At 58.2% G+C, this 57,671-nt stretch carries 54 protein-coding genes and 1 tRNA gene (1 of these 55 running past the window's edge); 10 read left to right on the top strand and 45 right to left on the bottom strand.

The window, feature by feature from the left end:
• The 3 genes in view from ABRP88_RS01845 to pyrR are tightly spaced (at most 36 nt apart) and all read right to left on the bottom strand, a layout consistent with a single transcriptional unit that may run on beyond the window.
• Window positions 1–874, bottom strand: partial view of a dihydroorotase gene (locus tag ABRP88_RS01845; RefSeq protein WP_349835926.1) — the 5' portion only. The gene continues 467 nt to the left of window position 1, outside the view; 874 of the gene's 1,341 nt are visible here — the first part of the coding sequence; its start codon is at window positions 872–874; its stop codon lies off the left edge, out of view.
• A gap of 36 nt (window positions 875–910) precedes the next feature.
• Complete coding sequence (locus ABRP88_RS01840; RefSeq protein ID WP_349835925.1) at window positions 911–1,867, bottom strand: aspartate carbamoyltransferase catalytic subunit; 957 nt, start codon at window positions 1,865–1,867, stop codon at window positions 911–913.
• Complete coding sequence (gene pyrR / locus ABRP88_RS01835; protein ID WP_349835923.1) at window positions 1,864–2,472, bottom strand: bifunctional pyr operon transcriptional regulator/uracil phosphoribosyltransferase PyrR; 609 nt, start codon at window positions 2,470–2,472, stop codon at window positions 1,864–1,866. The genes ABRP88_RS01840 and pyrR overlap by 4 nt, the downstream gene beginning before the upstream one ends.
• Before the next feature lie 144 nt (window positions 2,473–2,616).
• On the opposite strand from pyrR, the gene ABRP88_RS01830 reads away from it, so the two are divergent.
• From ABRP88_RS01830 to ABRP88_RS01820, 3 genes are all read left to right on the top strand, one after another.
• Complete coding sequence (locus ABRP88_RS01830) at window positions 2,617–3,969, top strand: TIGR01777 family oxidoreductase (RefSeq protein WP_349835922.1); 1,353 nt, start codon at window positions 2,617–2,619, stop codon at window positions 3,967–3,969.
• 74 nt (window positions 3,970–4,043) lie between these two features.
• The gene (locus ABRP88_RS01825; RefSeq protein ID WP_005279056.1) at window positions 4,044–4,535 is read left to right on the top strand and encodes a YbjN domain-containing protein; all 492 of its coding nucleotides are present in this window, start codon (window positions 4,044–4,046) and stop codon (window positions 4,533–4,535) included.
• Window positions 4,528–5,049 (top strand): hypothetical protein, encoded by a 522-nt coding sequence (locus tag ABRP88_RS01820; protein ID WP_349835920.1) that lies wholly within the window; start codon window positions 4,528–4,530, stop codon window positions 5,047–5,049. Before ABRP88_RS01825 ends, ABRP88_RS01820 begins: the two co-directional genes overlap by 8 nt.
• Window positions 5,050–5,184: 135 nt before the next feature.
• Here the strand turns inward: ABRP88_RS01820 and ABRP88_RS01815 are convergent, their stop codons facing one another.
• The 16 genes from ABRP88_RS01815 to aspS form a co-directional block, all read right to left on the bottom strand.
• On the bottom strand, window positions 5,185–6,039 hold the full coding sequence (locus ABRP88_RS01815) for a PPK2 family polyphosphate kinase (RefSeq protein ID WP_349835919.1): 855 nt from the start codon (window positions 6,037–6,039) through the stop codon (window positions 5,185–5,187).
• Window positions 6,040–6,187: 148 nt separating this feature from the next.
• Window positions 6,188–6,832: a transcription antitermination factor NusB gene (gene nusB / locus ABRP88_RS01810; RefSeq protein ID WP_349835917.1), complete on the bottom strand. Its 645-nt coding sequence runs from the start codon at window positions 6,830–6,832 to the stop codon at window positions 6,188–6,190.
• A gap of 9 nt (window positions 6,833–6,841) precedes the next feature.
• The gene (gene efp, locus ABRP88_RS01805) at window positions 6,842–7,405 is read right to left on the bottom strand and encodes an elongation factor P (RefSeq protein WP_349835915.1); all 564 of its coding nucleotides are present in this window, start codon (window positions 7,403–7,405) and stop codon (window positions 6,842–6,844) included.
• A gap of 139 nt (window positions 7,406–7,544) precedes the next feature.
• Window positions 7,545–8,651 (bottom strand): aminopeptidase P family protein, encoded by a 1,107-nt coding sequence (locus ABRP88_RS01800; protein ID WP_349835914.1) that lies wholly within the window; start codon window positions 8,649–8,651, stop codon window positions 7,545–7,547.
• A gap of 135 nt (window positions 8,652–8,786) precedes the next feature.
• Entirely contained in the window at window positions 8,787–9,215 is a 429-nt protein-coding gene (gene aroQ, locus ABRP88_RS01795) for a type II 3-dehydroquinate dehydratase (RefSeq protein ID WP_284784178.1), read from the bottom strand.
• 2 nt (window positions 9,216–9,217) lie between these two features.
• The gene (gene aroB / locus ABRP88_RS01790; protein WP_349835913.1) at window positions 9,218–10,288 is read right to left on the bottom strand and encodes a 3-dehydroquinate synthase; all 1,071 of its coding nucleotides are present in this window, start codon (window positions 10,286–10,288) and stop codon (window positions 9,218–9,220) included.
• Window positions 10,289–10,350: 62 nt separating this feature from the next.
• Entirely contained in the window at window positions 10,351–10,890 is a 540-nt protein-coding gene (locus tag ABRP88_RS01785; RefSeq protein ID WP_349835912.1) for a shikimate kinase, read from the bottom strand.
• Window positions 10,891–12,102, bottom strand: coding sequence for a chorismate synthase (gene aroC, locus ABRP88_RS01780; protein ID WP_349835910.1), 1,212 nt, complete (start codon window positions 12,100–12,102; stop codon window positions 10,891–10,893).
• A gap of 21 nt (window positions 12,103–12,123) precedes the next feature.
• Window positions 12,124–12,564, bottom strand: a complete 441-nt coding sequence (locus tag ABRP88_RS01775; protein WP_349835908.1) for a prepilin peptidase — start codon at window positions 12,562–12,564, stop codon at window positions 12,124–12,126.
• 71 nt (window positions 12,565–12,635) lie between these two features.
• Entirely contained in the window at window positions 12,636–13,454 is an 819-nt protein-coding gene (locus ABRP88_RS01770; RefSeq protein WP_349835906.1) for a shikimate dehydrogenase, read from the bottom strand.
• Window positions 13,455–13,490: 36 nt separating this feature from the next.
• Window positions 13,491–14,684, bottom strand: a complete 1,194-nt coding sequence (gene mltG, locus ABRP88_RS01765; protein WP_349836037.1) for an endolytic transglycosylase MltG — start codon at window positions 14,682–14,684, stop codon at window positions 13,491–13,493.
• A gap of 37 nt (window positions 14,685–14,721) precedes the next feature.
• A complete protein-coding gene (ruvX, locus tag ABRP88_RS01760) occupies window positions 14,722–15,273 on the bottom strand; it encodes a Holliday junction resolvase RuvX (RefSeq protein WP_284769727.1) in 552 nt (183 codons plus the stop codon).
• A 9-nt stretch (window positions 15,274–15,282) separates the two neighbouring features.
• Window positions 15,283–17,967 (bottom strand): alanine--tRNA ligase, encoded by a 2,685-nt coding sequence (alaS, locus tag ABRP88_RS01755; RefSeq protein WP_349835905.1) that lies wholly within the window; start codon window positions 17,965–17,967, stop codon window positions 15,283–15,285.
• 127 nt (window positions 17,968–18,094) lie between these two features.
• Window positions 18,095–19,480, bottom strand: coding sequence for a replication-associated recombination protein A (locus tag ABRP88_RS01750; RefSeq protein WP_349835903.1), 1,386 nt, complete (start codon window positions 19,478–19,480; stop codon window positions 18,095–18,097).
• Window positions 19,481–19,511: 31 nt separating this feature from the next.
• Entirely contained in the window at window positions 19,512–20,726 is a 1,215-nt protein-coding gene (locus ABRP88_RS01745) for a phosphotransferase family protein (RefSeq protein ID WP_284853213.1), read from the bottom strand.
• Between the two features lie 125 nt (window positions 20,727–20,851).
• Window positions 20,852–22,675, bottom strand: a complete 1,824-nt coding sequence (gene aspS, locus ABRP88_RS01740; protein ID WP_349835902.1) for an aspartate--tRNA ligase — start codon at window positions 22,673–22,675, stop codon at window positions 20,852–20,854.
• 241 nt (window positions 22,676–22,916) lie between these two features.
• On the opposite strand from aspS, the gene ypfJ reads away from it, so the two are divergent.
• The 4 genes from ypfJ (at window position 22,917) to ABRP88_RS01720 (ending at window position 27,267) form a co-directional block, all read left to right on the top strand.
• On the top strand, window positions 22,917–23,798 hold the full coding sequence (ypfJ, locus tag ABRP88_RS01735; protein WP_284851651.1) for a KPN_02809 family neutral zinc metallopeptidase: 882 nt from the start codon (window positions 22,917–22,919) through the stop codon (window positions 23,796–23,798).
• A gap of 106 nt (window positions 23,799–23,904) precedes the next feature.
• Window positions 23,905–25,017, top strand: coding sequence for an LLM class flavin-dependent oxidoreductase (locus ABRP88_RS01730; RefSeq protein WP_284769721.1), 1,113 nt, complete (start codon window positions 23,905–23,907; stop codon window positions 25,015–25,017).
• A gap of 3 nt (window positions 25,018–25,020) precedes the next feature.
• Window positions 25,021–25,689 carry an FMN reductase gene (locus tag ABRP88_RS01725; protein WP_349835901.1) on the top strand — a complete coding sequence of 223 codons (669 nt, stop codon included), beginning with the start codon at window positions 25,021–25,023 and terminating at the stop codon, window positions 25,687–25,689.
• A gap of 168 nt (window positions 25,690–25,857) precedes the next feature.
• Entirely contained in the window at window positions 25,858–27,267 is a 1,410-nt protein-coding gene (locus ABRP88_RS01720; RefSeq protein ID WP_284784204.1) for an L-serine ammonia-lyase, read from the top strand.
• 69 nt (window positions 27,268–27,336) lie between these two features.
• Here the strand turns inward: ABRP88_RS01720 and hisS are convergent, their stop codons facing one another.
• From hisS to tpx, 3 genes are all read right to left on the bottom strand, one after another.
• On the bottom strand, window positions 27,337–28,620 hold the full coding sequence (gene hisS, locus ABRP88_RS01715) for a histidine--tRNA ligase (RefSeq protein ID WP_349835900.1): 1,284 nt from the start codon (window positions 28,618–28,620) through the stop codon (window positions 27,337–27,339).
• 5 nt (window positions 28,621–28,625) lie between these two features.
• The gene (locus tag ABRP88_RS01710; protein ID WP_349835898.1) at window positions 28,626–29,261 is read right to left on the bottom strand and encodes an MBL fold metallo-hydrolase; all 636 of its coding nucleotides are present in this window, start codon (window positions 29,259–29,261) and stop codon (window positions 28,626–28,628) included.
• A 167-nt stretch (window positions 29,262–29,428) separates the two neighbouring features.
• Window positions 29,429–29,926 carry a thiol peroxidase gene (tpx, locus tag ABRP88_RS01705; RefSeq protein ID WP_284769716.1) on the bottom strand — a complete coding sequence of 166 codons (498 nt, stop codon included), beginning with the start codon at window positions 29,924–29,926 and terminating at the stop codon, window positions 29,429–29,431.
• Between the two features lie 156 nt (window positions 29,927–30,082).
• On the opposite strand from tpx, the gene ABRP88_RS01700 reads away from it, so the two are divergent.
• Together ABRP88_RS01700 and ABRP88_RS01695 are read left to right on the top strand one after the other, a co-directional pair.
• A complete protein-coding gene (locus ABRP88_RS01700) occupies window positions 30,083–30,967 on the top strand; it encodes a peptidylprolyl isomerase (RefSeq protein ID WP_284769715.1) in 885 nt (294 codons plus the stop codon).
• Window positions 30,968–31,284: 317 nt separating this feature from the next.
• Complete coding sequence (locus ABRP88_RS01695) at window positions 31,285–31,632, top strand: hypothetical protein (RefSeq protein ID WP_349835896.1); 348 nt, start codon at window positions 31,285–31,287, stop codon at window positions 31,630–31,632.
• A gap of 102 nt (window positions 31,633–31,734) precedes the next feature.
• On the opposite strand, the gene ABRP88_RS01690 is transcribed toward ABRP88_RS01695, so the two are convergent.
• The 13 genes from ABRP88_RS01690 to ABRP88_RS01630 all read right to left on the bottom strand — a co-directional run bounded on the left by ABRP88_RS01690 (window position 31,735) and on the right by ABRP88_RS01630 (window position 47,547).
• The gene (locus tag ABRP88_RS01690; RefSeq protein ID WP_410755690.1) at window positions 31,735–32,307 is read right to left on the bottom strand and encodes a DUF421 domain-containing protein; all 573 of its coding nucleotides are present in this window, start codon (window positions 32,305–32,307) and stop codon (window positions 31,735–31,737) included.
• Between the two features lie 109 nt (window positions 32,308–32,416).
• Window positions 32,417–34,456, bottom strand: a complete 2,040-nt coding sequence (locus tag ABRP88_RS01685) for a bifunctional metallophosphatase/5'-nucleotidase (protein WP_349835895.1) — start codon at window positions 34,454–34,456, stop codon at window positions 32,417–32,419.
• A 193-nt stretch (window positions 34,457–34,649) separates the two neighbouring features.
• Window positions 34,650–36,944: a RelA/SpoT family protein gene (locus tag ABRP88_RS01680; protein WP_284782045.1), complete on the bottom strand. Its 2,295-nt coding sequence runs from the start codon at window positions 36,942–36,944 to the stop codon at window positions 34,650–34,652.
• An 85-nt stretch (window positions 36,945–37,029) separates the two neighbouring features.
• On the bottom strand, window positions 37,030–37,575 hold the full coding sequence (locus ABRP88_RS01675; RefSeq protein WP_349835893.1) for an adenine phosphoribosyltransferase: 546 nt from the start codon (window positions 37,573–37,575) through the stop codon (window positions 37,030–37,032).
• 51 nt (window positions 37,576–37,626) lie between these two features.
• A complete protein-coding gene (locus tag ABRP88_RS01670) occupies window positions 37,627–39,378 on the bottom strand; it encodes an ABC transporter substrate-binding protein (RefSeq protein WP_349835891.1) in 1,752 nt (583 codons plus the stop codon).
• A gap of 72 nt (window positions 39,379–39,450) precedes the next feature.
• Window positions 39,451–40,623 (bottom strand): protein translocase subunit SecF, encoded by a 1,173-nt coding sequence (gene secF / locus ABRP88_RS01665; protein ID WP_349835889.1) that lies wholly within the window; start codon window positions 40,621–40,623, stop codon window positions 39,451–39,453.
• Window positions 40,624–40,625: 2 nt separating this feature from the next.
• A complete protein-coding gene (secD, locus tag ABRP88_RS01660; protein WP_349835887.1) occupies window positions 40,626–42,509 on the bottom strand; it encodes a protein translocase subunit SecD in 1,884 nt (627 codons plus the stop codon).
• Window positions 42,510–42,787: 278 nt separating this feature from the next.
• On the bottom strand, window positions 42,788–43,162 hold the full coding sequence (gene yajC, locus ABRP88_RS01655; protein WP_284769708.1) for a preprotein translocase subunit YajC: 375 nt from the start codon (window positions 43,160–43,162) through the stop codon (window positions 42,788–42,790).
• Between the two features lie 89 nt (window positions 43,163–43,251).
• Window positions 43,252–44,331 (bottom strand): Holliday junction branch migration DNA helicase RuvB, encoded by a 1,080-nt coding sequence (ruvB, locus tag ABRP88_RS01650; protein ID WP_349835885.1) that lies wholly within the window; start codon window positions 44,329–44,331, stop codon window positions 43,252–43,254.
• A gap of 36 nt (window positions 44,332–44,367) precedes the next feature.
• Window positions 44,368–44,976: a Holliday junction branch migration protein RuvA gene (ruvA, locus tag ABRP88_RS01645; RefSeq protein WP_349835884.1), complete on the bottom strand. Its 609-nt coding sequence runs from the start codon at window positions 44,974–44,976 to the stop codon at window positions 44,368–44,370.
• 78 nt (window positions 44,977–45,054) lie between these two features.
• Window positions 45,055–45,627: a crossover junction endodeoxyribonuclease RuvC gene (gene ruvC / locus ABRP88_RS01640; RefSeq protein WP_284769705.1), complete on the bottom strand. Its 573-nt coding sequence runs from the start codon at window positions 45,625–45,627 to the stop codon at window positions 45,055–45,057.
• 193 nt (window positions 45,628–45,820) lie between these two features.
• Window positions 45,821–46,576, bottom strand: a complete 756-nt coding sequence (locus ABRP88_RS01635) for a YebC/PmpR family DNA-binding transcriptional regulator (RefSeq protein WP_284769704.1) — start codon at window positions 46,574–46,576, stop codon at window positions 45,821–45,823.
• 92 nt (window positions 46,577–46,668) lie between these two features.
• Window positions 46,669–47,547, bottom strand: a complete 879-nt coding sequence (locus tag ABRP88_RS01630; protein WP_349835883.1) for an acyl-CoA thioesterase — start codon at window positions 47,545–47,547, stop codon at window positions 46,669–46,671.
• Window positions 47,548–47,691: 144 nt separating this feature from the next.
• On the opposite strand from ABRP88_RS01630, the gene ABRP88_RS01625 reads away from it, so the two are divergent.
• Window positions 47,692–49,074, top strand: coding sequence for a DUF2029 domain-containing protein (locus tag ABRP88_RS01625; RefSeq protein ID WP_349835882.1), 1,383 nt, complete (start codon window positions 47,692–47,694; stop codon window positions 49,072–49,074).
• Window positions 49,075–49,078: 4 nt separating this feature from the next.
• On the opposite strand, the gene ABRP88_RS01620 is transcribed toward ABRP88_RS01625, so the two are convergent.
• The 10 genes from ABRP88_RS01620 to ABRP88_RS01575 form a co-directional block, all read right to left on the bottom strand.
• Window positions 49,079–49,540 (bottom strand): hypothetical protein, encoded by a 462-nt coding sequence (locus tag ABRP88_RS01620; protein ID WP_284782247.1) that lies wholly within the window; start codon window positions 49,538–49,540, stop codon window positions 49,079–49,081.
• Complete coding sequence (locus ABRP88_RS01615; RefSeq protein ID WP_284796070.1) at window positions 49,540–50,643, bottom strand: glycosyltransferase family 4 protein; 1,104 nt, start codon at window positions 50,641–50,643, stop codon at window positions 49,540–49,542. The genes ABRP88_RS01620 and ABRP88_RS01615 overlap by 1 nt, the downstream gene beginning before the upstream one ends.
• Window positions 50,643–51,545 carry a phosphatidylinositol mannoside acyltransferase gene (locus tag ABRP88_RS01610; protein WP_349835880.1) on the bottom strand — a complete coding sequence of 301 codons (903 nt, stop codon included), beginning with the start codon at window positions 51,543–51,545 and terminating at the stop codon, window positions 50,643–50,645. The genes ABRP88_RS01615 and ABRP88_RS01610 overlap by 1 nt, the downstream gene beginning before the upstream one ends.
• Window positions 51,546–51,630: 85 nt before the next feature.
• Window positions 51,631–52,239, bottom strand: a complete 609-nt coding sequence (pgsA, locus tag ABRP88_RS01605) for a phosphatidylinositol phosphate synthase (RefSeq protein ID WP_284769698.1) — start codon at window positions 52,237–52,239, stop codon at window positions 51,631–51,633.
• Window positions 52,232–52,801, bottom strand: coding sequence for an HIT family protein (locus ABRP88_RS01600; RefSeq protein ID WP_284784242.1), 570 nt, complete (start codon window positions 52,799–52,801; stop codon window positions 52,232–52,234). The genes pgsA and ABRP88_RS01600 overlap by 8 nt, the downstream gene beginning before the upstream one ends.
• Entirely contained in the window at window positions 52,788–54,851 is a 2,064-nt protein-coding gene (gene thrS, locus ABRP88_RS01595; protein ID WP_349835877.1) for a threonine--tRNA ligase, read from the bottom strand. Before thrS ends, ABRP88_RS01600 begins: the two co-directional genes overlap by 14 nt.
• A 77-nt stretch (window positions 54,852–54,928) precedes the next feature.
• On the bottom strand, window positions 54,929–56,155 hold the full coding sequence (locus ABRP88_RS01590) for a Dyp-type peroxidase (RefSeq protein ID WP_284784244.1): 1,227 nt from the start codon (window positions 56,153–56,155) through the stop codon (window positions 54,929–54,931).
• 2 nt (window positions 56,156–56,157) lie between these two features.
• Window positions 56,158–56,799, bottom strand: coding sequence for a copper chaperone PCu(A)C (locus ABRP88_RS01585; RefSeq protein ID WP_349835875.1), 642 nt, complete (start codon window positions 56,797–56,799; stop codon window positions 56,158–56,160).
• Window positions 56,799–57,407, bottom strand: a complete 609-nt coding sequence (locus ABRP88_RS01580; protein WP_410757085.1) for a copper resistance CopC family protein — start codon at window positions 57,405–57,407, stop codon at window positions 56,799–56,801. The genes ABRP88_RS01585 and ABRP88_RS01580 overlap by 1 nt, the downstream gene beginning before the upstream one ends.
• A gap of 188 nt (window positions 57,408–57,595) precedes the next feature.
• A tRNA-Gly gene (locus ABRP88_RS01575) sits at window positions 57,596–57,671 on the bottom strand.

The raw sequence follows: 57,671 nt of genomic DNA, 5'->3' as shown, positions 1-57,671 counted from the left end.
TCACGCGGAAGAGGCCGTCATAGGTGCGCAGTTTGTCATCGGTCATCAGCAGGTGGTGCGGGGTGACCTCTGCGGTCAGCGGAATATCGTGTTCCTTTGCCCACTGCAACAGTTCCACTGTGCCCTGTGTGGAGGCGTGGCAGATGTGCACGCGGTTGCCGTAATCGCGCGCCAGCAGGGCATCGCGGGCAACGATGGATTCCTCCGCCACGCGCGGCCAGCCGCGCAGGCCCAACCGGGCGGCGTTTTCGCCCTCGTGGGCAGAAGACCCGCCGGTCATGCGGTCATCTTCGGCGTGCTGGGCCAGCAGCACGTCCATGCCCTTGGCGTATTCCAGCGCGCGGCGCATCAGCTGCGGGTTTTGCACGCATTTGCCGTCATCAGAGAACATGCGCACCTTGGCATCGCTGCGCGCCATCATGCCGAACTCGGTCAAGGACTTGCCTTCTAGGCCCTTGGTGATGGAGCCGACCGGGTGGACATCGCAAAGCCCCAGTGCCTGGGACTTTGCCCACACGGATTCGGCGATGATCGGCTGGTCCGTGACCGGCGTGGTATTGGCCATGGTAAAGACCGCGGTAAACCCGCCCTTGGCCGCGGCTTTGGAACCGGACTCGATGGTCTCGGTGTCCTCGCGGCCTGGCTCGCGCAGGTGCACGTGCATATCAACCAGGCCAGGCAGCAGCACGTTGCCGTCGCCCTCAATGGTTTCGGCAGCACCCTCTGCCTGCACCTCGGGCCCGATGGAATCAATAACCCCACCGCGAATAAGGACATTGGTGGGCTCGCCTTCCCCGTACAGGCGAATATTTTTAATCAGTAGTGGGTTCTCGGCCGGGGCGGACAGCCGGCCGGTAGCTGGGTACGTAGTCATTTTCTCTCCCTTTTACGTGGCTATGATCTGCCCGAATTAAATCCCGGCGTTATCGCCATTGGTCAGCAGCGTAAAAAGCACTGCCATACGCATGTGGACACCGTTGTTGACCTGCTGCAATACCGTGGTTTTATCCATATCGGCCACGGCGTAGTTGATCTCCATGCCGCGCAGCATGGGACCTGGGTGCATGACGATGGCGTCCTTGTGCAGCGCCGCAGCGCGCTGTTGCGAGAGCCCGAATAGCTGCGCGTACTCGCGGTGGGACGGGAAGAAGCCGCCGTCCATGCGCTCTTGCTGCACGCGCAGCATCATCACGACATCGGCATCTGCAAGCTCTGCATCAAAGTCATAGGACACGCGCACCGGCCACTTGTCCACACCCCACGGCATCAAAGTCGCAGGTCCCACGAGGGTGACCTCCGCGCCCAAGGTGTGCAAGAGATCCACGTTGGAGCGCACGACGCGCGAGTGCAGGCAATCTCCCACAATTTTTACCTTCAGGCCCTCGAAGCCATGATCGCCGCGCAGGCCTAGGCGCTGGCGCATCGTAACGGCATCAAGCAGCGCTTGCGTCGGGTGCTGATGCGCACCGTCACCGGCATTGATGACGGCGGGGCCATGCCCATCTGGGTCCACCCACTGGGTCAGCTGTTGCGGCGCGCCGGAAGACGGGTGGCGCATGATGATGGCATCGGCGCCGATGGCCGCCAGCGTCAAGCCCGTATCCTTCAGGGATTCGCCCTTTTTCACAGAGGAGGTCGACGCCGAGAGGTTGATAACGTCAGCGGACATCCACTTGCCGGCCGTTTCAAAAGACGAGCGCGTGCGCGTGGAGTTTTCATAAAAGAGCGTATAAATCGTGCGCCCGCGCAGCGTCGGAAGTTTTTTGACCTCGCGGCCATCGAGCGCCTCGCGGAAGCGATCGGCCTCATCCAAAAGGCCGATGATCTCTGCGCGGGATAATTCCGCGCTATCAATGAGGTGTTTCATGAGTGCGTTCCCCTTATCTGCGCGGTATCGCCCGCGGACGTAGAGCGGGTGAGAACAACGGCATCGCGGCCATCGATATCTTGGATATATACGGAGACATCTTCTTCCCGCGCCGTGGGCAGGTTCTTGCCCACATAATCGGCGCGGATGGGGACTTCGCGGTGCCCGCGGTCAACCAATACGGCCAACTGGATAATCGAAGGCCGGCCGACATCGCCCAGCGCATCGAGGGCGGCGCGGATGGTACGGCCGGAATAAAGGACATCATCGACCAAGATGACCGTGGCATTATCGATGCCGCCGTCTGGGATGGAGGTCGGTTGCAGGGCGCGGTGCGGGAAATTGCGCAAATCGTCCCTGTACAACGTGATGTCAAGCGAGCCCCATGGAACGGGGACCCCGGAAAACTCGTGTATTTTCTGCGCGAGGCGCTGCGCTAGGGGCACTCCGCCTGAGGGGATGCCCAGCAAAATGACCCGCGGGGCTTCCGCGGAATCGAGCGCCGTCTTTTCAATAATCTGGTGCGCGATGCGTGCAACGGTACGCGAGACATCGTCGGAGCTTAAAAGCTCCAACTCGTTCGCGTTCACGTCAGTTCCACTCATCGTGACCTCCTTCCCCGCCTCACGGTGCGGTCATTAAAGGATGCCTGTCAATGAACTTGTAGACGTCTATGCTGATAGACACGTATTACTCTAGCACCTTACCCACCCGTGGGTGAGGCTTAGCCGAAAGAGGTGCATCACGCAGTGAGTTTCTCCGCGCAGCACGTTGTCCCAGCCTCCCGCGAACGCGTCTGGCAGTGGCATACCCGGCCAGGGGCCTTGGCGCGCCTGAACCCGCCCTTTGCGTTCATGAAACCCGTGCAACAGGCCACCGATCTGGGCGATGGCACCTCCCTGCTGTCCCTGCCCGGCGGTTTGCAGTGGACGGCCCAGCACGATCTATCGCGCTACCAGGCCGGGTATAGCTTCAGCGATGTCTGCATCAACGCACCCATCCGCAAATTTGCCAAGTGGCGCCATACGCACCGTTTTGCCGATCACCCAGGCGGCACGTTGATTACAGACGAGGTCGATACCCGCATTCCCGCTGCGGCCCTCACCTCGGTATTCGCCTACCGGCAGCACCAGCTCATCCAGGATATTGCCTTTGAAAACCGCCTGCGCGAAGGCCAGCTCGGCCACAAGCCCTTGACCATCGCGATGACCGGCTCGCGCGGCAGCGTGGGCAACGCCCTGACCGCACAGCTACAGACCCTGGGCCACACCGTGATCCAGCTCGTGCGCGGCAGCGCGGAACCCGGCCAGCGCGAGTGGCGACCGCACCACCCGCGGCCCGATCTCCTCGAGGGTGTGGACGTACTCGTACACCTAGCCGGCGAGCCCATCTTTGGGCGCTTTAATGACAGCCACAAGGCCGATATCCGCGACTCCCGCGTGGGCCCCACCGAAAACCTCGCCCGCCTAGTCGCCGCCACCGATTCCGTGCAGGCCATGGTGTGCGCCTCTGCCATTGGTTTTTACGGTTCCGAACGCGGCGATGAGCTGCTATCCGAGGACGCCGAGCGCGGCGAGGGCTTTCTTGCCGATGTCGCAGCGAGCTGGGAGAAAGCCTGCACCCCCGCCCGCGAGGCCGGAAAGCGCGTGGTCAATATCCGCACCGGCATCGTGATGTCCGGAAACTCCGGCCTGCTACCACTGTTGCGCGCGCTGTTTTCCACGGGGCTTGGCGGCGCTTTTGGTGACGGCAACTTTTGGTACAGCTGGGTGGCACTAGACGATCTCACCGATGCCTATATCCGCGCCATCGTGGATGAGAAGCTTAAGGGCCCGGTCAATGGGGTATCACCAAGCCCGGTGCTCAACAAGAACTTCGTCTCCGCCTTGGGGTCCGAATTGCACCGCCCCACCCTCCTGCCGATCCCCCAATTCGGCCCCGCCCTGCTCCTGGGCAAGCAAGGCGCGCAAGAACTCGCCTTGGCCGACCAGCGCGTGAAACCACAGGTGTTAGAGGACATAGGCCATACCTTCCGCTACCCCACCATCGACGGCGCCTTAGCGCACGAACTCGGCGGCGAAAGCCTGTGGGAGTCGCAGTAGGAGAACTATAAGTTAGGTAAACTAAGAAGGGTTGACCATTATCCCCGATTAGTACATGGATTGAGACTACTTACGTGTCTGAAGAACCAACCCTGTATCCCGATACGCCTATTGAGGATGTCACCCTCGAGCGCATCGGTGAAATTTTTGACTCAGAAAAGCTCGAGTACCGCGTAGAAGAACAGACCGTCGGCGAAGGCGAAACGGTAAAGATCCTGCGCACCGGCTTTTCCAATATCGCCATTGCACTGCAGGTGCGTGACGATGTCCTCGTGGCAGACTCCGTCTGGCGCGGTAATGCCCCAGCCTCTGAGGGTCCGCAACTGCTCATGGTCCTCAATAAGTGGAACCAACAGCACTTCGCGCCCACCCTGCGCTTTTTTGAATCGGCCGAAAATAATCTGGCCGTCTCCGGCGTCCGCGAAATCAATATTTCCCACGGCCTGTCCCGCAACCAGATCGGTGCCTTTGTAATGTCCACCCTGGACTCCATGCTGCAGTCCATGGCTTTCGTTGAAGAGCACTACCCACAGCTTGTCACCTGGGAGGAGCATAACCATGACTAATGCATCCACCGCATCTACCGAAAACAATCTGCCCGAGGTCGATCTGGACCGCGTCATTGCCGCCATGGGCACCTTTGATATTGAGCTGACCAAGGTAGAAGGCGAAATTGATGCCGCCACCGCCAACCTCAATGGCCTGCCTACCATGTTTGCGGTCTTGGATTCCGTTGTTATCGTGCGCTGCGACGTGCCAACCGATGCCTCGTTTTCCAAGGCCGATGCTGGGCTCTTCCTTGCCGCCAACCAGATCAACTCTGTAGCATTCGGCGCGCGAGCAGTCATTTCTGAGCACGACGATATGCTCGTCGTCCGCACCGAGCGCGATATTCCCGCCGCGGCCGGAATGATCGATGAGCAACTTACCACCGCTTTGAAGAAGGCCGTCGACGCCGTCATCAACGGCCAAGACGCCATGGTTTCTGCTGCCGAAGAAATGGCCAAGCTCGGATCTGAAACCGCAGCGAAGGCAGGAAACGGCGACGAGGAAAACTCGGCTCCGTCTGGAAACGCCTAAGCCGCCTTACCTAAGGCTTCTCCCCCGCACTTGTTTCGTCCCCGCCTCGCACATTCGCGTGCTGCGGCGCGACGACGGTGCGGGGATTTTTTGGGTGCCTTGCCTTTCTTGGGTTCTCCACGCCGCGGATAGACACTAGTCCGCATCGAGGATGCGCTGCTTTTCTGCCTCGGGATCGAATTCGGCCGCTGGCCACGACAGGTTCAAGTGCCGCAGTGCATCGACGATGAGATATTTCAAGGCCATGCGCGCGTACTTCTTATTATCCGTGGGGATAACAAACCACGGCGCCCAGAGTTCATCCGTCCGGCGGATGGCATCCTCATAGGCGGCCATGTATTTATCCCAATAGCCGCGCTCTTCAAGATCTGAAGGGTCGTACTTCCAGTACTTATCCTCACGCTCAGTCCGCTCGATGAGGTTTTCCTTTTGGAACTCCGGCGAGATGTGCAAAAAGACCTTGAGGATCTTTACCCGCTTTCCGGCGAGCTCTTGTTCATATTCGCGAATCGCCTCGAAGCGGCGGTCGATCTCTTCCTCATCTACCCACTCGTGCACCCGTTGGATCAAGACGTCTTCATAGTGGGAACGATCAAAGGCCACGACTTGGCCAGGAACCGGATCGTGTTTGCGGATGCGCCACAGGAAATCGTGTTCCATTTCCTCTTCCGTGGGCTTACCAAACCCCACGGTCTTAGTACCCTGCGGATCAAAGACGGAAAAGACGTGACGAATCGCCCCGCCCTTGCCGGAGGTATCCATGCCTTGCAGGACCACTAAGAGCGAAGGTGCGTCATCGCTATGCGCCCTGCCATTAGCAAAAAGGCGCTCCTGCAAATCATAGAGCTCATCGTCGTAGCGTTCGAAGCGGTCCGCTAAGTCAGACTTTGAGCCATCGAATCCTGGAGTCGCCGTGGGATCGACGTCTGCAAGCCGAAAGGTTTTTCCGGCGCGCAGGTCTAGCGCATCTTTGATCTTAAATTTACCCATGACACACAGTGTACAAACGCCAGGGTGTGGAGCGGGTGGAGCGGGCGAACCGGGGCTGGCTCCCGCGGCTCCCCGCGGTGGGAAGGCAGGAGCAATTCCCCGGCTGTTGTTTACCTTTTACTTAGGAAGCCGAGGAACTAGGACTGGATTAGGAGTTGTCCTCGTCCGTTTCGGCCCTCGGGGACGACTCTTCTGGCGTCGCTGACTCCTCTGGCACCTCTGCGTGCGCCGAAGTCTCAGAGCCCTTCTGGGAATCCTCGGAATCCTCGGAATCCTCGGCTTCCGCGTCGTCGCTTTCTTCCTCTTGACCGACGTTATTCATCGGGCTTAACTCAGAACGAGATTGCGCGACGTCATCCAGGACCGCGTGGATATACGGTGCGGCTTGATCGTGGGAATACTGCGAGGCTAGCTCCACGCCTTCGACGACGGCCGTCGCGGTGGGAACATCCGGATTAAATAGCAGCTCCCAGACCGAAAGGCGCAGGATAGCGCGGTCGACGGCAGGGATCCGGTGCAGCTCCCAGTTCTGGGAAAGATACCGCGAGATCGTGTCATCGATAGCGTCTAGCTCTTCTGCGACACCTTGGACGATGACCTTGGTGTAGTCCGCAATCGGCGCTACCGCGTGGCGATCTTCGCGCGCCAAGGCAACGCGATCCTCAACAATAGCGACGGGATCAACGTCCCGGTTCTCCGCTTCATAGAGGATATCCGCTGCGCGCCGGCGTGCGCGGTAGCGCGCGGTATGGCGTTTATGATTGATATCCCGCTTAGCAGTGTTATCAGACAAGATAAAGCCCTAGTTATTGACGCGGGACAGGTACTCGCCGGTGCGGGTATCGATCTTTAGTACATTGCCGATTTCAATGAACAGCGGAACCTGGATCTCGGCACCGGTCTCCAGCGTCGCGGGCTTGGTGCCGCCTGAGGAACGGTCACCCTGCAGACCTGGTTCGGTGTGCTCTACCTTGAGGTCGACGGAGATAGGAAGCTCTGCGAACAATGCCTCATCCTCGTAGAAGGAGACCTGCACGCGCATGTTTTCCAGCAGGAAACGGGCGGCATTGCCAAACTTCTCCGGCGAGAGCTCGAACTGTTCGAAGGTCTTTTCATCCATGACGACATAGCTGGTGCCGTCGTTGTACAGGTAGGTCATATCGCGACGGTCCACCGTAGCGGTTTCTACCTTGACGCCCGAATTCCAGGTCTTGTCCACGGTCTTTCCGGAGACAACGTCCTTGAGCTTGGTGCGCACAAACGCTGGGCCCTTGCCCGGCTTCACATGCTGAAACTCGGTGATCTGCATCAGCTTGTTGTCAATCTTGAGAACGAGTCCGTTCTTGAAATCAGTAGTATCAGCCATTGCGGTTAAACTCCCGAATATTGTGGTTGAAAGGTTGAAAGCAAAGTATAAGCCTACCGGATAGCCTGCACCCGCTGAGCCACCGGTACCCCCTAAAATCTCCGCCCTTAGGAGGGAGGAGTTACGGGACCAAGCCTACCTATGCCGGCAGCTCCTTAAAGTCCTTGGAAGCGGCGGTAATGATCTTTGGGGCTCCATTGGTGATGATGAGCGTATCTTCGATGCGTACGCCACCCTTGCCTGGCACATATACGCCCGGTTCGATGGTGAGTGTCATTCCCGGGGCCAGTTCTCCCTTACCGGTCGTGGCGGCAAAGGGGGCCTCGTGCACGTCCAAGCCCACGCCGTGCCCGGTGGAGTGCACGAAGTAGTCGCCGTATCCGGCGTCGGCGATGATGGTGCGGCAGGCGGCGTCGACATCGGAAAGCGACGTGCCCGCAACCGCAGCCTCGACACCGGCCTGCTGGGCGCGCAGCACCACATCGTAGATCTCCTTGGCAAAGTCATTTGCCGTGCCCACGACGTAGGTGCGGGTGCAGTCAGAGTTAAATCCGCGCAGGTGAGCGCCGAAATCGATGGTGACCAAGTCTCCATCTTCAATCACGCGATCGTCCGCGCCGTGGTGCGGCATCGCAGAGTTCGGACCAGAGGCCACGATGGTATCGAAACTCACCCGCTCCGATCCCAGGATGCGCATGCGAAATTCTAGGTCAGCAGCAACTTCGCGCTCCGTGCGGCCCGCCCGCAGCTCGCCGGCGGAAATGAGGTCTTCCAACGCCTGATTAGCAAGCGCCGCGATCTCCTCCAGCTTTTCCAGCTCTACGGGATCCTTCGTGATGCGGATATCTTCGATGATTCCAGAAATGGGTACCAAGGTGACCCCATCCGGTGCAGAATCCTTCAGCTCTTCCAATTCCGATACAGACATGTAGTCAGCCTCAAAACCGACGCGAACCGGCGACTGAGCATCATCGAACTGCTGCAAGAGCACCTTGCCTACAGCACGGCCCTCTACAGCTTCTAGATCCGGAACTTCCTGGGCAATCTGGGTGGTATAGCGGCCATCGGTAGCCATGAGAGCGGAGAGATCCTTGCGCAGCAAAAGCCCACCGTTGGAGCCGGAGAACCCGGACAAGTAGCGGACGTGGATTAAGTGGGTTACCAATACCGCATCAATGCGCTGACCAGCTAATTCGGCGGCTAACTTCCGGCGGCGATCGCTGAAGCGGGTATCTGCAAGTGCCATAGAATCATCCTTTGCGGGAATCGTATTGAAGTGTAAAAATTTATTCTTCCACTATATCTATTTCCGCGGCGACGATGGCTAGGTTCAGTACCTACTTACCGCCTGCACCCGAAAAGGCGCGACTCGGGCCGGCAATTATTGGCACAAATAATCCACCGCGGCGCAGTACCCAAAGACCCCCAGGCCGGCGATGACGCCGCGGGCAATGGGGCTCAAATAAGAATGATGGCGGAATTCTTCGCGGGCGTGCACGTTGGAGATATGCACCTCGACGAAGCCTGCGCCATCGGCGATTTCTGCCAAGGCATCGCGCAAAGCAACGGAGGTATGCGTCAGACCACCTGGGTTAATGATGACCGCACTACCAGCATCGGCGGCCGCATGGACCTTCTCGATGAGCTCGCCTTCAAAATTAGACTGGAAAAACTCGATGTCTGCCCCGTGCTTCGCCGCACGCTCAGACACGAGCTTTTCAACATCGCTTAGCGTCGTGGAACCGTATACGTCCGGTTGGCGCTTGCCCAACCTATTTAGGTTCGGGCCATTGAGAACAACGATTTTCATATCTACTCCGTGATGGCGGCATACGCCGCTTCTAGTTCTTCGCGCGTCGGACCCTCTATCCGCGTCGTCGCGCCGATACCGGTGAGCGCCACGAAACGTATCTTCCCATCGCGGTTTTTCTTATCGTGGGTCATTGCCTCATATAATTCCGCGAATTTGCCCGGTTGATAGCTCGTGGGCAGGCCGATATTGCTCAAGATGTTGCGGTGCATATCCACCAGTTCTGCATCTATGAGGCCCCGGTGGTGGGAAAGATGGGCAATGAACATCATCCCTACGGCTACCGCGTTGCCATGGCGCCACACATACTTTTCCTGCCTTTCCACGGCGTGGCCAAAGGTATGCCCATAGTTGAGGGTCTCGCGCAGCCCGGCTTCCTTGAGATCTTCTCCCACCACCGCAGCCTTTACCGCGATGGATCGCTCAATCAATTCGGGCAGAACACCGCGTGGGTCAAGGCAAGCACCTGGATTTTCCACGTAGTGCTGCACAATGACCGGATCATGAATGAACCCAGTCTTAATGATCTCAGCAGAACCAGCCACGATCTCCGCCTGTGGGAGGGTCTCTAGGCGCTCCAGATCGACGAATACAGAATCCGGCTCGTGGAAGGCGCCGACGAGATTCTTCCCGGCCTTCGTATTAATTCCAGTTTTCCCGCCCACCGCGGCATCAACCATGGCAAGAAGGGTCGTAGGGACCTGAATCACTTTGATTCCGCGCATCCACCCGGCAGCGACAAAACCTGCCATGTCCGTGGTTGCCCCGCCGCCTAAACCAATGACGACATCGCTGCGGCTAAAGCCGGCCTCACCAAGGCGGTCCCATACGCCTCCCACCACGCTAAGTTGCTTGGCCGCCTCAGCATCCGGCACCTCGCACAAGACTGGGATGACGCCGTGTGCTTCAACGGATGCTGCGAGCTCTTCTGCTGCGGTGCGCAGGGCCGGCTGAAAGATGATTGCTGCCTTATCAGCGCCTGTGTCCGCGCAGCGCCGTGCGATATCTTCGCTGAGTCCAGCTCCTATGCGGACCTCATAAGGGCTCGGCCCGTTAACGGCGATGGTGGGCATGATGGTGTCCTTTCTACGGAGCGATAGCCTGCAGGATTGCGCGGATAGGTGTAACTCCCCGCCTAGAGGGTTTCTAAAAAGCCCAGGATATCGCCCACGACCTGCTGCGGGGAGCGAGTATCCGTGCGCACGCGGAAATCGGCTACCTCCAGGTAGAAGGGCCTGCGCGTTTCCACGATAGAGCGATAATGTTCAACTGGTTTATCCGCTGCTAGCACCGGACGATTGCGATCGCCGGCCGTGCGGCGCGCGCCTTCTTCTGCGGAAATATCGAGGAATACGACGGTGTGGCGCTCCAAAAGCTCACGCGTGGAGGCCGTCATCACCGCGCCCCCACCAAGGCTTACTACCCCGCCCTTTTGCAGGGCTGCAGCGACATGTTCGGCCTCAAGCTCGCGAAACGCTGGTTCGCCTCTCTCACTAAAGACCTCGCCGCAGGGTTTTCCCTCGGCCATTTCAATCAGGTGATCCGAGTCCACCAGATCGCAATTCAGCGCATGCGAAAGCCGGCGGCCAATCGTGGATTTTCCCGCACCTGGCGGGCCAATCAAAACGACGCAAGGATGTGGCTGTCCCGTTACATCGGTTGGCGTTGTCATCATTTACTCCTGGTTAAAGGCGAGACGCTGCGATACGTATTCTTCATATGCAGCAATGGCGCGGGAGGTTTCGCTCAAGCTATCCCCGCCAAATTTATCTAAAACTGCGCGCGCTAGCACGAGTGAGACCATGGCTTCAGCCACCACTCCTGCTGCCGGCACGGCGCAGACATCTGAACGCTGGTGAATTGCAGTGGCATCCGCACCTGTTTCCATGTCAATCGTGTGCAAGGCGCGCGGCACCGTGGAAATAGGTTTCATAGCAGCACGGACACGCAATTGCTGTCCATTAGTCATGCCGCCTTCCAAGCCCCCGGCCCGGTTGCTTAGCCTTGTGACACCATCCTCAGTGCGGACCATCTCATCGTGGGCTTCGGAGCCGCGTCGACGTGCCTCTTCGAAGCCATCGCCGATTTCTACGCCCTTGATGGCCTGAACACCCATCAAGGCTCCGGCAAGCTGCGCATCCAAGCGGTCATCGCCGGAGATATGTGAGCCGAGACCAATAGGTAGGCCATCGACGATCACCTCTACGATTCCGCCTAAGGTATCGCCCTGCTTCTTTGCGGTTTCAATCTCTGAAATCATCGCCGATTCGGCGTCTTTGTCAAAGGCGCGCACCGGAGAATTATCAATATCCTCGATATCCGCAAAGCTCGGGGAAGCGCCGGTATAGGGCTGCGATGCGCCGATAGAAATCACGTGGGAGAAGACCTCAACGCCCAACGTTTCCCGCAGGAAGTTCCGCGCTACCGTTGCGGCTGCAACACGTGCGGCGGTTTCCCGGGCAGAAGAGCGCTCCAAGATGGGGCGGGCCTCGCTGTGGTTATATTTCACCATGCCCGCGAAATCAGCGTGGCCTGGGCGCGGGCGCTGCAAGGGTGCACCCCGGCCCGAATTCATCGCCTTCGCTACGTCCTCATCCTCCATATCGATGGGATCTGCAGACATGACGGTAGTCCACTTCGGCCATTCAGTATTGCCAATCATGATGGCAATGGGGCTACCAATCGTCAGCCCATGGCGGACGCCGCCGAGCAGCGTTACCTCATCGGCTTCGAACTTCATGCGCGCGCCGCGGCCATATCCTAGGCGGCGCCGTGCAAGCTGATAGGAAATATCAGCACGGGTAATGGGCACTCCGGCCGGCATGTGCTCCAGCATGGAGATCAGTGCCTGGCCGTGGGATTCACCAGCGGTAGTCCAACGAAGCATGCGGGTATTATCGCACGGCTCCTATCCACAAGGAGCAACTAGGCACCCCAATATATTCGCCTCCCCCTCAATGAGGGGATAAACCACCATAGCCAGCCCAGCGGATACCACCATCGAGGGACCGTGAGGCACGCCGCCCTTGACGCTCGCGATACCGCTTGCCAGCAATGTGAGTACAGCGGCGCCACCACAGGCCATGAGGACGGCCAATGGTCCTGCTGTGGCACCAACGAGCATGCCCAACGGCAAGGCCAATTTAATATCTCCCCCGCCGATGCCAGCACCCCGCAGAGCCACTAGGAGGTACAGTACTGGCCACAATAAACCGCCCCAATTGAAAAAAGTGACAGATAAAAGCCCAGCCGGGATGGTCAGCACATCCGGCAAACGCCGCTCGCGGATATCCCACCAGGACAACACAGACGCCCACAGGCCATAAACTATTCCCCCGAAAATCCCCATGACATAAGGCTAAGCGCCGCCCTGCCACTCTTCATGGCACGGCGGCGCACATGGGCGTATTCCCAGAATGATTAGAGATTGCGAAGGCGAAGCTCTTCCTGCAGTGCCGCAACCATCTCTTCGCGTGGTGCGGTAAGACCGGTGAATTGCTCGAATTGACTAAATGCTTGATGTGCCAGCATGACGTGCCCACCCACGGTGAAATAGCCATTCGCAGCGGCGCAGGCGGCGAGCGTCGTGGGCCACGGATGATAAATCACATCGAGTACGGGCGCATGCGCAAGCCGGAAGCGATAGTCCTCTAAGGCGGCCGAAGGCACGGTGGAAATAATCAAATCCGCTGACCGGGAAAGATCCTCGAGATCATCGTCAAAAGTAGCGTACTGCAGATTCAGTCCCAGCCGGTCCGCCAAGGGCTGGAGTTCTGCTTGGCGGTTCGAGCGGTTCAAGATGGTGACCTGATCGATTCCGCGTTCTGCTAAAGACCACAGCGCCGGACGGGAGGTTCCACCCGCACCGATGATAAGGGCCTGAGACACGGGCCGAAGCCCAATGAGTTCTTGCAGGGCGCCGCGCACGCCCTCAGTATCTGTGTTGTCCGCGCGCCAGCCGTGCTGGGTGCGAACCAAGGTATTGGCAGAACCGATGAGCTGTGCACGCTCGCTTTGTTCTTCCGCAACCTCGAGCGCGGCGAACTTACCGGGCATGGTCACGGAAAAGCCGCGGTACTCGGGACCACAATCTTCCAAAAATGGGGCGAGGGTATCGGCCGTAACCTCAAAGCGGGTATAGGACCAGTCCTTGAGCCCGACTGCGCCATACCCTGCGTTGTGCAGGATAGGCGATAAAGAGTGAGCGATGGGACTACCGAGTACTGCGGCGCGCGGCATGGGGTCATCTCTACCTTTCTGACTGCGGCCTACGGCCTATTCAGCCGGTTGCTCCGAGGCGGCATCGCCGTTGCCGGCACCTGCTCCTTCGCCCTCGCGCTGCGAGTCGAGGACGCCGGAGCGGATGGCATCGTCCACGCGGTCTAGGTGCTCATCGTAGGTATCAGAGAACACGGTGGTGCCGTCCTTATCCACGGTGACGAAGAACTTCCAGCTACCATCGGCCGGTTCTTCCATGGCGCGGATTGCCTCATCAGACGGCGAGGAAATCGGCGTATCCGGCAGGCCTTCCTTGGCGTAGGTATTCCACGGCGTCTTTTCCGCACGAGCCTCATCGGTCGTGGCAAGCTCAACGTCTTCCAGCCCGTAGTTCACAGTGGAGTCGAACTCTAGGCGCATGGGCTCGTCAAGGCGGTTCAGGATGACGCGAGCGACCTTGTCGAATTCGCCGGCAGGCGCCTCACGCTCAACCAAGGACGCAGAGGTCAAAAGCTCGTATGGCGACAGACCGATGGCCTTGGCACGATTTTCGATATCGGTTTCCTCATAGCGCTTGGCAGAGCGGGTAATGAGGTCCTTCAGGATATCCTCGGCGCTCATATTCGGGTCAAGCACGTACTGACCAGGGGCAATCAGGCCCTCAATACGCTTCGGGTCATTGCCGCGCTTCTTAATTGCGTCAAGTGCCCAATCGGGTGCGCCGAGCTCCTTAGGATCGGTTTCTGCCGCCGCCTTTTCCAGTTCTTCCTTGTCCAGGCAATTGCCGTCATCGCAGCTGACCTGGGAGATCAAAGAGTAGATACCGAAGCGCACGTCACCGCCGACGACCTTTACGTCCTCCAGTGTGGCACCGCCTTGGACCTCAAGCATGTCCACACGGTTGTTTTCATCGAGCAATGCCTCTACCGCATTCGCCGCGCTCATTTCTTCCTGCAGGCGGTAGAAGCCAGGCTGAATCTGGCTGGCGCTGTGGTTCATCGACGCCGCGGAGTCGAATGCCTCTTGGGTCTTGACCACATTCTTATCCACGAGCGTGGGGCCCAGCTCGGACATAGACGACCCTTCGGGGACCTCCACCAATTGCGTGGTGCCGTTACCGGCCCCTTCGTAGTCGGCCGAAGAAGTGCCGATGCGTACTCCGATGTAAATCAGAGCTCCTAAAATGACGATGACGGATGCGACCACCACGGCGATGCCGCGCTGGCGCCGCTTGACGTACTTATCATCCATCGATCGCCCGAGGCGTTGTTGGTTACGGCTCACGTGTTTAGTCTCCTGAGTTTGAAGGCTGGGCTACTGCATCATCCGAGCGGAGCGCGTTAGCACGCCCATCCAGCCAGGACTGTAGTATTTCCACCGCTGCAGCTTGGTCAATGATTTTTCTGCCCTTCTTTTCGGACACGCCGGACGCGCGCAGCGCGGTGGTTGCCGCTACCGTCGTCAAACGTTCATCAGCCAAGCGTACTGGTGGTGGAACTTTATCTATATTTTCATCTTGATTCAAGCGGCGTCGAATCCGAAACGCAATTTCTTTCGCGTGTTTTACACTTTTTGACCCATTTCCTTGTAAATCACGCGGCAAACCAACAATGACTTCTACCGCGGAATATGCCTCAATAAGCTCCAGAATTCGATCAATGTCTTCTTGATCGCGGTCTTTGAAACCGGTCTTCCTGGGAACGGTTTCCACAGGGGTAGCGAGGGTGGCCTCGCGGTTGGATACCGCGACGCCAATTCGCACTGTGCCCACGTCGAGTGCTAACCGCCGGCCTTCGCCTGGGTCACCTACTCCGGGGGAATCTGGTTCAACTTTTGCCACAATGATTCCTTAGCGCGACTGCAAAAGATCCTTGACGGCTTCGAAGCCGCGCTGCGCACCTTCCGGCGCAGTGCCTGAGCCCTGCGCCATGTCTGGCTTGCCGCCGCCGCGACCGTTGACGTATTCGCCGAGGCGCTTGACGATGTCCCCAGCTTTCACGCCCTCGTCCACCGCCTTGGCCGTAGCGGCCGCAATGAACGGGAACTTGCCCTTATCCACCGCACCGAGCACGATGACCGCTGCCGTATCCTTCATGCGGTTGCGGATATCGGTGGCCACGGTGCGCAGGTCTCCGCCCGAGGTGCCATCGGGAAGCTGGAGCGTAATGGTCTTGATGCCATTGACATCGGTAGCCGAGTCGATGAATTCAGAGGCGCGTGCGGTCAGTTGCGCCTTGCGCAGGACCTCGATTTCCTTCTCGGCGGCCTTCAGGCGCTCCGAAAGCTGCGAAATACGCTCTGGAAGCTCCTCAGACTGCACCTTCAGCTCGCGGGATACGCCTTCTACCAGCGCGGTTTCCTTGGAGTAGTACCGGAAGGCATCCATGCCGGAGTAGGCCTCAATGCGGCGGGCACCAGAGCCTACCGAGGACTCACCCAGTACGGAAACGGGGCCGACTTCTGCCGAGGAACCAACGTGGGTACCACCGCAGAGCTCGATGGAAAATGGTCCGCCGATTTCCACCACGCGTACCTGGTTGCCGTAGTTTTCACCGAAAAGCGCCATGGCACCCATCGCCTTGGCCTCTTCCAGCGAGGTCTCGATGGTGTTGACGGCCATATTGGAGTCGATCGCCTGGTTAGTAATCAGGGCGATTTCTTCCATTTGCTCCTGACTCAATTGCTCGGTGTAGTTGAAGTCGAAGCGCAGGTAGCCCGGACGGTTAAGCGAGCCTGCCTGCACGGCTGTGGGTCCCAGCACCTGCCGCAGGGCGGCGTGAATGAGGTGAGTGGCCGAGTGCGCCTGGGTCGCACCGTGGCGCCACTTCTCATCGACGGAAGCCTCGACGGACATGCCAAGGTCGAGCCCACCGGCGGTAACGGAAGCCTTGTGTACCCACAGCTTCTTGCCAATCTTTTGGACGTCATTGACCTCCAGGAGGGATTCGCCCGCAGAAATGCGGCCGCGGTCAGCCATCTGTCCGCCGGACTCAGCGTAGAGCGGCGAGTGGTCCAAAATGACCTCAACCTCATCGCCCTCGTGCACCTCGTTAACCTTCTGGCCGTCTTTGACCAGGCCGATGACATTCGCGCCCGAGACCAGTTCCTCATAACCGGTAAACACGGTGGGGTTATTATCCACCCAATCGCGGTACAAGGAGAGGTCGGTGTGGCCGTGCTTCTTGGCCTGGTTATCGGCCTTGGCGCGGCGGCGCTGCTCGCCCATGGCGGCATTAAAGCCTTCCATGTCCACGTCAAGGCCGGCCTCCTGCGCCATTTCCAGGGTGAGGTCGATGGGGAAACCGTAGGTATCGTGCAGCTCAAAGGCTTTATCACCGGAGAGCACCTTTTGGGTCTTCGCGCGGTGGGTGGAGCGCAGGTCGTCTACGGCTTCATCGAAAAGCTTGGTGCCAGACTCCAGCGTCTTCAAAAACGCCTTTTCCTCATTGATGGCCACGCGGAGGATGCGCTCGCGGTTATCCGCAATCTCAGGATAAGACGGGGTCATCGTGTCCATGACCGTATTCATGAAGCGCTCCATGGTGGGGCCTTCGGCGCCAAGCAGCTTTGCTGAGCGAATGATGCGGCGCAGCAAGCGGCGCAGGATATAGCCCCTGCCCTCATTACCTGGGGTAACGCCATCCAGGATAAGCATCATGCCAGTGCGCGAGTGGTCAGCCACCACGCGGAAGCGGATATTATCCTGCTGCGTTGCCTTCTCGCCGTAGGTGGCGCCGGTAAGCTCCTCGGCAACGTCAATAACCGGGCGCAGCAGGTCGGTCTCGTAGACATTGTCTACTCCCTGCAACAGGCAGGCGACGCGCTCGATGCCTAAGCCGGTATCGATGTTTTTCTTCGGCAGCTCTCCGACGATCTCAAAATCGCCCTTTCCGGTCCCCTCGCCGCGCTCATTTTGCATGAACACGAGGTTCCAGATCTCCATGTAGCGGTTATCGTCTGCGATCGGGCCGCCATCCTTGCCGTATTCGGACCCGCGATCGTAATAGATTTCCGAGCAGGGCCCACATGGTCCCGGCACGCCCATGGACCAGTAGTTATCTTCCATGCCCAGGCGCTGGATGCGCTCTTCTGGCACGCCGATCTTATCGCGCCAGATTTCCGCTGCCTCATCATCATCGAGGTACACGGTGACCCACAGGCGCTCTGGGTCAAGGCCAAAGCCGCCGTCGGCGACGTCTTTAGTCAGCAGGTTCCATGCATTGGAAATGGCGCCTTCCTTGAAGTACTGGCCAAAGGAGAAGTTACCCGCCATTTGGAAGAAGGTGTTGTGGCGGGTGGTAATGCCCACCTCCTCAATATCCAAGGTGCGCACGCACTTTTGGATAGAGGTGGCAAGGCCTTGGGAAAATGGTGGGGTCTGCTGGCCCAAGAAATAGGGCTTGAAGGGCACCATGCCCGCGTTAACGAAAAGCAGGTTAGGGTCATCCAGGATCAAAGAGGCGCTGGGGACAACCTCGTGACCAGAATTGACGAAGTGCTGGGTAAACCGTTCCCGGATCTCATGAGTCTTCACGAGCAATAATCCTAACTGTCTAAGCTTTTATCTTCCATCAAGAAGCTTTCTAACCCACCCAACTTTACCTACTGGTGGGCAGGTCTTGCCCATCGGTGGGTCCAAAACCGGCCGAGCCGGTTCGCACTTAGCGGCGCTTGCCGCGAAGTATCCTGCGCAAACGGCCAATATAGTCAAAGATTCGCTTCTCAGCGCCGTGCTCGGTGGGCTCATAATATACGGTGCCCTCGAGCTCATCGGGCAGGTATTGTTGCTCCACTACCCCGCGCGGATCATCGTGGGGATAGGAATACCCCGTTGCATTTCCCAGCCGCTTGGCGCCCTCATAGTGCCCATCGCGCAGGTGCGGCGGCACGTGGCCCACCTTGCCGGCCGCGACATCGGCCTGCGCCTTAGTAATGGCAGCGATAACGGACGGCGATTTCGGCGCCGTCGCCAAGTGAATCGTTGCCTGCGCCAATGGGATGCGCGCTTCCGGTAAGCCGATCAGTTGCGCCGCCTCTGCGGCCGCGACTGCGACTTGCAAGGCCGTGGGATCAGCCATGCCAATATCCTCTGAGGCGTGAACCATCAGACGGCGGGCAATAAACCGCGGATCCTCGCCGGCCTCAACCATGCGCGCTAAATAGTGCAGCGCGGCATCGACATCAGAGCCGCGGATGGACTTGATGAAAGCGGATGTCACGTCGTAGTGCTGATCGCCGTCGCGGTCATAGCGCACCACCGCCCGATTCACGTTATCCGTAATCGTGGCCGCGGTGATCTCGCCGCCATCGTCAACTGCTTCCGCGGCCGCTTCGAGGTAGGTCAGACTGCGCCGAGCGTCGCCCCCAGAGAGCACGACGAGCTGGTTTAAGGCTTCATCAGTAATGGTCAAGTCGCGCTCCCCAAGCCCCCGGTCGCTGTCTAGCGCGCGGCGCGCTACGCCCTTGAGATCCTCCTCGCTCAGCGAGTGCAGCTGCAGGAGGAGCGAGCGGGACAGCAACGGCGAGACGACCGAGAAGGATGGGTTTTCGGTCGTCGCTGCAACGAGCAGGACCGTCCGGTTTTCCACCGCTGCCAGCAAGGCGTCCTGCTGGGTTTTGGAGAAGCGGTGCACCTCATCAATAAAAAGCACCGTCCTGCGGCCGTGGATGAGTTCCTGCCGGGCATGGGTAATGACTTCGCGGACCTGTTTTACCCCTGAATCAAGGGCGGAGAGACCAACGAAGTTTTGGCCCATCTGGCTCGCGATGAGCGAGGCAATCGTCGTCTTACCGGTCCCGGGCGGACCATACAAAATGACCGAGGCCTCGCCAGATCCTTCGACGAGGCGGCGCAGCGGCTTGCCGGGAGCAAGGAGGTGGTCTTGCCCCACGACTTCTTCTAGGGTCTGTGGACGCATGCGCGCGGCCAAGGGCGAACCGGAGTGCGTGGCAAAGAGATTGGCCGTGGGAAAAGACGATGCCGAGCCATCGCCTCCCTTACTGCCGCCAGCATTGGGAGAGGCGCCGAAGAGAGAATCCTGGCTCATGTGGTTTTAGCTCCCCAAAAAGGTGTAGTGATTAGTCGTCGTGGACGCGGCGGGCAACCAAGTTGCCAAACTCCGCGATGGCCGTACACGGTGCGGTCCCGCATTGGGCGGCGTAGCGCGCGAGCGCGTCAAAGGTTTCATAGAGGTCTTGGCGCACCAATAGTTCGTCCTCATTAAAAGGCCCGCTTTCCGGCGGGCGCAGGATCGAACGCTTTGGGTCATGGACAATCTCCGCGTCACCGCTAGCAAGGGCAACCAATCCCTCAATTCCGCCAGCGTGCATCGTGATCACGCTGGACAGAGCCCAGCCGATGAGGGAGCCGACGATAAGGCCGTGCAGCTCTTCTTCATCGGCAAAGCGCGGCCATACCTCAGATACCTCGCGCGACCATGCCGCGAGGAATGTATCTGCTTCCTTATCCGTAATTGGTTTAGAAAACAGGAACTGCGGGAAGCCAGCGATAACGCAGGCGACGTCAAAGCCCACGTTTCTAAAGCCCGCCCATTCGTAATCCAAGAAGTGCAAGCGCTTGGAGACGATGATGTTATCCGGCGAAAGATCGAAGGGGGTAAAGGCCCTATCCTTGCCAGAGGCGAGGGATTCGGCGGCTTGATCGGCCAAACTGCGGAAGCTCTCCGGGGCCTTGAGCCCTGCCTCATCGAGCAGATTGAGCCCAATGCCGATGGAACGATACAAGGATTGATCGCGCACGGATTGGTGATCGGCGTATTCCGGGTTATGACGCAACGTGCGGTTGAGCAGGGTTTCGAAATCCTGCTCGTGATCCGCGGTGCCCACGTGGATATGCCCCAATGCCGTACCCAAAGAGCGCAGGATCCGAATGCGATCCTCATCGGAGGATTCCAAAAGCACATCCGAGAGCGTTTCGGCCTCGCCCAAATCAGTCAGGACGATGATGCGCCGGTCTAAATCGTGTGCGAGGAGCACCGGCCCTGGGCGCACGTCTTCTGCTAAGGCGGTGGTGAATTGGTAGGCCACGACCTCGCGCAGCATCGCTGCGTCATCAACGCCGTAGCCGGTTACTGGATTGTATTTGATAACCACAGAGCGATGCGGCAAAAAGGCGCTAGGGGCAACTTTTGCGCGCAGGACTAAGGCATTGCCAGATCCGCCTAAATCCTCAATGTCTGACATTTCTGGCGTGCCGCCAAAACGGCGCGACAACATTTCCGATGCGGCACCAATGACCTCATCGGTCGAAAGCACTGTCTGTGTATCAACCATAGTTCTATCCAGTATGCCCTCCACCACAAAGCGGGGGCCACACCCTCACCGCACAAGTTTCTGCTGCGGCGAGGGCGCGCGCCCCGCTTAACCTAAAAATGGTGTCGTGATGGCAAGCCTAAAGGCTAGTTCTCCTGCCCTTTCGCGGCCTTTGCCTCTTCGCCGTTCTTTTTCTTTTCCGGCTTGAAGTCCACGCCGGTTTCCTTGCGCTGTGCGGCAGGGATCGGTGCGGGGGCATCGGTAAGCGGATCCACGCCGCCACCGGACTTCGGGAAGGCAATCACGTCGCGGATGGAGTCAAAGCCGCCCAAGAGGGACACGATGCGGTCCCAGCCAAAGGCGATGCCGCCGTGTGGCGGTGCGCCGTAGGAGAAGGCGTCGAGCAAGAAGCCGAACTTCTCTTGTGCTTCCTCATCGCCGATGCCCATGACCTCAAAGACGCGCTTTTGCACATCTTCTTGGTGGATACGGATGGAACCGCCGCCGATCTCGTTGCCGTTGCAGACGATGTCGTAGGCATAGGCCGTGGCCTCGCCCGGGGTCTCGTCGAAGGTATCGATCCACTCCGGCTTCGGCGAGGTGAAGGCGTGGTGCACCGCGGTCCACTTGGAGTGGCCCAAGGCCACGTCGCCGGACGCGGTGGCATCGGCAGAAGGCTCGAAGAGCGGGGCGTCAACGACCCAGGTAAAGGCCCAGTCGCCTTCCTTGATGAGGTCGAGCTTCTTGGCGATTTCGCCGCGGGCCGCACCCAAAAGCGCGCGGGAAGACTTGGTATCGCCGGCTGCGAAGAAGATGGCGTCACCAGGCTTTGCACCCACGTGCTCGGCGATGCCCTCGCGCTCAGCATCGGTAATGTTCTTGGCCACTGGCCCGCCCAGGGTGCCGTCCTCTGCGACGGTGATATAAGCAAGCCCCTTGGCGCCGCGCTGCTTGGCCCAATCCTGCCATGCATCGAACTGGCGGCGCGGCTGCGATGCACCGCCGTCCATGACCACGGCACCAACGTATTCGTTCTGGAAGACGCGGAAGGTGGTGTCCTTGAAGAACTCGGTGCACTCGACGATCTTGATATCAAAGCGCAGGTCCGGCTTATCGGAGCCGTAGTACTTCATGGCATCGGCATAGGTCATGCGCGGGATTGGGGTCTGAATATCGTAGCCGATGAGCTTCCACAGCTCTTTTACGATCTCTTCACCGAGCGCGATGACATCGTCTTGGTCCACGAAGGACATCTCCACGTCCAGCTGGGTAAATTCCGGCTGGCGGTCTGCGCGGAAGTCCTCATCGCGGTAGCAGCGCGCAATCTGGTAGTAGCGCTCCATGCCGGCCACCATCAGCAGCTGCTTGAATAGCTGCGGCGACTGCGGCAGCGCGTACCACGAACCCGGCTTCAAGCGGGCAGGGACCAAAAAGTCGCGCGCACCCTCCGGGGTGGAACGGGTCAAAGTAGGGGTTTCGATTTCAGCGAAGTCGTGCTTATCCAGCACGTTACGAGCCGCACGGTTGGCAGCAGAGCGCAGGCGCAGTGCCTTTGCCTGGCGCTCGCGGCGCAGATCCAAGTAGCGGTACTTCAGGCGGGTTTCCTCGCCTACCTCGCCAGAGGCGGAGGGATCATCTACCTGGAAGGGCAGCGCTGCGGATTTGTTGAGCACCTCCAGGTCGGTCACGTTGACCTCGATGTCTCCGGAAGGCAGGTTCGGGTTTTCCGAGCCCTCAGGGCGCGGCTCGACCACGCCGGTGACCTTGACGCAGTATTCCGAACGCAGGTCGTGGGCGCGCTCTGCCACATCGGATTCACGGAAGACTACCTGGGCAATGCCGGAACGATCGCGCAGGTCAATGAAGATGACGCCGCCGTGGTCACGGCGACGAGAGACCCAACCGGTTAGGGTTACGGTCTCTTCTGCCAGTTCTTTGCGGAGCTCACCGGCCAAATGGGTACGCAGCACTATTATTCAATCCCTTCTGAAATGGAGTTACTTGCGGGTCCAGCCACGCGTAAACAGCGCGCGCCCAACCAAGCACAAGACTAGGAACTTGGCCAATTCTACATCCCACCGCCACTTTCGCCCCTATTAAGCCCAATTAAGCCACCGCGCAGGCACGCGGCCCCGGCACCGCTAACCCTGCCGGGAATAAATGGGCTCGCTGCGCACTGCCGCGGCCGAAAAGGTATGGCACTATCTAGACATGACCTTTAAATCTGGTGCCGATTTCGATGGCCAGCGCGCAACCTCCGGCGGTGGCGGTGGCCTCGCCATAGGCGGCGGCATCGGTTCCGTCGTGCTTGTAGGGCTCTACCTCTTATTGGGAGGAAACCCCTCCGATATTGGCGCCCTGCTGGGCAATGAACAGTCACAATCTGGCACCCACTCTGGCGCCGATGATTCTGCCTTCGACCACTGCCAAACGGCAGAAGATGGCAATAAATACGATGACTGCCGGGTCATGTTCACCGCCATGAGCGTGGATAACGTGTGGACCGCCGAGCTGCCCGAGCAGGCCGGCATCGAATACACCAACCCTGGCCGGGTGATTTTTAATGGTTCCACCACTTCCGGTTGCGGCACCGCATCTTCAGCCACTGGCCCCTTTTATTGCCCCGCCGATCAATCGGCGTATTTCGACACCACATTTTTTGATTCGCTGAGCAACTACGGTGCACACAATGCCCCGTTCGCGCAGATGTACATCGTCGCCCACGAGTTTGGCCACCATATCCAGCAGCTTGAGGGCACGCTGCAGCTTTCTGACTATAACGACCCCGGCGCGGATTCAAACGCTGTAAAAATCGAGCTCCAGGCAGATTGCTACGCAGGTATTTGGGCTTCTCACGCGGATAAGGGCGAGGATGCGCTGCTGGAGCCGATTTCTCAGCAGCAGGTCGCTGACGCTGTCACCGCGGCGCAGGCTGTGGGTGACGATAATATTCAGCGCCGTTCCACCGGGCAGGTCCAACCCGATGCGTGGACGCACGGGTCTTCCGAGCAACGCCAGCGAGCTTTCCTTGCTGGTTATAATTCCGGCCGGATGGCTGAGTGCGACACCTTGGGGCGCGGGGTCTATAGCTAACTCCCGGCCCCCTCTTTACCCCGCTGGGAATAATCTCCCCTTTCCGCGTTGTTGACATGTCACGTACAATGATTACAGGTACGCAGCAAGGGTAGAAAGGGATATCATGCAATTTGGCATTTTTACGGTCGGAGACGTGACCACCGATCCAACGACGGGCGAAACCCCGTCAGAGGCGGAGCGAATCCGCAATATTACGGAAATCGCGCTCAAGGCGGAAGAAGTTGGGCTCGATGTCTTCGCGACCGGCGAGCACCACAATCCGCCCTTTGTTCCGTCTTCTCCGACGACCCACCTAGCCTATATCGCAGCGCAGACCGAGCGCTTGCAGCTTTCTACCTCCACCACACTGATTACCACCAATGATCCGGTAAAGATCGCGGAAGATTACGCCTTCTTACAGCACCTCTCCGGCGGCCGCGTGGACCTGATGATGGGACGCGGCAACACTGGCCCCGTCTACCCGTGGTTTGGCAAAGATATCCGCCAAGGCATCCCGTTGGCCGTGGAAAATTACCACTTGCTGCGCCGCCTGTGGCGGGAGAATAGCGTCAACTGGGAGGGCAAATTCCGCACCCCATTGCAGGCGTTTACCTCTACCCCGGCTCCCCTTGATGGCGTCCCGCCGTTTGTATGGCACGGCTCCATTCGCTCGACGCAGATTGCAGAACAAGCCGCCTATTACGGCGACGGATTCTTCCACAATAATATTTTCTGGAATCAAGAACACACAGCCAAGATGGTCAGCATGTATCGGCGCCGCTTTGCCTCTTATGGCCACGGCCAAGCCGACCAAGCCATCGTGGGGCTCGGCGGCCAGGTATTTATTGGCGATACTGAAGAGGAAGCAAAGAAGTTCTTCCGCCCGTACTTCGATAACGCACCCGTGTACGGGCACGGTCCGAGCCTTGAGGAATTTACCGATTACACCCCGCTGACCGTGGGCACTGCGGAGCAGGTTATTGAGCGCACCCTGAAATTTGCGGACTATGTGGGCGATTACCAACGCCAGCTTTTCCTCGTTGATCACGCGGGGCTGCCGCAAGAAGTGGTGCTCAAGCAGATAGAAATTCTTGGCACGCAAGTCGTCCCGGAGCTCCGTCGGCGCTTTGAGCAGCGACGACCAGACCATGTACCCTCAGATCCACCGACGCATGCCACGCTCAAGCAACACCCAGATTCCCCACACTTTCGCGTAAGCCCTGGAAAGGAGGACTAAGCAATGCGATCTTTGGTTGTCCTCACGGCTGGGCTCTCGGAGCCATCGTCTACCCGGCAATTAGCTGAAACTATTGCAGAAGCCACCGAAGCAAAGATTTCCGCGCGCGGAGAAGGCGTGACCACCCACATCATTGAGGTGCGCAGCCTTTCTTCTGAATTGGCAACGGCCATGACTAATTGGGCGGCCCCGACGCCCCAATTAGATGAAGCAAAAGAGCTGCTTTCTACGGCCGATGGTTTTATTGCCGTCACGCCAGCGTTCCAAGGCAGCTACTCCGGGCTGTTCAAAATGTTTTTTGATGTCTTGGATGCGCACGCCTTGGAGGAGCTGCCCACCATCGTGGCAGCTACGGGCGGTTCCCCGCGCCACGCGCTCATCTTGGACTATGCGCTGCGCCCCCTGTTGAATTACCTGCACGCCCACGTCGTTCCGACCGGCATATTCCAGGCAACCGAGGATCTGGGCACCGCCGAGGGCACGCGCATTCGCAGCCGCATCGAGCGTGCCGCCACGCAGCTTGCGGATCAGATGATCCGTCCCACGGATCGGGTTGCCGGGCTTGCCGATGCCCCCAAACCCAGCCCCCATTCCCGCCCTACTGGAATCGGAGCGGACGAGGAATTCCTGCCGTTTGAGCAGATTTTGTCCCAATACGACGGAAAGCACTAGCGCCGCAATACCTATCGCATATTCTAAAATTGATACATGTCACATATTTCTCTACGCTTGAATTTTAGAATGTTCGACTCGGATCCCCGCGCCTGAGAAAAACTCTTTTTCATGCTCTTGGACTGTTAACTCTCTTGCAACGAAGAAAGGTTTCTTAAGGCTTTCACCATGACTATTAGCGTTACTGACATTTTCGCCATCGGCATCGGTCCATCCTCTTCGCACACGGTTGGACCGATGCGCGCCGCGAAGCAATTTCTAGAATCCCTCGATACCCACCCCGCCCGCGTATCTGCGGAACTGCGCGGTTCGCTGTCCGCCACCGGACGCGGCCACGCCTCTGACCGCGCCGTCATCCTAGGACTCGCCGGCTGGGAGCCGCTGACCGTTCCTATCGATGCCGAGCCGCAAGCCGGCGGCACAATCCCCAGCGAAGGCACCATTTCTGGCCCTTCTGGCAGCGTCGACTACGAAATCACCTTTGACAACGAGCCACTGCCCCAGCACCCCAATGGCATGATCTTCCAGGCCTGGGATGCAGATGGCAATATCCTTGCTGAAGATGAACAGTACTTCTCCGTCGGCGGCGGCTTCATCCTCTCCCGCAAAGAGCTCGATGCAGAGGTCGCCGATAGCCACGAAGTGCCCGCCGGCGTTGCCGCAGCAACCGTAGAAGACACCGTGCCATATGAGTTCACCACCGGCGAAGAACTGCTCAACCTCTGCGAGGCCAACGACAAAGATATTTGGGAAATTGTCCTCGCCAATGAGGAAGTACTTCACAAGGACGAAGGCGGCGCGGATTTTGTCCTGCGCCATTTGGACCTCGTATGGGACATCATGCGCGAATGCGTGACCGATGGTATTTCCACCAAGGGCATCTTGCCCGGTGGCCTCCGGGTACCGCGGCGCGCCCCCAAGATGTATGCGCAGCTGCTCGAGCAGAAAAATGACCCACACTCTGGCTTCTCCGCCATGGAATGGGTCAATCTCTTCGCCTTAGCGGTCAACGAGCAAAACGCCGCGGGCGGCCGCGTTATTACCGCGCCCACCAACGGCGCCTGCGGCATCATTCCCGCAGTGCTGCACTATGCGCGCGACTTCCATGGTGGCTTCTGCCGTGAATCCGCACGCCGTTACCTGCTCACCGCAGGCGCAATCGGCATGATCATCAAACAGAACGCCTCCATTTCCGGCGCCGAAGTGGGATGCCAGGGCGAAGTCGGCTCCGCCTCATCCATGTCCGCTGCGGGAATGGCAGCACTCCTTGGTGCGACCCCCGCCCAAGTGGAAAATGCGGCAGAGATCGCCCTTGAGCACAACCTCGGCCTTACCTGTGACCCGGTCGGCGGACTAGTGCAGATCCCTTGTATTGAGCGCAACGCCATCGGCGCGGTGAAATCCATTAACGCCGCCCGCATGGCAATGATGGGCGAAGGCACCCACCACGTCACCCTGGATAACGCCGTACAAACCATGGCAGATACGGGCCGCGATATGCTCTCCAAGTACAAGGAGACCTCCCTCGGCGGCTTGGCTAAGACGATGGGCTTTAGCGTTTCCCAGGTGGAGTGCTAATCAGTTAAAAACACACAAAAGGGGGGCACCGAATTTACTCGGTGCCCCCCCCCTTTTTTACTCCTGCGTTTAGCTTTCTAGATCCCGTCCTAAAATGGCAACCAGCCGCGATAGCTCAACATCGCGTTGCTCGTGGGCCGCCAAGTCCTTCACCGCAACGGTACCGTTTTCTAGTTCTTGATCTCCCAGGACCAGAGCAAAGCGCGCGCCCGCGCGGTCAGCGCCCTTCATCGCGCCCTTGAGGCCGCGATCACCAAAGGACATATCCGCCGCGATTCCCGCCTTGCGCAGGTCATTGATGATGCCGGTCATGCGGCGCTTCGCCGCTGTACCCAAGGCAATGCCATAGACATCCACGCGGGAATCACTGCCTTCTAAGGTGATTCCCTCCGCCTCTAGGGCGAGGATGGCGCGGTCAACGCCGAGGCCATAGCCGATGCCCGAGAGATCTTGCCCGCCAAGCTGCGCCATCAGGCCGTCGTAGCGGCCGCCGCCGCCAATACCGGATTGCGCACCCAGGCCATCGTGGACGAATTCAAAGCAAGTCTTGGTGTAGTAGTCCAAGCCGCGCACCATACGGGGGTTGATTTCGTATGCCACGCCCATATCCTCCAGCATGCCGGTTACGGTCTCAAAGTGCTCGCGGCACTCGGTGTCGAGGTAGTCGAGCATCAAGGGGGCATCGGCAAGCTGCTCCTGCATTTCCGGGCGCTTATCGTCTAAGACACGCAAGGGGTTGATCTCCGCGCGGCGGCGGGTTTCCTCATCAAGGTCCAGCTTGAACAGGAATTCCTGCAGCTTTTCGCGGTAGGCGGGCCGACAATTCCGGTCGCCCAAGCTGGTCAATTCCAGGCGGAACCCGCTCAGCCCCAGGGCTCTGTAGGAGCGATCCGCCAGGGCGATGACCTCAGCATCAAGTGCTGGATCGTCAACGCCAATGGCTTCCACGCCAACCTGCTGAAGCTGGCGGTAGCGCCCCGCCTGCGGGCGCTCATAGCGGAAGAACGGCCCACTGTAGTTCAGCTTTACCGGCAGCTGACCGCGATCCAAATTGTGTTGAATGACCGAGCGCATAACGCCCGCAGTTCCCTCCGGGCGCAAGGTCACAGAGCGATCGCCGCGATCTGCAAAGGTGTACATCTCTTTGGAGACCACGTCGGTAGATTCGCCCACGCCGCGGGCAAAGAGCGCGGTATCTTCAAAAATGGGCAATTCAATGTGCTGAAAGCCGGAAAGATGCGCCTGTTCCACCATGGTCTGGCGGACCTTATAAAAAGTCGCAGACTCTGGTGGGTAATAATCTGGCACACCCTTCGGTGCGGACAGTGCCTGGAACCGCTTCTCTTCACTCATGGTCACTAGAGTACCCCATGGGATTTTCGCAGGAATGGGTTGGTCGCCCTCTCCTCACGCATGGTCGAGGTTGGGCCGTGGCCGGGAAGAATGTCCAGCTCATCGTCTAAATCCCACACCGGGCCCGCCAATGAATCAAGCATGGCCTGTGGATTAGAATCCGGAAGATCGACGCGCCCCATTCCCCCGGCAAAAAGTACATCACCGGTAAGGGCAAAAGTATCCGAAATGATCAATACGCACCCCGGCGAATGCCCAGGGGCGTGTTGGAGGGTAAATGTATTCCCGATTAGCTCCAGTTCTTCCCCACCGTGGAGTTCGCGGAGATCGGCAATGGGTACCATGCTCGAGGCTTGGAATAGCTCCTGCACCTGGGCAGAGACGCCCTCCCCAGAATCCAACATGAACCTATCTGCGGGATGAATATAAACGGGGATATCGAGCTTTTGTGCCAAGTCCCCAGCCTCGCGGGTGTGGTCAATGTGCCCGTGCGTGAGCACGATGGCTTCATAGTCATAGTCGTAAGATAGAACCTGTGACATGGAATCCATGCCCGGATCCACGATGAAAGCGCGCTTTCCCTCCGCCACGATATAGGTATTTGTGCGAAATGGGCCTGCAGTAAATCCTTGAACGTCCATGCCTCAAGTCTAACGAGAACCGCCCCTTGAGCACCCCGCACGCATCAGCCTTCTTGATTCAAGGCCGCGCAAGCATGCAAAAAGCACCCAGCCTTCGCGCCCTCAACCACGGTGGGTTATGGGGAAAGGCTGGGTGCTGGATTTAAAGATCCTGCCAGCTTAAAGCTTTATTGCAGGGCTGCAAGAGCCTTGTCGTAGTCCGGCTCAGTGGTTACCTCCGGCACCAACTCGTTGTAGATGACCTTGTGGTCAGCGTCGGTGACTACAACGGAGCGTGCCAATAGGCCCTTGAGTGGGGAGCCTTGCAAGGTCACGCCGAACTTCTCGCCAAAATCGGAGCGGAAATCGGAGGCGGTGTCCACATTTTCAATGCCCTCTGCGGCGCAGAAACGATCCAGCGCGAAGGGAAGGTCGCGAGAGACAGACAAGACAACGGTGTTGTCCAGGCCCGCGGCCTTCTCGTTAAAGGTGCGCAGCTGCTGCTGGCACACGCCGGTATCGATGGAAGGGAAAATCGAGATAACGAGGCGCTTGCCCTCGAAATCCTTATTGGTGACCTCAGAAAGGTCGGTGCCAACGAGGGTGAACTCTGGGATGGACTCCCCTACTGCGGGAAGTTCACCAGCGGTTTGGGTAGGTTCGTCAGAAAATTTAACTTCAGCCATGGCCCCGAGCGTACTGATACTTTTGCTTCCCCGCTATAGCTCACCGCTTTTTGCTAATGCCAATCCCCGAGCCAAGTCAGCCCCACGTCCGCAAAGCCGCTAAAATCGTCCTAGTTGAGACACGTCACCGATAATCGCTAGAAAGGTTGTCCCACGGTGCCAGATAATAAAAAGCGCGGAGAAGACGCGATGCACAAGCTCGACCGCGAGCTAAAGTCCCGTGACCGCAAACAAAAGACTCGTCCTTTTGGTGTCGCCGTAGCCTCGCTCGTCGTCATCCTCGGCATCGCCGGAGGAATTTACTTCCTCTCCACCCGCGATGGCTCTGAGGGCGAAATCCAGGCGGAAGATACCTCGGAAGCACAGACCACGCAGGAAGCCCCCAAGGCAGAGCCCTTGAGCGGCAAGCGCGCGGAAGCCCTGCCGGCAACCGTCCAGTGCGAGTACAAGGACAATGGGCAGGATGGCCACGGTGCCAAGAAGCCCGACGGCAAGGATATTTCCACCGAGGGCACTGTCACCGTATCCTTCGATACCACCCAGGGCCCGATCGAGATGAACCTAGATCGTGCCACCGCGCCTTGTACCACCCACGCCATTTCGGAACTGGCTGACTCCGGCTTCTACGATGACACCGTCTGCCACCGCATGACCTCTGGTGGCTTGAATGTGCTCCAGTGCGGCGATCCCACCGGTTCCGGTACCGGCGGCCCAGGTTTCAGCTTTGCTAATGAATACCCCACCGATGAAACTGATGACGAGGACTTGCAGAACCCAGTTGTCTACCCCCGCGGTTCCGTCGCTATGGCCAATAGCGGTCCGGATACCAACGGCTCCCAGTTCTTCCTTAACTACGACGACTCGGAGTTGCCTCCTAACTACACCTACTTTGGCACCATCACCGAAGATGGCCTCAAGACCCTAGACAAGATTGCCGAGGCCGGCGTAGACACCGGCGAGCAGGGCGGTCTCCCAGGCGGCCAAGAAGACGGCAAACCTGCAGAAGAGGTAAAGATCAAAAAGGCTACGGTAAAGGCCTAGTCTGCGGCATCGGCGCTTGCCGATGCCTCCCCTCCCCCTACATTTGCCTCACCCCAGCGCAATGCACGAACTAAATCGTGGCGTGGCGCTGGGGCATTTTCATATCCGATGCTTTGCCTTGAATACCCTCCTACCTGCACTTAACTCCAGAAAGCACATCCTTCCCATTCACACCATCTGCATTAATCACCCCCTCAAAACACCCCTATTCCTTATTGATAATGTTTTTTATTAAAATCAGCTTGGGGTAATTCGGACAGCTACGAAGCCGTCTAATATCTAAAAATTTGAACACCACAAGCTTGACAGGAAACACAATGAAGCTTTTCTCCCGCAAGGCCTTCCTCGCCGGCGCAACCGCGCTATCCGTTACTCTCGCTGGCACCACCGTGGCCACTGCCGCGGAGAATGTGGATACCGCCGCTCAGGTCTCATCTGCCACCTCCACCGGCACTCCTAGCCAGAAGATTGATTCGGACGCAAACAAGCAAAACGACGCCAAGAAAACGCAAGACTTGTCTTCCAAGGACGCGAATCCTGAGTCCATCAAGGCCTGGATCGAAGTTATTACTGCTGCTGTCGGTGCACTGGGTACTCTCTTCGCTTTCGCCAATAAGTACATCAACATCGATGACCTTCTAAAGAACTTCAAACTTCCTTTCTAAACGCTAACGCGCCTTGAGAGTGCTTAACCGCCGTGCTCTTATTGAACTGCACGGCGGTTCTACGAAAGGTAGTTCTGAAGTTCTCCCCCCTCTATCAAATCTTTAAGACTCTTTGGCCTGTTTGATATACCCAGAGCCAACGAGGTCATTAAAGATATCTGGGTCTATGTCCTGACCATTCTTGATGACAGATATGTGCCCGGTGGGTTCTAAAACCATAATCTGAACGTCTTCCATGCGGGCCAAACCAGCCTTTCGCACCGCGGAATACACATCAGAGCGAGTGATGTGGGACACGGTGAGATTATCGTCAATCATCTCGCCCTGAAAGACGATGAGAACAGGGCGGCGATCCAAAAATCGCGTCCACTTCACCACCTTGCGGATGGTGCCGAATGCAGCTTCCAGGGCCATCAGCGTGGTCAGCCCGATAACACCCGCCGCTAATGTGGGTGGAACACCAATGATCACTCGCCCGGCAACGGCACCGAACATAATGATGATGATCGCGTCAGAGGCCGTCATGGAGGTCAATACGCGAGAACCAAAAAGCTTTACCAAGACCATAAAGGCAAGATAGATGCCTAATGTAGACAACATGACAACAGGAACTCGATGTAGCTCGATTCCTAGTTGAAAAGTAGCCTCGCGTAAAAACCGTTCAAAGATATCCACGGCTTTTGAGGTTACTAGGATGCAAGACACAGCACAGAAAAATAAGCGCTTTTCCCCCTTTAAGCGAGGAAAAGCGCTTTTCGCGTATCCGCAGGAATTGGATCCCTAATTAGATGTGAAAAGTCTTGCGCAGGTCATCAAAGATGGCCCGCAGTGGTGCCGGCAGCACCTGGGGATTTAAACCAATAAAGGCGATTCCTGCCGCTAGTGCCGCCACGATGGCAAGGGCTGCGCCGCCAAAGGAAGAGCCTTGCGGTATCTTCGGGGCACCATTGGCGTCACCCAATTCCACGGGCAGGATTGCTTGCGTGCCAGCATCGGTGGTGATTTCTAGGTTCTGAGAGCCAGTTAGGCCTTCTGGAACGGTAAGCGTCACTTGCGCACGTCCGCGCTCGCCAAATTGGTCATCGCCTTCCTGCTTGGAGTTGTCGATATCGGCAGATACTTCCTCATCCCCCAACTTCACCGTGACGGTCTTAGCCATTGGCTCGCCCTCACTGGTGTAATTCAAGCTGGACAGTTCGACGGTGATTTCTTTGCCCGGGACAATAGCGCCATCGATGTGGGCGCCAATTTGGCCCTGTCCCTTGCGGACCTCGGACTCACCGGACGCAATGTAGTCGATCATGGCTTGGGCGTCCATGTATCCCACATCGTTCTTGTCCTTGATGGAGCCTGCTTCAAAGTAACCATCGCCGCCCTTTTCGCTGTCGCTGGAAGCAAGGAAGGAAGAAAGCGCGATGGAATAGTCCTTATTCGGATCGAGGGGCTCGCCATTAACAGTCACCGCCTTGACGCGCTGGCCGTGAGATGCTTTTTGGTCATAGACCACCTGGACATTATTGGACAGCCCCATGGCTAGACGCGGCCTACTACCCTCCTGCCACTGGTTTTCTAGTGCGGTGATGAAGTCCTTGCCGGAGACCTTCGCGGTAATAACAGAGTTACCAAACGGCTGGACCTCAAAGATGTCCTTGTACGTTACATCGCCACCCTGCAAATCGGCGCGCACTCCTCCTGCATTCATGACGCCGAGGTCAATGTCCTCACCCACCTGCTTGCTCATGGCATAGCGCTGCCCTTCCGCGATGAAGTTATTCAGGGTGGACTCGACACCGCGGTTAGAGCCTGGCTTTTGCCCCTCATCGGAACCGCGGAACAAGTCGGTTTCGACTGTGCCAGCGCTCTTCGAGCCTTCTACCTCGGCTTCATCCTGTGCCTTCTTAACGATGCCCGCAATGTCAGCATCGGGTTCTACCTGCGCCGCAGCAGTCGCGTCGTACTGCTTGAGATCAATGCTTTTCACCTTGCCCGCGGCCTTGTCGTAGGTAATATCGGCATCGTTCAGCAGCTTGCCGTACTCATAACCTTGCGCCCACTGCAGTGGCAGCGCGCCGTCGCGTTCAACCGTTCCCTGGGTGGTCTGGTGGGTATCGCCGCCAAAGAGGATATCGACGTCCTTATTAAAGCCCTTTGCGTATTCTTCCGCATCCTCGTGGAAAAGGGAAACCACGACATCTGCCTCGCCGCTTTCCTTCAAGCGAGTGGCTTCTTTGTTCGTTGCCTCGACAGGATCGGTAAAGGTAACGCCCGGAATCTTTGCCGCGGATACCTTGAACTTGGTGTTTTGGGTGACGGTGCCGACGTAGCCGACCTTCACGCCATCGATTTCTTCCACATGAGAGGCATCCAAAAGCGGCTTGCCGTCTTTTAATACATTGGCGCCGAGGATGGGATAGTCAGAAGCGGGCTGGATACGATCCGTTAGGTCCTCGGTGCCTTTGTCGAATTCGTGGTTGCCCACTGCGGTTGCCTTCATCCCCATGGCATTGAGCGCTTCCAGGGTGTATTTGTCATCCGAGATGGCCGAGACGAATGCAGAACCGCCCACGTTATCGCCCGAAGAGGTGAGGTTGAACTCCTGGCCTTCGTTGACCTGCTTGATAAGCGATTGCAGGCGAGCCACGCCAATCTCATCGCCCGCCTTAGCAGGGTCGCTCAGACCATCTTCCAGGTGACCGTGCAAGTCAGTGATATTGGTAACCGAGATGGTGGTCATGTTCTCCTGCGCTAGGGCCTGCGTGCCGAAGAGAGCGACGGCGGTGACGGTGGTGGCGGCCACCAACTGGCCGATGCGGCGGAACTGCATAATTACTCCTGTGTCGTAGAAAGTATTCAGATAATTTATATCGCTTTCTTAACCAACTCGCAGAAAGCACACCACCTGTGAACTGGTCTTTTACCTCTCCTCCGCCCAGAATTCACACAATCGTCACCTGCCCGTAGCCCGCGCGTTGCTCTACCAAGCAACCGCGCAGGGAGGTAGCCAGGCAGTCAAACGGTTACGCGGTCACGCGGTAGACGTCAAAGACGCCCTCGGTATTGCGCAGCGTCGTCATCAACGAACCCAGCTGTTTGGTATCCGAGACTGAAAAGGTGAATCGCATCGTGGCAATTTGGTCCTCGCCGCGGTTCGAATTCATGGTCAACACATTAATGTTCTGGTCACTGAGTACCCGCGTTAGCTCAGACAGCAAGCCCTGACGGTCCAATGCCTCAAGCTGCAGCGTGGCAGAAAAGGCGCCGGTAGAAGAGGTACCAGAGGACCATTCGACCTTCAACATGCGTTCCGGTTCGGATTTGAGCTTTTCCGCGTTGGCGCAGTCCGCACGGTGCACGGATACTCCCCCACCGCGGGTGACGAAACCGAAAATAGCGTCCCCGGGCACCGGCTGGCAGCACTTCGCAAGCTTGGCCATGACATCGGGGCTTCCCTCCACCAAGATGCCCGTGCCGGAGGCGGAGTCCTTAGTATGCTGCGCGCGAGAATGCTCGAGCTCCGACAGCGGGGTTCGAGAAGCCAGCGCATCCACGGCATCATCGCGATCGCCGAACATGGCGACCAATTGGTTGGCCACGTGTTGTGCGGAAACGTGTCCTGCGCCGATGGCAGTATATAGGGCATCGACATCAGAATAGTGCAGCTGTTCTGCCACCTGCTTCATGGAGCTGGCGGTAAACAGGCGGTGCATCGGCAAGCCGCCGCGCTGCACCTCAGTGGCCAAGGCATCGCGCCCGGCTTCAAGGTGCTCCTCACGCCTTTCCTTGGCAAACCACTGGCGGACCTTTGCCTTGGCACGCGGGGAGACCAAGAATTCCTGCCAATCGCGCGACGGGCCGGCGTTAGGATCCTTGGAGGTAAAGATTTCTACCTTGTCGCCAGATTTCAGCGGCGATTCTAGCGCCACCAATTTGCCGTTGACCTTGGCACCAATGCAGCGGTGCCCGACCTCCGTATGCACGGCATAGGCAAAATCCACCGGAGTGGAACCCGCCGGCAGATCCACCACATCACCCTTCGGGGTAAAGGCGAAGATCTGGCGCGCCGTCAGGTCATAGCGCAGGGAATCGAGAAACTCATTGGGGTCAGCCGCTTCTTTCTGCCAGTCCAGCAGCTGGCGCATCCAGGCCATCTGGTCCACCTCTTCCTGGTGCCCAGAATTCTTTCCCTTCGTTTCCTTATAGCGCCAGTGCGCGGCGACGCCGAATTCGGCATTGTAGTGCATCTCGTGCGTGCGGACCTGTACCTCAAGGGTCGCTCCGCCGTCCGCGAGCACCGTCGTATGCAAAGACTGGTAGACGCCGAAGCGCGGGGAGGAAATATAATCCTTAAAACGCCCCGGCAGAGCCTGGTAGATGGAGTGCACGACGCCAATGGCGGCGTAACAGCTATTGCTGTCATCCACCAGCACGCGAATGCCCACCAAGTCGAAGATCTCCGCGAACTCGCGGCCGCGGACGACCATCTTTTGATAGATAGACCAGTAATGCTTCGGCCGGCCCATTACTTCGGCCTCGATGCCATTTTCCTTTAAGGCGGCACCCACTTGGTTGATGATTTCCTTCAGGGCACGATCGCGTGAGGGCGCGCGCTCTGCCACCATGCGCACGATTTCGTCGTACTTTTTGGGATAGAGGATGGCAAAAGACAGGTCCTCTAGTTCCCATTTCACGCTCGCCATGCCCAACCGGTGGGCCAAGGGGGCAATGACTTCTAGCGTTTGGCGCGCCTTTTTGGCCTGCTTTTCTGGAGGCAAAAAGCGCATGGTGCGCATATTGTGCAGCCGGTCGCTGACCTTGATGACAAGGACGCGCGGATCGTTGGCCATGGCGACGATCATCTTGCGGATCGTCTCAGCCTCGGCCGCAGCACCCAAGGCCACCTTGTCCAGCTTGGTCACGCCATCAACGAGCCGGGCAACTTCGGGCCCGAAGTCTCGGGTCAGATCCTCCAGCGTGTAATCGGTATCCTCCACCGTATCGTGCAGGAGCGCTGCAACAATGGTGGTGGTATCCATACCGATTTCCGCGGCAATCGTAGCTACGGCCAGAGGGTGGGTAATATACGGCTCACCCGACTTGCGGAATACTCCCTCATGCAACCTTTCCGCGGTGTTATAGGCAGCGTTGAGTAGTTCCGCATCCGCCTTGGGATGGAATTTCCGGTGGATAGACATGAGGGGATCGAGCACGGGGTTAATCTTGACCCGCCCGCCGGTCAGTGACCGGGCAAGCCGAGCAGACATGCTCCGCATCCCGTTATTAGCCTGGCGTTTTGCTGACTTATCCGTGGCCATCTCTACCGCCCTTCACAATGCCGCAGCCTTTATTGCTGGCTGCAGCGCCTTTCCAGATCGTGTGATCTAGCTTAGACACACCATCTTAGTCAGCGTCATCCAGCACAATGAGCGGCGGGCCCGATAAGCGTTCACGACCATTAAGACCCTTAACTTCTAGCACCACGACGTTGCCCGCGACCTCGGCACCTGCAGACTCCAGCAACAGTTTGGCGCCGTGGAGGGTGCCACCGGTGGCCAGGACGTCATCGACAAGCACCACGCGCTTGCCCTTCACATCAACGCCGCTGGCGGGGATCTCCAACGCGGCCGAACCATATTCCAGTTCGTATTCCTCGGTATATACCGGCGGCGGAAGCTTGCCCTTCTTACGAATGGCCAAAATGCCCAAACCCAGTTTGTACGCCACGGCAGAGCCAAGCAGGAACCCGCGGGCATCCAAGCCGCCAATGAGATCCGCACCCAGCTCCTCGCACGCGGCCGCGAGTCCATCAACAACGGCCTGAAATGCTTCAGGATCGGCTAATACCGGTGTGAGGTCTTCAAAAAGAATTCCTTCTTCTGGAAAGTCCTGCACAAGGCGCACGTTATCGCGCAATGCTTGTGCTGCTGATTTGTAGTGAGAGGTCATCATCTTCCTTGAGAACTAAATAGCGAGAAATAATTTAGGAGCGGAAAAGGCCTAGGCCTTTTCCACAGGTTCTTGTGCCGACACGTGCCAACGATCCATATTCCAGCCGATGCCCGAGATGCCAGTGTACGGCAGGACACCCTCCACGTCGCGGTGAACAATAAACACGCGCGGCTGTGCAGCGACCGGAATGGAGGGAACACTCTCCCACAGCTGCTCTTCCTGCTCCTTGAGCTGAACGGAGTTTTTGATGCTGGAATCAGCGGCGGAGTACTCGGTCAGCGGATCGACTGGGCCCAAGAAGGCATCGATGGTTGGCTGCCCCGTTTCCGGATCAGGGTTGAGATAAAACTGCGATAGGTTCTCCTCCGCAGCATCCTCGATGGTAATCCCCGCCGGTTCGCAGGAGGCGCGCAGCGCATCGACCATCGCCTGATAGCGCTTATCCGGGCCAACGTAGCCCACCTTGATGGTGGACCCATTCAACTGGCCGGCCGCAGCCATGTCCGTTCCCTCGTGGTCCTTCGCCACCGAGCCTAGCGTTTGGGCTACCGGATCTTGGACAGAGACGGTGCGCACATAAGCCGGTGGAACATCGACACCAGATATTTCGGAGCTCTTGTGCGCCATCGCCGCTTGGTCCACGCAGGCAGCAAATGCTTTCCTAGCAGAAGGCTCTGCGAAAATCCCGGCCTGCGACAGGGTCAGCGTATCGGTTTGCAGGCCCACCTTGGTGGTCGTCTCAAACGCGTCAGCGCCTGCGCCCGCGGAGTCCTTGTCTGAGGAATCGTTATCGGATTCTGGGGCGTCGTTACCTTCCTCGGATTCTGCGTCCTTGCCCGCGTTCCCTGAGAGCCAGTCCGGCGCCGCGACGGCGGAATCCGCCACCTTGAGAACGCCCTTATCCGCAAGTTCCTGCGCGTTGGCAGTACTCGGCCAAATGACCAGGCGATCCAAGGCAGGCTCATCACCGCGGTACTGCTCATTGGCTTTTAGGAAAACCTCGCCGGAATCGCCCACCTTATCCGCAGTGAATGGTCCGTAGGAGACCTGCAGCTCGGGGTCAAAATCATCCTTGGCGGTGGAAAAGCCATAGCGCCATAATTCCGCTACTGGCTGCAACGTCGCCATGTCTTCTGCGTGCAAGGCCGCGTTGAGTTCCTCTACGGTCAAATCCGTCTTCTGCGCAAGCGCGTGCGCAGGCATGACGGTGCCAGGGCCAAACATTTGGCGCCACCGATGTCCCTGGTCTTTCTGAAAAGTCAGTGTAAAGGCCTTGCTCTGCGGTGCGCACTCGATATCCGCGATGTCATTCATCAGCGGCATATGCGAGGCAAATTCAACCGGGTGCGTGCCAGCCGTATAGGCAAGCAGGTAATCATCGCAGGTGACGGGGGCACCATCGGAGAATGTGGCATCATCGGCAAGCGTCACACGCACGCTTTCCTGATCACTATCAGCTGCCGGCGGAAGCTCTTCGGTCTCTACCAAATCCGCATTGGGAATAAGCTGCCCGGAGGGCCCCGGGACAAAAAGACCGGGATAAAGCCGCGTCGAAAGTTGGGCCGCTGAGGTAGTGCTGCCGAAGGCGGTGCCGGCATTCGTCGTGGTCAGCTGAGAGTTAACCATATATCCGGCGTAGTTGTAGGACTCCGGATCGCTGGGCGTAGCCTGGTCACCGCTCTCGGATTCCTCACTGCTGCACGAGGCCGCTACCAGCGCAAGGGCGGAAAGCCCCGCTGCAATCGCCGTGATTTTGGGACGGCGCCCCCACCACCGTGTGGTGCCTAATCTGCGTTCCACGGTACGCACAACCCCTTTTCTCCTAAAAAGACCAAGCCTTAGTCTGCCTGATTATGCCGTGTTCAAGGGCACTTAGCGGCCCGGGCGCCACGTAGCACCGGTATGGCCGGAGGCACTGCTGCCGTGATCAGTTTGTTCTTCTGCCACTTCCTTGTGCGTCTTGGCCCCGACATCGGAAGGCGTAACCACCTTGCGCTTTGCAGAACCCGCATCCGCTGGTTCACCGTGCTCAGACTTACCCGCGCGGTAATCCAGCACACGCTGCGTGTGCTGCTTGACGCGCTTAGTCCAATTAGCAAACGTCACCACCAACGGAGTGGCCAAGAAAATCGAGGAGAAAATACCCTCGATAACGCCAATGAGCTGGATCAGCGCCAAATCGCGCAGCGTACCGATGCCCATAAGCCATACGGCAATGACGAACAGCGCGATGATAGGGAGCGCGGAAATGATAGAGGTGGAAATGGAACGCATGACCGTCTGGTTAATTGCCAAGTTGGCGAGTTCCCCATAGGTCTTAGATCGTTGGCCTTCTAGCCCCGCCGTATTCTCATTGACCTTGTCAAAGACGATGACGGAGTCATAGATGGAGAAGGTCAGGACGGTGAGCAAACCGATGATGACGGCGGGAGAAACTTCAAACCCGAAGAGGGCGTAGATACCGGCGATGACGATGCCATCAATAATTAGCGCCAAAATGGCGGCAAAAGCCATAATCTTTTGCAGGCGCACCGCCACATAGATTGTCGCTGCAACGAGGAATACGACCATAGCGAGGATCATGCGCTGCGTAATCGAGGAGCCCCACGATTCGGACACGGTGGAAGAACCGATGGCGTCCGGGGTGGCCTCCCCGTTTTCATCCTTGGGTTGGAATTCCTCGTAGATGGCAGACCGAGCGCTGTCTACCTCTTCTTGGCTCAAGCGCTCAGAGGTGATTTCGAGCGTCTCAGAATCACCGGCACCAACGATGCGCACTTGCTCCGGTTCAACGCCAGTGGAGTCCTCGAAGACGGTAGCTACCTCGTCTTCTTTCAAGTCCCCAGCAGGCATGGACAAGGTGGTGCCACCCTCAAAGTCGAGGGAAAGCGTAAATCCACGAATCAAGATAGCGACGATGGCACCGACGAGGAGCGCGGCGGTAATCCCGTACCACCGTTTGGTATGGCCAATGAAGTCATAGCCACGCTCGTCTTCATAGAGGCGATCTAAACGCGAAATCTTATTTTTAGTCGATACGGCCATGATTATTTCTCCTCATCTTCCGCAGCTGCTGAGGGCGAAGAACTCTCAGACGAATCGGCGCCAACGGATGCCGAATTTTCAGTGGAGCGCTCCTGCGGCGTAGTAGCGGCAGAACGGGAATCTCCGTAGTAGCCGCGCTCGCGCCGCTCTTCAATTAGCGCATAAATTCCACCCAAACCATTCATCGATGGCTTGGCTGCCGCAGGGCGGCGGCCAATAATCTGCATCAACGGTGCCATGACCAAGAAGGACACGACGAGGTCGAAGACCGTGGTCAGGCCCAAAGTAAACGCGAAGCCCTTCACTTCACCGATGGCGAGGAAGTAGACAATGACAGAACCGATGAGTGTCACCGCATTACCGGTCACGATGGTGCTGCGCGAGCGCTCCCAGGCCTTCTGCGTTGCTGACCTAAAGGTTCTACCTTCTAAGAGTTCATCCTTGATGCGCTCGTAGTAGACCACGAACGAGTCCGCTGTCGCACCGACACCGATGACCAAACCGGCGATACCGGAAAGGTCGAGCGAGTAACCAATCCAGCGACCCAGCAGCACAATAGCGCCGTAGGTTAGCAGGGCAGAGCCGAGCAAGAAGATAACGGACACACCACTGAGCGCGCGGAAGTAGTACAGCGAGTAAAGGATGACCAAAATCAAGCCTGCCAAGCCAGCCCAAAGACCAGCTTCTAGCGCTGCCTTACCCAGTGTCGGAGGAATGGACTCCACCGTGCCACCGGGCTCGCCATTTTCGCCGGCAAAGGACAGCGGCAATGCGCCGTAGCGCAGGTTATTGGCTAGGTTATTGGCCTCTTCTTGACTAAATTCACCATTAATGGAGGTAGCGGAACCATACGGGGTAGCACCCTGGATAACCGGCGCAGAAATGACAGCCGAGTCAAGGGTGATAGCAATCTGGTCGTTCAGGTGCTCCCGCGTGAGGTCCGCCCAGGTCTGGGAACCGTTCGGGCCGTTGCCAGTCTTGAAGGAGAAGCTGATCTCCATCTGGCCGGACTGCGGGTTGAGGCCACCGTTGATCGGGGAATTGGTATCAATCTCATTACCCGTCAAACGGGTACCGTCTTCATCCTCAATGCCACTGAGCAACGGGGCTGGCTCCAAGACATAAGGAGTGCCGCTGTCGTAATCACAGGTAACAAAAGGCTTGGACGGATCGTCTGCGCCAGCCAGCGGGTCAGCGGCTCCCTGGCACGTCAAAAGTGAAGAGGCCGCTGCCTGCGTAGTCGGATCCTCCGATTGGCGGTCCTTCAACAACATCTCGGTGATTTCATCGCGACGCTCGGTCTGCTCAATTGAGTTGGACGGCTCATCCAAAGGCTTAGCGGAAACCTTCGGGGCCTTGACGTCCTTCGCTTCCTTGCCCTCAGCCTGCGCTTCTTGCTGGGCCACGGCGTTGGTGACGTCTTCCAACTTCTTGTTAGCTTCGTCCTTATCTAGGACGCCGTATTTGACCCAGCGGTTGGCCATATCCTCCAGCTCTTTGTCGAGCTTGTCCAAATCCGGCGCCGAGGGTTGCGCCACCGGGCGGAAGTACAACTGAGAGGTCTGCCCCACTGCTTGGGCCTGCGAGGCGTCCTCGCCCGGTACTGTGATGACGAGGGTATTGCCGTTGATGACGACCTCGGAACCAGAAACGCCCATACCGTTCACGCGCTGTTCCAAAATATTGCGCGCCTGCCGTAGCTGGTCCTGGGTGGGGTCTTCACCTTGTGGTGCCAAGGTAACGCGCGTGCCGCCCTGCAGGTCAATGCCTAGCTTTGGGGTGGCTTGGCGGTTTCCGGTGAAAAAGACCAGCGCATAGATAACGACCACGATAAGCCCAAAAAGCGCGAGGGCGCGCTTGGGCCATTGGCGGTTGCTATTTTTCATAGCGCCTCGAGATGATGCGGACAACGATATTCTCCTGTGCACTGCAAACCAGGGTGATTAAACATTAAATACGGCCCGCCCAATTCGGCACGGGCACGTTAACAACGCACAATCGTACGTCATGGAACAACATTTTCCTTAACGGGGTCCGCGATTCAGCGAAAATGTGTCAGGTTCTACGTTTCTCTTAAGCCAATTGCAGGTTCAGAGAACACTAGCCGTGTGCACAGGGTGCGCCCGCGTTTGCCTTCGTTGAGAGCACGGGCGATAACGAGGAATTAGCGGTTAGAGGGCTGCTCGCCTTCCCCACCATTGAATCCGTCATCATTATTGTTCTCACCGTTGTCGCGCTGCGGCTCTCCAGCATTGTCTGCACCACCGCGGGCGAGGTTCTGAGCTTCGCTTTCGGTGCGAACCACCGCCATCTTGTCAAAGGTAAGGGTAACCCCCGGGGAAACCTCGAGGTCCACACTGGTATCGGTGGTTCCGCGCACCACGCCGTGGACACCGCCAGCGGTCACGATGCGATCTCCATTCTGCAGGGAGTTTTGCAGCGATTGCATGTCGTTTTGGCGCTGGCGTTGCTTACGCATCGCCATAAAGGAAGGAATGATGAACAAAATGACAATGATTATGAGAAAGATGATTTCCATAACTTTCCAGTATGCCAGACTGTTTGGTTCACAAAAACCATGGGCTAGTTCCACCTCACTGACACCATCAGCGAGGTGTTCATGCTCCCTTAAAACAGCCCAATTGCCCCATCCGGAGGCGTCAGGCCCAGGTGCTGCCAGGCGGCTGCGGTGGCTACTCTGCCCCGCCCGGTGCGCGAAATCATGCCCGCGCGAACCAAGTACGGCTCGCACACCTCCTCCACAGTGGAGGGTTCCTCACCAACGGCGATGGCCAAGGTATTAACACCCACCGGCCCGCCACCATGACCATTGATCAGGGCATTAAGAACGGCACGGTCTAGCCGGTCCAACCCCATTTCATCAACATCGAATACCTCCAACGCCCCCTGCGCGGCGGAAAGATCGATGCGCCCGGTGCCATTGACCTCCGCATAGTCGCGCACGCGGCGCAGTAGGCGGTTGGCGATGCGCGGAGTGCCGCGCGAACGTGAGCCGATTTCAACGGCGGCATCATCGTCGATGACGACGTCCAAGATATGTGCCGCACGCTTGATCACATGGGTGAGATCCTCGGTGCTGTAGTACTCCATTTGGGCGGTAAAGCCGAAGCGATCCCGCAGCGGACCAGTGAGCATTCCCGCTCGCGTTGTGGCTCCGACCAACGTAAACGGCGGGATCTCCAAGGGGATCGAGGTAGCTCCCGGCCCCTTGCCCACAATCACATCGATGCGGAAATCCTCCATGGCCATATAGAGCATTTCTTCGGCGGGGCGGGCTATGCGGTGGATCTCATCGATGAAGAGCACGTCGCCTTCCATGAGGTTCGAAAGCATGGCCGCGAGATCTCCCGCCCGCTCCAGCGCTGGACCCGAAGTCATGCGCAGCGACGTCCCAAGTTCCTGCGAGATGATCATGGCCATCGTGGTCTTACCCAGGCCGGGCGGACCCGATAGCAGGACGTGGTCCGGGGTGACCCCGCGGTTTTTCGCGCCGGTCAGCACGAGGGACAGCTGTTCCCTCACCTTTGGCTGCCCAATAAATTCCGTCAGGGATTTCGGGCGCAGGGAGCGCTCGATATCGTGTTCTTCGGCGTGAGCGGTGGCTTCCACATCACTATTGTGCTGTGAATCGTGCGCCTCATTCATTCCCTCCGGGAGGTTGAACTCGGTACGCTCAATATCGGACATGCTGTAGCCTTCGTGTCTTCTTGACGTCGTGTTCTTTTAACCCTGCTTACCCAACTGGGCTAGGGCCGCGCGCAGCAAGGTCGACGTATCCGCCGCGGGGGCTTCGGCATATGCCGCCTCCACCACGGGACGAGCCGCCTTCTCAGTAAATCCTAGGCCCAAGAGGGCTTCAGTAACGCTATCGACAACTGGGCCACCGCCGCTTGTTGCCGCCGGCGCCGCATCAGCCGTTGGAGTTCCAGCAAAGCGCTTTACCTTATCTTTAAGCTCCAAGGTAAGGCGTTGGGCCATCCGCTTGCCGACGCCCGGAATAGACTGCAGCGCCTTAACATCCTCCCCGCCAATGGCTGCAGCCAGCTCTTCTGCTCCCATGACGGATAATGCAGCCAAGGCGAGTTTAGGGCCCAAGCCGGACACGGATTGCAGCACCTGGAACATTTCGCGATCGTCATCGCTGGTAAAACCGTACAGGGTCAACGCATCTTCCTTGACCACCAAGGTAGTGAGTACAAAGGCGGTTTCTCCGCGGCGCAGGGTTCCCAACGTCTTTGCGGTGGCCAAGAACTTATAGCCCACCCCTCCGCAATCAATAACGCCGTGATCTAAACTAATGTGGAGGACTTCTCCCCGCAATGCCGCAATCATTTTCTACCGTGCCTTCCTACCTGTGTACGCGTTCGCCATGACCTTGTATTTAATAAAACTTAGTGGTTGAGCAGTGTACTAGGGCTTGATGCTCTTCCCCCGCCCGCGGACACCACTGGTCTTTGCACCAAGCCCTAAACCGGTACTATCCATCCTGACAATCGCTGGCGCCCGCCAGCAATGGCAGACAGCCAGCGCCAATGCGTCCGCTGCATCCGCCGGCTTGGGCGGCTCCGTAAGCCCGAGGATACGAGTAATCATCGCCGTCATTTGTTTCTTATCGGCGCGCCCGTTGCCAGAAATAGCCTTTTTCACCTCGGACGGGGTGTACATATACACCGGAATATCCCGCTCGGCGGCCGCGAGCACGAGAACTCCTACGACGTGTGCAGTCTGCATGACGGTTGAGACCTGGCCGCGTTCGAAGACGCGCTCTATGGCAACCACATCCGGCGAATAATCGTCCATCCATTCCTTGGCCGCAACGGACAGCCGCAGGAGCCGCTCGGTTAAATCTTTATCGCTCGGGGTCCGCACCACGCCAACGGAGACAGGAAGAATTGCGCGCCCGCGGCCTGCTTGGACCACGGACAGGCCACAGCGAGTAAGCCCAGGGTCGATGCCCATCACGCGCATGCCTTCGATATTCACACCCGCCCACTCCCCGTTCCGCGGCCTCGTCGTTTCTAGTCTCAATTCCCCATTATGTCTTACACACACATGTTCTACAACACGGCGTGAATCTTAGACTGCCCCAATAAAAACACAACAAAAGCTCGGCGCCGGAATCTCCGCATGCGCGAAGACCCGCCACCGAGCTAGTGCCCCAATAAGTGCAGGAACCCTATTCTGCGTTGAGTTCCGCTAGGACCTCTTCCGATAGATCCATATTGGTATATACGTTCTGGACGTCGTCGGACTCTTCCAAAACATCGATGAGCCGGAAGATCTTCTTGGCGTCATTGGCTTCGAGGGGAACCTCAACTGAGGCACGGAAATCGTTATCGGAGTCATCGACTTCGATATCTGCTTCCTTAAGGGCTTCCCTGACAGCCTGCACATCCGTGGGAGCGCAGATGATCTCAAATTTCTCGCCCTGGTCTTTAACCTCTTCAGCGCCGGCATCGAGCACTGCCATCAAGACATCGTCCTCACTCAGCTCACCCTTTTCCACCAAGACATAACCAGTGCGGGAGAACATATAAGCAACCGAGCCGGATTCACCCAGGTTGCCACCATTTTTGCTCATCGCTGTGCGGACATCGGTAGCCGCGCGGTTGCGGTTATCGGTCAAGCATTCAATCAGCATTGCGACGCCATTGGGGCCATAGCCCTCATACATGATGGTCTCCCAGTCGGCACCACCAGCTTCTTCACCAGAGCCGCGCTTGCGGGCGCGCTCGATGTTGTCATTGGGGACAGAGGCCTTTTTAGCCTTCTTAATCATGTCATCGAGCGTTGGGTTGGCCGCAGGATCACCACCGCCGGTTCGCGCCGCCACTTCAATGTTCTTAATGAGCTTGGCAAATTCCTTGCCGCGCTTGGCGTCATTGGCAGCCTTCTTGTGCTTGGTAGTTGCCCATTTTGAGTGGCCTGACATTAAGTCCCTTTCTAATTGGGTTCTAAATCTGTTGACAATTATACGTGCCCTGCACGAACTGGGAAAAGCGCCCCCATGATACAGACGCTTTTCTAGCCGTTATGCCAATTGCCGTGCGCAGAACCGCTACCCAAGTTCTCATCAAGGAACCGAGTCAAGCCTTCCTGGTTGACCAATGCAACGAGTTCGCCCTGCTCATTGAATAACTTACCGCGCGCGATCGCCGTTCCTTGCGCTGCTGTGGGCGATACCTGCTCATAGAGCAACCACTCATCCACGCGAAAGGGGCGAAGAAACCATACCGCATGGTCAAGGCTTGCCAGTTGCACCTTCTCCCCCTGGTGCGGAATGAGCGCCGCCCGGATAAGGGTCATATCGGACATATACGTCAGGGCGGCGCGGTGGAAGGCGGGATCACTCCCAAGCTCACCGGTATTGCGAAACCAAATATGGCGATATCCGGCACCTGTCACCTCCGCGGCGGCATCATCGCGGCCCTCATCGGGCACCAAACGAATATCCCAATCGGCCCACTCCTTCAAGATAATCCGGGTGGAATAGGGCGCCCCGCCGCCACGACGAGCGGCTTCATCGGGGCTTAATACCTGCGGTGCCACATCCTGATGTTCGGGACCTGCATCACCATCGCGGTGGAAACTAGCCAGCATAATAAAGACGAGGCGGCCACCTTGGATGACCCGAACCTGCCGGCTGGCAAAGGAACGGCCATCACGCAGCCTTTCTACCTGCAACTCCAGCGGCTTTTTCGTATCACCTGGGCCAACGAAATAACCATGGAGGGAATGCACCTGCTTGCCCTCCACCGTCCTTTGCGCCGCGGCAAGGGCCTGCGCGGCAACTTGCCCGCCAAAGGTGCGTTCAATCTGCGAGGGGATCGCCGGGCCAGAAAAGACATCCGCATCTTGGGTGCCTTCTAAATCCAAAACCTCAGAAATGGTGCCCACAGTCATCCTTTCTTGCGCGCCTACTATGCGCTACATCACGTAAGTCTTCGTCTGCCTTGCCACCCTACTCCCCGAGGCAGTTCAACCCCCGGTGACGAGGAACCTGATTCGAACTACTCAACGACCAAATTATTCCCTAGAATCTTTTGGGTGAAAAGATTCGCGACAGTTCCTGCGGTATGGGTGGGCTGGGTGCTCGCCCGCTTGGTTTTGGTCTATTTTTTGAAGCTCGACCAAAGCGCACGCGGCGATGTTGCCTATTATTTCGCCGGCCTTTTTGGCACCGATCCTACGAAGATGACCGAATACCCCCACGCGGGCACGTGGCCCACCATCATCTTAAGCTGGTTCACCGGTGGAGACCGCGGCGTATTCTATATCGGCTTTACCATCATGACGCTGCTTGTCGATGCCATCTTCCTCGCCCTCCTGCTGCGCCACCACGAACGCAATAAGCGGGTTTTTCTCGCCGGCTGGTTTTGGGTATTTTTTGGCACGGCTGCAGGACACGTCTTTGTGTGGCGCCTCGATATTTTTCCTGCCGTCGCCGTCGCCGGTGCCGCAGCGCTTCTTATTTCTCATCCCAAGACAGGCGCCGTCCTATTGGGCTTCGCTACCACCATGAAGCTCTGGCCAGGCGTCCTCGCGGCTGGACTGGTAGGGCGTTTTAATAACTCTAATTCCTGGCTGCGATTGGCGTCCTATTTTGGCTCCGTTGCTGCTCTTTCTGCGTTCACAGTTTTTACCTCCGGTATGGACCGACTCCTTTCCCCACTGAATTATCAGGGGGTGCGCGGACTCCAACTCGAATCCGTTCCGGCGACATACTTGCTATTGCAGGCACATCTCAACCCGGGTAAATGGCGATTAGGTTATGCGCCCTCCAAGAGCTTTGAGATTTCTGGCCCGGGAGTCGATACCGCCATCATGTGGAGCACTATCGCGACGGCCGGGATGCTGGTATTTGCCCTGAGCTGGGCGCTATACCGTTTCTTCGCCGGAGGGTGGACCTCGCGAACGACCATCGCCTTCTTCACCCTCATGGTGCTACTACTCATAGCCACCAATAAGGTATTTTCGCCCCAGTACATCATTTGGCTAGGCCCCCTCTTCGCTGTGGTCATACGCCAACAGCTCCCCGCCGGGTTTGTACCCATCAAAATCTGTCAGGGCCTCCTCGCTGTATGCGCAGTTGCAGCCGCCGCGCTTGGCACCTACATCTACCCTTTCCACTATGACTACGTGTGGAAGTATGTGGGCGAAAATCTGACTCCGGTCTACGTGCTCGTCGCCCGCAACGTCCTCATCCTCGTAGCGGTGCTCTTTGCGCTTATATGGTTCATCCTTGAGGTGAGCTTGTCGCGACGCATAGAAAAAGCCATCGTGGCAGCAGGCGGCTTGGAAACAAGCCCGGAAGCCGGCGCAGAGAACGCCTCCTCGCCAAATACGGGGCGAATTAATGTGCCCGGTTCTGACACCCCTGCCGCGTCTGAAGCGAGCACCGATGCCGCTAAGGAGGTAACGCGCGGCTAAGTTTTTAATCCGCCAGCATGTAGTCGAAGTACTCAGGTAATTTAGCGGTTCCGCCGAGGCGGAAGAAACGCACTGCTGGGCGCAGGCGCAGTGCACGCGTATCGCTGACTGCCTCGTTATAAAAACGATGCGCTAACTGGATGCGGCCTTCTGCATCCGCCAAGGCGGCCGGGCGCTGGCCTACCGGAAAATCGCGCACAATGGCGGCCGAAAGCTCGCGTTCAACCATGGTGCGGGCTTGAAAATGCCCTTGCGAAAGCTCCGTGGATTCGGCCTTTTGTGCCAAGGCCGCAAGATCCGGGGCAACCGCCGCCGTTACCGCCGCTCGCCGGTCCAGCGCAGCTTGCAGCTGCGCCAGCGCAGCATCGGTGCGGATGTGCAGGAAATTTAGTCGCTGCGCTGTGAAAATGGCCCACGATCCCACAAGAATGAGCATAAGCAGCGCGATGGTTATTTCTATCGCCATCATCGCTTCACCCTCACCTTCGTGCCATCTTGCACCGTTTCATAAACTTGCATGACCGCCGCGGCAACATGGTCCCAGTCATACATCTGGGCGCGTTGCACGCCATTGCGCACCAATCGCCGCCGGTAGTCACCATCATCCAAGACCTGGTTGAGCACGCGTGCCAAATCGGTGGCATCGCCAGTGCGGAATAGTGCTCCCGCAGGCTCTTCCGATTCTGCGTTGCAGACCGCACGAAAGGCCTCTAAATCAGAAGCCACGACGGCCGCACCGGCGGCCATTGCTTCTACCAGCACGATGCCAAAGCTTTCCCCGCCCGTATTGGGCGCCACGTAAACATCGGCCCGGCCTAAGATCTGTGCCTTTTCTGCATCGCTAACGCGCCCGACAAAGTCCACGCCCTCGACCTCGCGGGCGCGGCCGCCGCCCATAATGGTGACGCGAATATTCTTATTGACCTGGCGCAAAGCGGCTAACAGGATGTCTAGGCCTTTGCGCGGCTCGTCGAGGCGGCCGAGGAAGACGACCTCGAGTGGGGCATCGGCAAGCGCGGGCTCGCTTTTCTTGCGCGCAAGCGCGTAAACGGAGGTATCGACGCCGTTGGGGATCAGGACGGGATCGCCGCCCAGTTGCTCCACCTGCCAGCGCCGCGCCATGTCCGATACCGCAATGCCGCCGCGAATCTTTTCCAAAAAGGGCACGAGCAGCGGCTTTGCCAAGGTGAGGATGAGTGAATTGGCCGCCGAGGCGTGGTACGTCGCCACCATGGGGCCGTGCGCCACGGCCAAGGCGGTCATGGAAAAACTCGGGGAATTGGGCTCGTGGATATGCAGGACATCAAAATCGCCGTCCTGGATGAAGCGCTTGACCTTGCGCGTTACCTTCGGCCCCACCGACAAGCGCGCGACCGAGCCGTTATACGCAATCGGGAAGGCAGGTCCACCCTTGACCACAAAATCCGGCAGTGGTGTGGTTTCCGCGGCGGGACCAAGGACCTGGACAAAGTGGCCTTGTTCTATAAAAACGGTGGCCAGATCAAGGATATGAGCCTGCACGCCACCAGGTTCGTCAAAAGAATACGGGCAAATAATACCGATGCGCATTAACTGGAACGTTCCTTTCGCGCTTGCCGGCGCCGCTCCACGTCCTCATTCCATTGCGGTTGCAGCATGTGCCAGTCCGCGGGGTGGCGTTGGATATTAGCCGCAAACCCATCCGCCATCCGCTGGGTGGTCTCTTGGACATCGGTAACCTCAACTTCTGGCGACACCGACAAGCCCCAGCCATCGCCTTCAAACCACGAGTGCACTACGTGGAGCGCCGCGCCGGTTTCAATGGCTAGCTGCGCGGGACCGGCCGCCATATTGGCTTCCTCATCCATGAAATCTACCGTGATACCGCGGCGGGTAATATCGCGTTCTGCCAATAGGCACACTACCCCGCCCTCCTGCAGGGCATCCTTCAGGCGTGCAAAGGGAGGGGCCGCGCCACCGGTAAGCGGCAGGACCTCAAAACCCAGTTCCTCGCGGTAATCCACGAAGGCATCAAATAACACCTCCGGCTTTAAACGCTCCGCCACGGTGGTAAATTGCCCGTAGTGGCCCACCAAGAAGACCCCAGCCATATCCCAATTGCCGGAGTGCGGCAGCGCCAAGATCACGCCGCGGCCAGACTGCGCGGAGGCATCAAAGTGCTCGAGGCCTTCCAAGCCGCTCATGAGGCGCTCATGGAGTTGGGGATCCGCGTGAATCGCGGGCAGGCGGAACGCCTCCATCCAATAGCGCATATATGAACGTATGGAATCACGCACCAGCTGGCGAGTGACGTTTTCTGCCCCCACTACGCGGGTGAGGTTACGTCGCAGGCCATCCATGCCGCGCCCGTGGTTACTCGCGAAATCCGCCACCCACCGGAAGATGGTGCGCGCTACCGGTTCGGGCAGCCGGCGAACTACCTTCCAGCCCGCCAAATACCCGGCCGCTGCTACATCTTCTTTATCCCACATGGTGCCGGATCCTCCAGAAAAGTTTGTGCGCAAACCACGAACTAGCCGGAACGATAGCCCCCGCTGCGCCCATGTTCGCTTGATTTTACATCTCGGCGTCTTGGCGCGCTGCAATGGCAATGCGCTGGTACACGGTAAATATTGAGCCTACTGCCAAGATCCACAGCGATACCGCCGCGGCGTACTCTACGCCCAAGCCCTCTAGGCCGATGCCGCCTAAAGCCAGGATGAGGCGCTCGGGGCGCTCAATCAGTCCGCCCACCATGGTGAAACCGGAGGCCTCTCCCCTAGCCTTGATATAGGAAATGACCTGGGAGCATACCAAGGTAATCAGGCAGGCCGCCACGGTCCATTTGGATGCGTCTGCGGTATACACCAGCCACCAAGCGATAGCGCAGAATAATGCGCCATCGGTAATGCGGTCACAGCTCGCATCCAGCGTGGCGCCGAAAGCGCTCGATTTACCGGTCAGGCGGGCCATGGTGCCGTCGAGCATGTCAAAGGCGGCAAAGAGGCCGGATAGTACGGCAGCGATAAAGAGGTGGCCGGTAGGAATGAGGATCACCGAAATAGCGATGGTCACAATAGTGCCTACAACCGTGACCACGTTGGGTGTCAATCCCAACTTTAAAAAGGTCTTGGCTATAGGTTCCACCACCACGGCGGCGGGCTTTCGCCCATGCACGCTAAGCACGCGAGTCCTCCTCTTCCATGTCACGCCAACCCTCTGCCAGGACACGACGGGTGTCTTGCAGTAGTTGCGGTAATACCTTAGTCCCATCGAGGACAGTCATAAAGTTACTATCCCCGGGCCACCTTGGCACCACATGCAAATGCAGGTGGTCTCCCACTGAGCCGCCGGACGCGCGCCCCAGGTTAAAGCCCACATTAATGGCCTCTGGCTGTGATACGCGCTTGAGCACCCGCACGGCCTTTTGGGCAAAGGCCATAAGCTCGTGGGATTCCTCCTCGGTGAGGTTTTCCAGCTCGGATTCCTTGCGGTACGGCACCACCATGAGGTGGCCGGCGTTATAGGGGAACAGATTGAGCAGCGCATATACCGACTCACCGCGCGCAATGATGAGTCCATCCTCATCACTGCCCTTGGGTGCTTCCACGAAGGGATCCCCGGACCGCTGCGCGATATAGGCCATCCGGTACGGCGCCCACAGTCGCTCCAACCGGTCCGGCTCACCGGCACCGGTATCGACGAACGTCTCCTCGCTATGTCCCTTCTGCGGGTTAGCGCCGGGCACGAATGAGCTCTTCTGTCGGCTGCTCGTTGGTGCGCTCTGCCACCCACGTGGAGATGAGCTCAACGGCTTCCTCGACGGGCACTCCATTGACCTGCGTGCCATCCAAGAAGCGGAAGGACACCGCACCGGCTTCCACATCGCGGGCACCGGCGACCAGCATGAAGGGCACCTTACCTGTCGTGTGGTTGCGGATCTTTTTCTGCATGCGGTCATCGGAGGTATCCACGTCCGCGCGAATGCCCTTGACGCGCAGCTTGGCGGCGACGTCTTCCAGATGCGGGACGAAGTCATCCGCAACGGGAATGCCCATGACCTGGTGCGGTGCCAACCACGCCGGGAAGGCGCCCGCGTAGTGCTCAAGGAGCACACCGAAGAAGCGCTCGATGGAGCCGAAGAGGGCCCGGTGAATCATGATCGGGCGCTTCTTCGTGCCATCGGAGGCAGTGTACTCCAGCTCAAAACGCTCGGGCAGGTTGAAGTCCAGCTGCACCGTGGACATCTGCCAGGTACGTCCAATGGCATCGCGAGCCTGGACGGAGATCTTCGGCCCGTAGAACGCGGCGCCCTCAGGGTCAGGAACGAGCTCGAGGCCGGATTTTTCCGCCACAGACTGCAAGATCGTGGTCGAGCGCTCCCAAATCTCATCGGAGCCGACAAACTTATTGGGGTCCTTGGTGGAAAGCTCCAAGTAGAAATCGGAAAGGCCGTAATCCTCAAGCAGCGAAATGATGAAGCCCAGAACCTGGGTAAGCTCTTCTTCCAGCTGCTCTTCGGTGCAGTAAATGTGGGCATCGTCCTGGGTAAAGCCGCGCGCACGGGTCAGGCCATGCACCACGCCGGACTTTTCGTAGCGGTAGACCGTACCGAATTCAAAAAGGCGCAGCGGCAACTCACGGTAGGAACGGCCGCGGGATGCAAAGATCAGGTTGTGCATCGGGCAGTTCATCGGCTTGGCGTAGTAGTCCTGCGGCTCCTTGACTGTATTTCCCTCGGCGTCATACTCGCCATCGAGCTGCATCGGCGGGAACATGCCATCGGAGTAGAAATCAAGGTGGCCGGATTTACGGAAGAGGTCGCCCTTGGTGATGTGCGGGGTATTGACAAAGGAGTACCCCGCCTGCACGTGGCGGTTGCGGGAGTGGTTTTCCATCTCCATGCGCACGGTCGCGCCATTGGGGTGGAATACCGGGAAACCGGAACCGATTTCATCCGGGAAGGAAAACAGGTCTAGTTCTTGGCCCAAGCGGCGGTGATCGCGCTTTTCTGCCTCTTCCACCATGGTCTGGTAGGCGGCCAATGCGTCCTTGGACTCAAAGGCGGTGCCGTAGATGCGCTGCAGGCCAGCGTTAGCCTGGTCGCCGCGCCAGTAGGCGGCGGACGAACGAGTCAGGGCAAAGGCTGGAATATATTTTGTGGTGGGAACGTGTGGGCCGCGACATAGGTCAAACCATTCCACCTCATTGGTGCGCGGGTTCACGTTGTCATAATGCGTCAAGTCACCGGCACCGACCTCGGCGGCCTCATCGGAGTCTGGGTCCACATTGCCCTTGTCCTGGATAAGTTCCAGCTTGAAGGGCTCATCCTGCAAGGCCTGCTCTGCCTCAGCCGTGGACACGTAGGTGTGGCGCTCGAAGCGCTGGCCACCCTTGATGATCTTCTTCATCCGCTTTTCCAGGGCCTTGAGATCCTCCGGGGTGAAGGGCTCAGCGGTCTGGAAATCGAAGTAGAAGCCGTTTTCAATGGATGGGCCAATGCCCAGCTTGGTGCCGGGGAACTCGGCTTGCACGGCCTGGGCCATGACGTGGGCGCAGGAGTGGCGAATGACGGCGCGGCCATCTTCCTCACAGGCGGCTACCGGAACAAACGTCGATTCCTCATCCGGGGTGTGCGAGAGGTCAAAAAGAGTACCGTCCACGCCGCGGACTACCACGACTGCCTCTGGGCCCTTATTGGGAAGATCCAGCTCGCGGAGGACCGCGCCAACCGCTTGTCCGGCCGGCACGGTGAAGGATTCGTAATTTACCGGTGCCGCGGGAATAAGTTCCGCCATATTCGCGCTCCTTTTTGCGCTCGCGCAGATACGGCATACCTGGCCGCATCCACTAGTTAAATTTACGGATAGTCATTCTACAGGCCTGCATGCGTGCAAAGCGATTCCGCCCACCACGTTTCTTTACCATCGCCGCCTTTGGTTCCCGGCGGGCAGAAATACATCGCCGAACCAATGTGGGTCAGCCACTCATTCAGCAGGTCCGCCTCATCAAGGCGCGCCTGGATGGGCTCGAATTGCTTGGTGGGATCCTGTTGGTAGCAAATAAAGATTTGACCAATATTGGATAGTTGGCCATCCTTGCCATCCGGCGGCAGCTCGTAGTTATAGGGGCGGCGCAAAATCTTTTGCTCTGGGTGGTCCTTCGGCGCGGTGGCGCGCGCCATGTGGGAATTCTTATCAATGACGGGCAAGCCATACTCATCCGTGGCCTTAAAGTCCGCCTCATCGAATTCCTTATCACCCGTAAGCGGTGCCCCATTTTCCAGTTTGCGGCCCACCGCATTTTCGCGGGAAGGCCGATCCAGCTTTTCCCAGGTGTCGAGGTTCATGCGGATGCGGCGCACCACCATGGCCGCGCCACCCTGCTGCCACTTTGGTCCGTCCTCGATCCAGACCTGGTCGGCGAATTCTTCATCGCCGTGCGGGTTAACGGTGCCATCTTTTTGGCCAAACATATTGCGCGCGGTTTCGCCCTTTTCGTGGCTGCCGTAGGCGTTGATAAAGCCCTGCTGCAGCCAGCTAACTTCGGCATAGTGCTCACCTGAGCGCACCATGTGCCGCAGGGCGTAGGTATTCATCAGGGGGTCATCGCTGCAGATTTGCAGGACGATGTCAGTCTGGCCCCACTTTTCTTCTAATTGGTCGCGGGAATAGGCGCGGACATCGCCAAGCCACTCCGGTTTATCCACGCCCAGCAGCGAGAAAATGCTCTCACCCAGCCCACACGTGATGGTGAGGTTCGCCGGCTGGCGCACCATTTCCGGCTCCAAAGTCCCCAACGGGGGCTGGCCCGTACACAGCGCCCGCGCATCCTCCGTCCACAACTTCATCAGGCGGGCAAAGCCCTGCTTGCCGATGTCCCCTTTGAGATCAAAGCCCACCAAGTTCAGGTGTGCTTGCTCCGGCGTGTCAATGCCGGCCTGGTGTGGGCCGTCGAAAGCTACGGTGGCATCGGCAAGCGGAGTGTTCTCCTCCGCTTCAGCGTTTGGTGTTGATCTATCCGAGTTGCACCCCACCAGCGCAAAGGCACTGGTAGACACTGCAGCGCCAGTGAGAAATCCCCTTCTGCTGAATCCCGTCATGACTAGTGCTTGTGATTTTCTTTCTCGTCGTCCTTGCCGGAGTGATCGTGGCCTGCATGGTCGGAGTGATCGTGGCCCGCGTGGTCGTGATCCATGCCTTCCATGTCGCCGTAGTCCTCGTCGCCAGCGCCCATTGTGCGGGCCTGGATGGTGCCCAGGTCAAGCTCATCGCCGCCAGACAAGGTCACCGTGAGCTCGAGGGAATCGCCAGGCATGATTCCTTCCTTCATGCCCATCAACATGAAGTGATCGCCACCTGGCGCAAGCTCGTGGCTCTCGCCAGCCTTGATGACCAAGGGACTGGACTTTTCGCGCATCTGGCCATCGACGGTCTCGTGAATCTGGTTCATCTCTGCGTCCAGGTTCGTGGAGAACCCAGTGATCTCGATGTCTTCATCCGAGTGGTTGACCAAGGTGCCGAAGATGGCGGTCATATCCTTGTCTTCGCTCGCGCGTACAACAGCATCCTCGAAGGTCAGGTCCTTATCCGCTGCCGCGGTGGATTCGCTGGTTTTTGCAGTGGAAGAAGCAGCCGAAGTCGACTCTGAGTTATTGGAATCGCTCTCATTATCCGGAGAGCAACCAGCAAGAACCAGGGCGCTGAGGGAAACGCTGGCAATCAGGCGGGAAATTTTCTTAGTCATTATTTGTGACCTTTCGAGTCGTTTCGACGAGTTTTAGCAATCAACAAAGCCAGCACGGCCGCTATGGCCAGCACACCGCCCACGCCCAGGATGATTTTCACCGAGGTGGGCATATCGCTCGAAGAATCTGCAGCTCCATCTGCATCTGCAGCGTCGGTGGAAGAAGCATCATCGCTATCCTCACCTTTCACCGTAAATGAGACCCCACCGCGCGTGGCGTGTCCATCCGAGGAGGTGATGTTGTAGCCCACCTGGTAGTTTCCTGGCCCGGGATCGACATCATCTGGAGTCGTGATCGTGAGATCGCGGTCATCTAGCTCCGGCTCCTGGCTAAAGATCTGTTCGCCAGTGTCCTTATTGGTCACCGCAAAGGTGTTGAACTGATCCTTTGGGATGCCGGAAAACTCCAGGGTGATTTCCTCAGGAAACTCCTCGAGCTGGTCGCCCTCCTTTACGGTTCCGCCTACGACGGAATCGTGCGCCAGTGCTACAGGTGCGGATCCGCCCGCGATAAGTGCGGTAGCTCCCACCGCCACTGCCGTGCGACGCAACCAAGGTACGCGATGGCTCATTTTCAGCTCCTTCAGTTCTGAATTTTGCGTGTGCATGCAAAGACATCCTAATCCCAACGAACGTCTTGGTGACATTCGTGGCCATCAGGGTATCTCTATCAATAGTCGGTAACCGTATCTTCATAGTTCCGCATCGAAGCGAAAAAGTCTGCGATCTCCATCACCTCAAAAGTGTGGGGTGTGGCGGATACAAAAAAGCCGCCTTGGTGACAAGGCGGCTTGAGTGGAGCGGATGACGAGACTCGAACTCGCGACCCTCACCTTGGCAAGGTGATGCGCTACCAACTGCGCTACATCCGC

It is taken from the genome of Corynebacterium sp. KPL2734, assembly GCF_040225595.1.
In the GTDB taxonomy this organism is placed as follows: domain Bacteria; phylum Actinomycetota; class Actinomycetes; order Mycobacteriales; family Mycobacteriaceae; genus Corynebacterium; species Corynebacterium rhinophilum.
Note: the sequence above shows the minus strand (reverse complement) of the source record. Positions and strands in the feature narration are given on the sequence as shown.

Bases quoted from the DNA above. Each gene is read 5' to 3' on its own strand.
- ABRP88_RS01615 (WP_284796070.1), bottom strand. From the start codon at position 50,643: ATGCGCATCGGTATTATTTGCCCGTATTCTTTTGACGAACCTGGTGGC.
- ABRP88_RS01585 (WP_349835875.1), bottom strand. From the start codon at position 56,799: ATGACTAAGAAAATTTCCCGCCTGATTGCCAGCGTTTCCCTCAGCGCC.
- mltG (WP_349836037.1), bottom strand. From the start codon at position 14,684: ATGGATGATAAGTACGTCAAGCGGCGCCAGCGCGGCATCGCCGTGGTG.
- ABRP88_RS01680 (WP_284782045.1), bottom strand. From the start codon at position 36,944: ATGGCCACGGATAAGTCAGCAAAACGCCAGGCTAATAACGGGATGCGG.
- pyrR (WP_349835923.1), bottom strand. From the start codon at position 2,472: ATGAGTGGAACTGACGTGAACGCGAACGAGTTGGAGCTTTTAAGCTCC.
- ABRP88_RS01730 (WP_284769721.1), top strand. From the start codon at position 23,905: ATGCAATTTGGCATTTTTACGGTCGGAGACGTGACCACCGATCCAACG.
- ABRP88_RS01620 (WP_284782247.1), bottom strand. From the start codon at position 49,540: ATGGCGATAGAAATAACCATCGCGCTGCTTATGCTCATTCTTGTGGGA.
- secD (WP_349835887.1), bottom strand. From the start codon at position 42,509: ATGAAAAATAGCAACCGCCAATGGCCCAAGCGCGCCCTCGCGCTTTTT.
- ABRP88_RS01800 (WP_349835914.1), bottom strand. From the start codon at position 8,651: ATGGCACTTGCAGATACCCGCTTCAGCGATCGCCGCCGGAAGTTAGCC.
- ABRP88_RS01770 (WP_349835906.1), bottom strand. From the start codon at position 13,454: ATGCCGCGCGCCGCAGTACTCGGTAGTCCCATCGCTCACTCTTTATCG.
- ABRP88_RS01840 (WP_349835925.1), bottom strand. From the start codon at position 1,867: ATGAAACACCTCATTGATAGCGCGGAATTATCCCGCGCAGAGATCATC.
- ypfJ (WP_284851651.1), top strand. From the start codon at position 22,917: ATGACCTTTAAATCTGGTGCCGATTTCGATGGCCAGCGCGCAACCTCC.
- ABRP88_RS01685 (WP_349835895.1), bottom strand. From the start codon at position 34,456: ATGCAGTTCCGCCGCATCGGCCAGTTGGTGGCCGCCACCACCGTCACC.
- ABRP88_RS01745 (WP_284853213.1), bottom strand. From the start codon at position 20,726: ATGGTTGATACACAGACAGTGCTTTCGACCGATGAGGTCATTGGTGCC.
- ABRP88_RS01580 (WP_410757085.1), bottom strand. From the start codon at position 57,407: ATGCACACGCAAAATTCAGAACTGAAGGAGCTGAAAATGAGCCATCGC.
- aroC (WP_349835910.1), bottom strand. From the start codon at position 12,102: ATGCTTCGTTGGACTACCGCTGGTGAATCCCACGGCCAGGCACTGATC.
- ABRP88_RS01710 (WP_349835898.1), bottom strand. From the start codon at position 29,261: ATGGACGTTCAAGGATTTACTGCAGGCCCATTTCGCACAAATACCTAT.
- aroB (WP_349835913.1), bottom strand. From the start codon at position 10,288: ATGCCCACCATCGCCGTTAACGGGCCGAGCCCTTATGAGGTCCGCATA.
- ABRP88_RS01610 (WP_349835880.1), bottom strand. From the start codon at position 51,545: ATGTGGGATAAAGAAGATGTAGCAGCGGCCGGGTATTTGGCGGGCTGG.
- ruvB (WP_349835885.1), bottom strand. From the start codon at position 44,331: ATGTCCGATATTGAGCGTACCGAGTTCAACCTCCCGGAGGGAATGAAT.
- aroQ (WP_284784178.1), bottom strand. From the start codon at position 9,215: ATGAAAATCGTTGTTCTCAATGGCCCGAACCTAAATAGGTTGGGCAAG.
- ruvA (WP_349835884.1), bottom strand. From the start codon at position 44,976: ATGATTGCGGCATTGCGGGGAGAAGTCCTCCACATTAGTTTAGATCAC.
- ABRP88_RS01775 (WP_349835908.1), bottom strand. From the start codon at position 12,564: ATGGGGATTTTCGGGGGAATAGTTTATGGCCTGTGGGCGTCTGTGTTG.
- tpx (WP_284769716.1), bottom strand. From the start codon at position 29,926: ATGGCTGAAGTTAAATTTTCTGACGAACCTACCCAAACCGCTGGTGAA.
- ABRP88_RS01750 (WP_349835903.1), bottom strand. From the start codon at position 19,480: ATGAGCCAGGATTCTCTCTTCGGCGCCTCTCCCAATGCTGGCGGCAGT.
- ABRP88_RS01675 (WP_349835893.1), bottom strand. From the start codon at position 37,575: ATGACCTCTCACTACAAATCAGCAGCACAAGCATTGCGCGATAACGTG.
- ABRP88_RS01695 (WP_349835896.1), top strand. From the start codon at position 31,285: ATGAAGCTTTTCTCCCGCAAGGCCTTCCTCGCCGGCGCAACCGCGCTA.
- hisS (WP_349835900.1), bottom strand. From the start codon at position 28,620: ATGAGTGAAGAGAAGCGGTTCCAGGCACTGTCCGCACCGAAGGGTGTG.
- ABRP88_RS01630 (WP_349835883.1), bottom strand. From the start codon at position 47,547: ATGACTGTGGGCACCATTTCTGAGGTTTTGGATTTAGAAGGCACCCAA.
- yajC (WP_284769708.1), bottom strand. From the start codon at position 43,162: ATGGAAATCATCTTTCTCATAATCATTGTCATTTTGTTCATCATTCCT.
- ABRP88_RS01725 (WP_349835901.1), top strand. From the start codon at position 25,021: ATGCGATCTTTGGTTGTCCTCACGGCTGGGCTCTCGGAGCCATCGTCT.
- ABRP88_RS01820 (WP_349835920.1), top strand. From the start codon at position 4,528: ATGACTAATGCATCCACCGCATCTACCGAAAACAATCTGCCCGAGGTC.
- ABRP88_RS01815 (WP_349835919.1), bottom strand. From the start codon at position 6,039: ATGGGTAAATTTAAGATCAAAGATGCGCTAGACCTGCGCGCCGGAAAA.
- ABRP88_RS01590 (WP_284784244.1), bottom strand. From the start codon at position 56,155: ATGACGGGATTCAGCAGAAGGGGATTTCTCACTGGCGCTGCAGTGTCT.
- secF (WP_349835889.1), bottom strand. From the start codon at position 40,623: ATGGCCGTATCGACTAAAAATAAGATTTCGCGTTTAGATCGCCTCTAT.
- thrS (WP_349835877.1), bottom strand. From the start codon at position 54,851: ATGGCGGAACTTATTCCCGCGGCACCGGTAAATTACGAATCCTTCACC.
- ABRP88_RS01720 (WP_284784204.1), top strand. From the start codon at position 25,858: ATGACTATTAGCGTTACTGACATTTTCGCCATCGGCATCGGTCCATCC.
- efp (WP_349835915.1), bottom strand. From the start codon at position 7,405: ATGGCTGATACTACTGATTTCAAGAACGGACTCGTTCTCAAGATTGAC.
- ABRP88_RS01785 (WP_349835912.1), bottom strand. From the start codon at position 10,890: ATGATGACAACGCCAACCGATGTAACGGGACAGCCACATCCTTGCGTC.
- ABRP88_RS01635 (WP_284769704.1), bottom strand. From the start codon at position 46,576: ATGTCAGGCCACTCAAAATGGGCAACTACCAAGCACAAGAAGGCTGCC.